Source organism: Paraburkholderia sp. FT54 (assembly GCF_031585635.1).
Taxonomy (GTDB): domain Bacteria; phylum Pseudomonadota; class Gammaproteobacteria; order Burkholderiales; family Burkholderiaceae; genus Paraburkholderia.
This window is the reverse complement of record NZ_CP134195.1, coordinates 398,693-456,363: the sequence shown is the minus strand read 5'-3', so window position 1 is coordinate 456,363 and position 57,671 is coordinate 398,693. Positions and strand designations below refer to the sequence as shown.

The 57,671-nt window shown below is 61.9% G+C and carries 46 protein-coding genes, 2 tRNA genes and 3 rRNA genes (1 of these 51 cut by a window edge); 18 read left to right on the top strand and 33 right to left on the bottom strand.

What is annotated here, in order from left to right; genetic code table 11:
* Window positions 1-735 precede the first annotated feature (735 nt).
* Complete coding sequence (locus RI103_RS02170; RefSeq protein ID WP_310813806.1) at window positions 736-1,221, top strand: DciA family protein; 486 nt, start codon at window positions 736-738, stop codon at window positions 1,219-1,221.
* 71 nt (window positions 1,222-1,292) lie between these two features.
* Here RI103_RS02170 and lpxC read toward each other — a convergent pair whose 3' ends face one another.
* From lpxC to coq7, 18 genes are all read right to left on the bottom strand, one after another.
* Window positions 1,293-2,210, bottom strand: coding sequence for a UDP-3-O-acyl-N-acetylglucosamine deacetylase (gene lpxC / locus RI103_RS02165; protein WP_310813805.1), 918 nt, complete (start codon window positions 2,208-2,210; stop codon window positions 1,293-1,295).
* 288 nt (window positions 2,211-2,498) lie between these two features.
* Window positions 2,499-3,002 (bottom strand): peroxiredoxin, encoded by a 504-nt coding sequence (locus RI103_RS02160; RefSeq protein ID WP_310813804.1) that lies wholly within the window; start codon window positions 3,000-3,002, stop codon window positions 2,499-2,501.
* A gap of 264 nt (window positions 3,003-3,266) precedes the next feature.
* Window positions 3,267-4,463 (bottom strand): cell division protein FtsZ, encoded by a 1,197-nt coding sequence (gene ftsZ / locus RI103_RS02155; RefSeq protein WP_310813803.1) that lies wholly within the window; start codon window positions 4,461-4,463, stop codon window positions 3,267-3,269.
* 132 nt (window positions 4,464-4,595) lie between these two features.
* Complete coding sequence (ftsA, locus tag RI103_RS02150) at window positions 4,596-5,828, bottom strand: cell division protein FtsA (RefSeq protein ID WP_007180311.1); 1,233 nt, start codon at window positions 5,826-5,828, stop codon at window positions 4,596-4,598.
* Between the two features lie 27 nt (window positions 5,829-5,855).
* Entirely contained in the window at window positions 5,856-6,608 is a 753-nt protein-coding gene (locus RI103_RS02145) for a cell division protein FtsQ/DivIB (protein ID WP_132372930.1), read from the bottom strand.
* Between the two features lie 24 nt (window positions 6,609-6,632).
* Window positions 6,633-7,574, bottom strand: coding sequence for a D-alanine--D-alanine ligase (locus RI103_RS02140; protein ID WP_310813802.1), 942 nt, complete (start codon window positions 7,572-7,574; stop codon window positions 6,633-6,635).
* A gap of 5 nt (window positions 7,575-7,579) precedes the next feature.
* Window positions 7,580-8,983: a UDP-N-acetylmuramate--L-alanine ligase gene (gene murC / locus RI103_RS02135; protein WP_310813801.1), complete on the bottom strand. Its 1,404-nt coding sequence runs from the start codon at window positions 8,981-8,983 to the stop codon at window positions 7,580-7,582.
* Complete coding sequence (gene murG, locus RI103_RS02130) at window positions 8,980-10,098, bottom strand: undecaprenyldiphospho-muramoylpentapeptide beta-N-acetylglucosaminyltransferase (RefSeq protein ID WP_310813800.1); 1,119 nt, start codon at window positions 10,096-10,098, stop codon at window positions 8,980-8,982. Before murG ends, murC begins: the two co-directional genes overlap by 4 nt.
* Window positions 10,095-11,372, bottom strand: a complete 1,278-nt coding sequence (gene ftsW, locus RI103_RS02125) for a putative lipid II flippase FtsW (RefSeq protein ID WP_310813799.1) — start codon at window positions 11,370-11,372, stop codon at window positions 10,095-10,097. The genes murG and ftsW overlap by 4 nt, the downstream gene beginning before the upstream one ends.
* The gene (gene murD / locus RI103_RS02120; protein ID WP_310813798.1) at window positions 11,369-12,883 is read right to left on the bottom strand and encodes a UDP-N-acetylmuramoyl-L-alanine--D-glutamate ligase; all 1,515 of its coding nucleotides are present in this window, start codon (window positions 12,881-12,883) and stop codon (window positions 11,369-11,371) included. The genes ftsW and murD overlap by 4 nt, the downstream gene beginning before the upstream one ends.
* Window positions 12,884-12,906: 23 nt before the next feature.
* Window positions 12,907-14,076, bottom strand: a complete 1,170-nt coding sequence (gene mraY, locus RI103_RS02115) for a phospho-N-acetylmuramoyl-pentapeptide-transferase (protein ID WP_310813797.1) — start codon at window positions 14,074-14,076, stop codon at window positions 12,907-12,909.
* A gap of 17 nt (window positions 14,077-14,093) precedes the next feature.
* Window positions 14,094-15,506, bottom strand: a complete 1,413-nt coding sequence (gene murF, locus RI103_RS02110) for a UDP-N-acetylmuramoyl-tripeptide--D-alanyl-D-alanine ligase (protein ID WP_310813796.1) — start codon at window positions 15,504-15,506, stop codon at window positions 14,094-14,096.
* The gene (locus tag RI103_RS02105; RefSeq protein WP_310813795.1) at window positions 15,503-17,047 is read right to left on the bottom strand and encodes a UDP-N-acetylmuramoyl-L-alanyl-D-glutamate--2,6-diaminopimelate ligase; all 1,545 of its coding nucleotides are present in this window, start codon (window positions 17,045-17,047) and stop codon (window positions 15,503-15,505) included. The genes murF and RI103_RS02105 overlap by 4 nt, the downstream gene beginning before the upstream one ends.
* Entirely contained in the window at window positions 17,044-18,909 is a 1,866-nt protein-coding gene (locus tag RI103_RS02100) for a penicillin-binding protein 2 (RefSeq protein WP_310813794.1), read from the bottom strand. The genes RI103_RS02105 and RI103_RS02100 overlap by 4 nt, the downstream gene beginning before the upstream one ends.
* On the bottom strand, window positions 18,906-19,256 hold the full coding sequence (gene ftsL / locus RI103_RS02095; RefSeq protein ID WP_310813792.1) for a cell division protein FtsL: 351 nt from the start codon (window positions 19,254-19,256) through the stop codon (window positions 18,906-18,908). Before ftsL ends, RI103_RS02100 begins: the two co-directional genes overlap by 4 nt.
* Window positions 19,253-20,206 (bottom strand): 16S rRNA (cytosine(1402)-N(4))-methyltransferase RsmH, encoded by a 954-nt coding sequence (rsmH, locus tag RI103_RS02090; RefSeq protein ID WP_310813791.1) that lies wholly within the window; start codon window positions 20,204-20,206, stop codon window positions 19,253-19,255. The genes ftsL and rsmH overlap by 4 nt, the downstream gene beginning before the upstream one ends.
* Before the next feature lie 15 nt (window positions 20,207-20,221).
* Window positions 20,222-20,650, bottom strand: a complete 429-nt coding sequence (gene mraZ / locus RI103_RS02085; protein ID WP_091798777.1) for a division/cell wall cluster transcriptional repressor MraZ — start codon at window positions 20,648-20,650, stop codon at window positions 20,222-20,224.
* Between the two features lie 519 nt (window positions 20,651-21,169).
* Window positions 21,170-21,808 carry a 2-polyprenyl-3-methyl-6-methoxy-1,4-benzoquinone monooxygenase gene (gene coq7, locus RI103_RS02080; protein ID WP_310813790.1) on the bottom strand — a complete coding sequence of 213 codons (639 nt, stop codon included), beginning with the start codon at window positions 21,806-21,808 and terminating at the stop codon, window positions 21,170-21,172.
* A gap of 302 nt (window positions 21,809-22,110) precedes the next feature.
* Here coq7 and RI103_RS02075 point away from each other — a divergent pair, with 302 nt between their 5' ends.
* Window positions 22,111-23,307, top strand: coding sequence for a porin (locus RI103_RS02075; protein ID WP_310813789.1), 1,197 nt, complete (start codon window positions 22,111-22,113; stop codon window positions 23,305-23,307).
* Window positions 23,308-23,491: 184 nt separating this feature from the next.
* On the opposite strand, the gene RI103_RS02070 is transcribed toward RI103_RS02075, so the two are convergent.
* Together RI103_RS02070 and RI103_RS02065 are read right to left on the bottom strand one after the other, a co-directional pair.
* A complete protein-coding gene (locus tag RI103_RS02070) occupies window positions 23,492-25,165 on the bottom strand; it encodes a long-chain fatty acid--CoA ligase (protein WP_310813788.1) in 1,674 nt (557 codons plus the stop codon).
* A 145-nt stretch (window positions 25,166-25,310) separates the two neighbouring features.
* Complete coding sequence (locus RI103_RS02065; RefSeq protein WP_310813787.1) at window positions 25,311-27,389, bottom strand: molybdopterin oxidoreductase family protein; 2,079 nt, start codon at window positions 27,387-27,389, stop codon at window positions 25,311-25,313.
* Between the two features lie 187 nt (window positions 27,390-27,576).
* Between RI103_RS02065 and RI103_RS02060 the strand changes: the two genes are divergently transcribed.
* The gene (locus RI103_RS02060) at window positions 27,577-28,773 is read left to right on the top strand and encodes a M20 aminoacylase family protein (RefSeq protein ID WP_310813786.1); all 1,197 of its coding nucleotides are present in this window, start codon (window positions 27,577-27,579) and stop codon (window positions 28,771-28,773) included.
* 190 nt (window positions 28,774-28,963) lie between these two features.
* On the opposite strand, the gene rrf is transcribed toward RI103_RS02060, so the two are convergent.
* The 6 genes from rrf to RI103_RS02030 form a co-directional block, all read right to left on the bottom strand.
* A 5S ribosomal RNA gene (gene rrf, locus RI103_RS02055) occupies window positions 28,964-29,077 on the bottom strand.
* A 164-nt stretch (window positions 29,078-29,241) separates the two neighbouring features.
* Window positions 29,242-32,120, bottom strand: a 23S ribosomal RNA gene (locus RI103_RS02050).
* A 337-nt stretch (window positions 32,121-32,457) separates the two neighbouring features.
* A tRNA-Ala gene (locus RI103_RS02045) sits at window positions 32,458-32,533 on the bottom strand.
* Between the two features lie 54 nt (window positions 32,534-32,587).
* Window positions 32,588-32,664 (bottom strand) — tRNA-Ile (locus RI103_RS02040).
* A 65-nt stretch (window positions 32,665-32,729) separates the two neighbouring features.
* Window positions 32,730-34,260: ribosomal RNA gene (locus RI103_RS02035) — 16S ribosomal RNA — on the bottom strand.
* Together the 16S, 23S and 5S rRNA genes with 2 tRNA genes alongside form the textbook arrangement of a ribosomal RNA operon.
* 475 nt (window positions 34,261-34,735) lie before the next feature.
* Window positions 34,736-35,512 (bottom strand): enoyl-CoA hydratase, encoded by a 777-nt coding sequence (locus tag RI103_RS02030; RefSeq protein WP_310813785.1) that lies wholly within the window; start codon window positions 35,510-35,512, stop codon window positions 34,736-34,738.
* Between the two features lie 136 nt (window positions 35,513-35,648).
* Between RI103_RS02030 and paaN the strand changes: the two genes are divergently transcribed.
* The 5 genes from paaN to paaK all read left to right on the top strand — a co-directional run bounded on the left by paaN (window position 35,649) and on the right by paaK (window position 41,469).
* Window positions 35,649-37,349: a phenylacetic acid degradation protein PaaN gene (gene paaN / locus RI103_RS02025; protein ID WP_310813784.1), complete on the top strand. Its 1,701-nt coding sequence runs from the start codon at window positions 35,649-35,651 to the stop codon at window positions 37,347-37,349.
* A gap of 124 nt (window positions 37,350-37,473) precedes the next feature.
* Window positions 37,474-38,676: a 3-oxoadipyl-CoA thiolase gene (gene pcaF, locus RI103_RS02020; protein ID WP_310813783.1), complete on the top strand. Its 1,203-nt coding sequence runs from the start codon at window positions 37,474-37,476 to the stop codon at window positions 38,674-38,676.
* Window positions 38,677-38,726: 50 nt separating this feature from the next.
* On the top strand, window positions 38,727-39,518 hold the full coding sequence (gene paaG, locus RI103_RS02015; RefSeq protein ID WP_310813782.1) for a 2-(1,2-epoxy-1,2-dihydrophenyl)acetyl-CoA isomerase PaaG: 792 nt from the start codon (window positions 38,727-38,729) through the stop codon (window positions 39,516-39,518).
* Between the two features lie 2 nt (window positions 39,519-39,520).
* On the top strand, window positions 39,521-39,982 hold the full coding sequence (paaI, locus tag RI103_RS02010; RefSeq protein WP_310813781.1) for a hydroxyphenylacetyl-CoA thioesterase PaaI: 462 nt from the start codon (window positions 39,521-39,523) through the stop codon (window positions 39,980-39,982).
* Window positions 39,983-40,164: 182 nt separating this feature from the next.
* Entirely contained in the window at window positions 40,165-41,469 is a 1,305-nt protein-coding gene (gene paaK / locus RI103_RS02005) for a phenylacetate--CoA ligase PaaK (protein ID WP_310813780.1), read from the top strand.
* 59 nt (window positions 41,470-41,528) lie between these two features.
* Here paaK and RI103_RS02000 read toward each other — a convergent pair whose 3' ends face one another.
* Entirely contained in the window at window positions 41,529-42,653 is a 1,125-nt protein-coding gene (locus RI103_RS02000; protein WP_310813779.1) for an MltA domain-containing protein, read from the bottom strand.
* 28 nt (window positions 42,654-42,681) lie between these two features.
* Here RI103_RS02000 and RI103_RS01995 point away from each other — a divergent pair, with 28 nt between their 5' ends.
* Window positions 42,682-42,843, top strand: a complete 162-nt coding sequence (locus RI103_RS01995) for a hypothetical protein (RefSeq protein WP_310813778.1) — start codon at window positions 42,682-42,684, stop codon at window positions 42,841-42,843.
* A 57-nt stretch (window positions 42,844-42,900) separates the two neighbouring features.
* Here the strand turns inward: RI103_RS01995 and apaG are convergent, their stop codons facing one another.
* Window positions 42,901-43,275, bottom strand: a complete 375-nt coding sequence (gene apaG / locus RI103_RS01990; protein ID WP_310813777.1) for a Co2+/Mg2+ efflux protein ApaG — start codon at window positions 43,273-43,275, stop codon at window positions 42,901-42,903.
* A gap of 276 nt (window positions 43,276-43,551) precedes the next feature.
* On the opposite strand from apaG, the gene rpe reads away from it, so the two are divergent.
* The 8 genes from rpe to RI103_RS01950 all read left to right on the top strand — a co-directional run bounded on the left by rpe (window position 43,552) and on the right by RI103_RS01950 (window position 51,097).
* Window positions 43,552-44,235: a ribulose-phosphate 3-epimerase gene (rpe, locus tag RI103_RS01985; protein WP_310813776.1), complete on the top strand. Its 684-nt coding sequence runs from the start codon at window positions 43,552-43,554 to the stop codon at window positions 44,233-44,235.
* 15 nt (window positions 44,236-44,250) lie between these two features.
* Window positions 44,251-44,967: a phosphoglycolate phosphatase gene (locus RI103_RS01980; RefSeq protein WP_310813775.1), complete on the top strand. Its 717-nt coding sequence runs from the start codon at window positions 44,251-44,253 to the stop codon at window positions 44,965-44,967.
* A 371-nt stretch (window positions 44,968-45,338) separates the two neighbouring features.
* Window positions 45,339-46,832, top strand: coding sequence for an anthranilate synthase component I (trpE, locus tag RI103_RS01975; protein WP_310813774.1), 1,494 nt, complete (start codon window positions 45,339-45,341; stop codon window positions 46,830-46,832).
* A 13-nt stretch (window positions 46,833-46,845) separates the two neighbouring features.
* Window positions 46,846-47,448, top strand: a complete 603-nt coding sequence (locus tag RI103_RS01970) for an aminodeoxychorismate/anthranilate synthase component II (RefSeq protein ID WP_310813773.1) — start codon at window positions 46,846-46,848, stop codon at window positions 47,446-47,448.
* A 17-nt stretch (window positions 47,449-47,465) separates the two neighbouring features.
* Entirely contained in the window at window positions 47,466-48,497 is a 1,032-nt protein-coding gene (gene trpD, locus RI103_RS01965) for an anthranilate phosphoribosyltransferase (protein WP_310813772.1), read from the top strand.
* A gap of 18 nt (window positions 48,498-48,515) precedes the next feature.
* Complete coding sequence (gene trpC / locus RI103_RS01960; protein ID WP_310813771.1) at window positions 48,516-49,301, top strand: indole-3-glycerol phosphate synthase TrpC; 786 nt, start codon at window positions 48,516-48,518, stop codon at window positions 49,299-49,301.
* Window positions 49,302-49,347: 46 nt separating this feature from the next.
* Window positions 49,348-49,974: a CYTH domain-containing protein gene (locus RI103_RS01955; RefSeq protein ID WP_310813770.1), complete on the top strand. Its 627-nt coding sequence runs from the start codon at window positions 49,348-49,350 to the stop codon at window positions 49,972-49,974.
* Between the two features lie 283 nt (window positions 49,975-50,257).
* Window positions 50,258-51,097 (top strand): uracil-DNA glycosylase, encoded by an 840-nt coding sequence (locus RI103_RS01950; RefSeq protein WP_310813769.1) that lies wholly within the window; start codon window positions 50,258-50,260, stop codon window positions 51,095-51,097.
* Between the two features lie 112 nt (window positions 51,098-51,209).
* Here the strand turns inward: RI103_RS01950 and RI103_RS01945 are convergent, their stop codons facing one another.
* The 5 genes from RI103_RS01945 to RI103_RS01925 form a co-directional block, all read right to left on the bottom strand.
* Window positions 51,210-51,806: an NAD(P)H-dependent oxidoreductase gene (locus tag RI103_RS01945; protein ID WP_310813768.1), complete on the bottom strand. Its 597-nt coding sequence runs from the start codon at window positions 51,804-51,806 to the stop codon at window positions 51,210-51,212.
* Window positions 51,807-51,959: 153 nt separating this feature from the next.
* On the bottom strand, window positions 51,960-53,750 hold the full coding sequence (locus tag RI103_RS01940) for a PDZ domain-containing protein (RefSeq protein ID WP_310813767.1): 1,791 nt from the start codon (window positions 53,748-53,750) through the stop codon (window positions 51,960-51,962).
* A gap of 94 nt (window positions 53,751-53,844) precedes the next feature.
* Entirely contained in the window at window positions 53,845-54,570 is a 726-nt protein-coding gene (locus RI103_RS01935; RefSeq protein WP_310813766.1) for a DsbC family protein, read from the bottom strand.
* 132 nt (window positions 54,571-54,702) lie between these two features.
* The gene (locus RI103_RS01930) at window positions 54,703-55,875 is read right to left on the bottom strand and encodes a UbiH/UbiF family hydroxylase (protein WP_310813765.1); all 1,173 of its coding nucleotides are present in this window, start codon (window positions 55,873-55,875) and stop codon (window positions 54,703-54,705) included.
* Window positions 55,876-55,953: 78 nt separating this feature from the next.
* On the bottom strand, window positions 55,954-56,508 hold the full coding sequence (locus RI103_RS01925; RefSeq protein ID WP_310813764.1) for a hypothetical protein: 555 nt from the start codon (window positions 56,506-56,508) through the stop codon (window positions 55,954-55,956).
* Window positions 56,509-56,634: 126 nt separating this feature from the next.
* Here RI103_RS01925 and ychF point away from each other — a divergent pair, with 126 nt between their 5' ends.
* Window positions 56,635-57,671, top strand: partial view of a redox-regulated ATPase YchF gene (gene ychF, locus RI103_RS01920; RefSeq protein ID WP_310813763.1) — the 5' portion only. The gene runs 58 nt beyond the window's last position; the window shows 1,037 of its 1,095 coding nt (coding positions 1-1,037); its start codon is at window positions 56,635-56,637; its stop codon lies beyond the right edge, outside the window.

Sequence of the window (57,671 nt, the reverse complement as noted above, 5' to 3'; positions counted from 1 at the left end):
AGTTCACTTCCGTTAACCCTATCAGCCAGCCTAGCGCCTTACCCCCTTGCTGCTAGGAGTATCCAGACCGCTTCCTCGCGGAAACGATCTGCCCGAAACGTCCGGGGGCTACATTGTCAGAAGAGCTTCACACCTCACCGTTGCCAGTGACGCATGTCCTCCTAGGCTACTGCTGGTCGTACAGCAGGTTCACTACCCTCATCTTCAGCGACGAGGTCGAACAATGACACACCGAGCTTTCGCTCGTATCGGTTTAGCGAAACCCTTGCCTGAAAGCTCGGGAATTGCAAACATCACCCCGCCCTGTCGGCGGAGGTGAAGCCGCTGACTGGGCGGGACCTGACGGTAATCAAGTCCATGCAACAAGGTTGCCGGCTGATTGCTCCGGTTTCCAATTTCACTACAAGGATGCTTCCCATAGGGTCGCATCTGCTTCTTAAAGTGCAGCCCACAAGGGGGCCGCCTGCGGAGGGCATGGTGAGTTGCCTCAATAACCCTCTAGTCGATGCTCCGTAACGTGGAGCCACCGGACACGAGCGTGCGTGTCGCACCGAATCGCGCATTTTAGCACGCGCCCCCGCCCACGCTGATGTCAGCAACGAGACGGCGGCGGGGCATCCGAAGGCCGCCGCAGCGAGTTCCGGCACTCCGCATTGAGGCAGGTCCGCGTGCATCCCGCGCGGTACAATCGCGGCGTGAACGCGCATAGGGTGCGACACGCCGCTACCATCGAACATGAGCCGTTCTCCTTCCTTTTCAAGGCCGCCGCCCCAGCAGTTCAAGGCGCGCCGCCCGCAGCCGGTCGCCGAGGTGCTCAATCGCACGGACGCGTTCGCGGCCCTGCGCGCGGGCGTCGAGCAGATTGCGGCGTTGGAGAAGGATCTGCGGGCGCTGCTGCCCGATTATCTGGCGACGAGCGTCGAGCCCAGCTTTATCAAGGAAGGCGTGCTGGCCCTGTTCGCCGGCCATAACGCGCTGGCGGCACGGCTACGGCATCTGGAGCCACGGCTGCTGTCGGATCTGCAGCAGCGCGGCTGGCCCGTCAATGCGCTGCGGATTCGCGTGCGGCCGCAGGCTGTCAAGGAACCGCCGCCCGTCAAACAGGCGCGCATGACGCCGGCTGGCGCCGATGCGCTCCACGCGCTGAGCGAATCGCTCGCGCCTTCGCCGTTGCAGGAAGCGCTGGCGAAAATGGCGGCCCGCCATCGGAGAAATCGCTAGGCAGAAAAAAAGCGGCCCGACTGGGCCGCTTACTTTTCATACACCTGCTTCGGAAATTTCGCTCGAAAGCGTCAGGCAAAAGCCGTTTGAGTTTCGTAGGCAAAGCCGCGCGGCGCTTTCTGCGTATCTTCGAAGGTGACGATTTCATACGAATCTTCGTGCGCCAGTAGTTCACGCAGCAGCGCGTTGTTCAGGCCGTGGCCCGACTTGTACGCGTTATACGACGCCAGCAACGGATGGCCGACCACATACAGGTCACCGATCGCGTCGAGCATCTTGTGCTTCACGAACTCATCGTCATAGCGCAGGCCGTCGTTGTTCAGAATGCGGTACTCGTCGAGCACGATCGCGTTGTCCATGCTGCCGCCGCGCGCCAGACCCAGTTCGCGCATCATTTCCACTTCATGCGCGAAACCGAACGTGCGAGCACGCGCGATCTCGCGCACGTACGACGTATTGGCAAAATCCACTTCCAGCGCCTGACCGGTTTTATCCACGGCCGGGTGACGGAAATCGATCGTAAATTTGAGCTTGAAACCGAAATACGGGTCGAGACGCGCGAATTTATCGCCGTCACGAATTTCGACCGGCTTGGTGACCTTGATGAATTTCTTCGCCGCGTTCTGCTCTTCGATACCCGCCGATTGAATCAGAAACACGAATGAACCGGCGCTGCCGTCCATGATCGGGATTTCTTCAGCGGTGACGTCGACGTACAGGTTGTCGATGCCAAGACCGGCGCAGGCGGACATCAGATGCTCGATGGTCGAGACGCGCGCGCCGTCCTTCTGCAACACGGAAGCCAGACGCGTATCGCCAATCGCCATCGCCGACGCAGGAATGTCCACCGGCGTGGCCAGATCCACGCGCGAAAACACGATGCCCGTGTCCGGCGCGGCCGGACGGAGCGTCAGTTCGACCTTGCGGCCCGAGTGCAGGCCGATGCCGACTGTCTTGACGATTTGCTTGATAGTGCGCTGCTTCAACATGGTGGTCTTCTATTCGATTGAAAATCCCAATCGGGACTTTTTATTCCATAGGACGAATTATACTCCAATACCCTAAGGAGCGTCTTCGGACGGAACGTATCAATCTGTTTCGCTGCATTACCTTGGGCGCCCGTCAGGGAAAGCGTGACGGGCCGATGCCCCGGAACGGAGGCGTTTCCGGTCATCGGCCCGCGTAACGGCCTGTCACAAAAGCGTCTTATCGACCGTTGCCCCGGCACAACGCGCCAACCGCGCGTGCCTGCGGCGAAGGCCACGACGCCCACGTGCCTAGCTCAACGTAGCGAGAATACTCCCTGCATCGCTGACTTCGAATTTGCCGGCAGCCTCGACGTTCAACGTCTTGACCACGCCGTCGTCGACAACCATCGCGTAGCGCTGGGAACGGATTCCCATGCCGCGCGCCGACAAATCCTGCTCGAGACCGAGCGCTCGCGTGAAAGCCGCACTGCCGTCCGCCATCATGCGCACCTTGCCCGAGGCGTGCTGATCGCGTCCCCACGCGCCCATTACGAACGCGTCGTTGACGGACACGCACCAGATTTCGTCGATACCCGCAGCGCGCAACTGCTCGGCGTGCTCGACATAACCCGGTACATGCTTGGCCGAACAGGTCGGGGTGAACGCGCCGGGCAATCCGAAGATCACCACGCGCTTGCCCGCCGTCTGCTCGCGCACGTCGAAGCTGTTAGGCCCGATCGTGCAGCCCGCCCGCTCGTCTTCGATCAACTCGAAGAGCGTTGCGTCGGGCAGCTTGTCACCTGCTTGAATCATGCTCAGTCCTTTGCATCGATGCGAAGCATCGCTCGCACGTCGTCGTGTCGCAGTGAAAAATCCGGCGTGAGCTGCACTACATGCTCCGCCGCCCGGCGACAGTCGCCCACTCCGCTTCGCGAATCCGAAGAGGGCAGTCGTCCTTGCCGCGGATCTGACGATACGCGACTTATTTGCCGTTCACCTGCCACGCTCGTGCGTTCGTCCGCCAGCGCTGCACTGCTGTCCAACTCGCAGCGCGGCAACGAAAGCCTGCTCGCGCGCTCAGTCCGCCTGCTTGCGCAGGAATGCCGGAATGTCGTACGTGTCGACGCCCTTTTCCTGCAGCGCCTGCACATGCGAGGCGGCCGTATCGCGCGACGTGCGCCACACTGCCGGCGTATCCAGCGCGCCGTAGTCGGCCGTGCTGGCGTGCGACGACTGCGGTGCGTAGGCAGCGTGTGCGTGGATCGGCTGATTGTCGGTGCCGGTGCGCAGCAGCGTCATCGGTGCCGATTGCTGCTTCTTCGCCGCACGGCCCAGACCCGTTGCCACGACCGTCACGCGCAGCGCGTCGCCCATCGCATCGTCGTACACCGCGCCGAAGATAACCGTCGCGTCTTCCGCGGCGTAGCTCTTGATGGTGTTCATCACTTCGCGCGTTTCCGACAGACGCAGCGAACGGCTCGACGTGATGTTGACCAGCACGCCACGCGCGCCCGACAGATCCACACCTTCCAGCAGCGGGCTTGCAACTGCCTGCTCAGCGGCCAGACGCGCCCGATCGACGCCGGCAACCGTCGCCGTGCCCATCATCGCCTTGCCCTGCTCGCCCATTACCGTCTTCACGTCTTCGAAGTCGACGTTCACCAGGCCGTCGACGTTGATGATTTCCGCGATGCCGGCAACTGCGTTGTTCAGAACGTCGTCTGCGCACTGGAAGCACTTATCCATCTCGGCGTCATCGCCCATCACCTCGAACAGCTTGTCGTTCAGAACGACGATCAGCGAGTCGACGTGATCCTCCAGTTGCTGCGAACCGGCTTCTGCGACGCGCATGCGCTTACCGCCTTCGAATTCGAACGGCTTGCTGACCACGCCAACGGTCAAGATACCCATTTCCTTGGCGATCTGCGCAACCACGGGTGCTGCGCCCGTGCCCGTGCCGCCGCCCATGCCGGCCGTGATGAAGACCATGTGCGCGCCGCGCAGTGCGTCGGCGATGCGCTCACGTGCTTCTTCCGCTGCGGCGCGGCCCATTTCCGGCTTGGCGCCGGCGCCCAGACCCGTGTTGCCGAGCTGGATCACCGCGGTGGCGCGCGAACGCGACAAAGCCTGCGCGTCCGTGTTCATCACGATGAAGTCGACGCCTTGCACGCCTTTGTTGATCATGTGCTGGACAGCATTGCCGCCAGCGCCACCGACTCCGACGACCTTGATGATGGTGCCGTTCGTTTCGGTTTCCAGCATTTGGAAATCCATGATGCCTCCGTCAAGATAAAAAATTTACAGCCACTCGGCCGTTATTCGGCAGAAGATCGGGCAACCCTCTGTCGCGCGCCGGCCGCCGGCACCGGCGCGTATTTTTGAAAACCGTTCTGTACAGCGAATGCGTTAGAAGTTGCCGAGAAACCAGTCCTTCATGCGCGTGAACACCTGTCCCATCGAGCCTGACTGCACCGCGACCTTGCGGCCGCGCATACGCTGCGAGCGTCCTTCGACGAGCAGACCCATCGCCGTCGAGTAGCGCGGATTGCGCACTACATCAGCGAGACCGCCCGCGTATTCCGGCACGCCGATGCGCACCGGCTTCAGGAAAATGTCCTCACCGAGTTCGACCATGCCGAGCATCATCGACGCGCCGCCGGTCAGCACCACGCCGGAGCTCAGCAGTTCCTCGTAACCCGACTCGCGCACCACCTGCTGCACGAGCGAAAACAGTTCTTCGACACGCGGCTCGACCACCGCCGCCAGCGCCTGGCGCGACAGCGTGCGCGGACCGCGCTCGCCGAGACCCGGCACTTCGATCATTTCGTCCGGATCGGCCAAAGCCTGCTTGGCGATGCCGTAATCCACCTTGATGTCTTCCGCGTCCGGCGTCGGCGTGCGCAGCGCCATCGCGATGTCGCTCGTGATCTGGTCGCCGGCGATCGGAATCACCGCCGTATGACGGATCGCGCCTTCGCTGAAAATCGCGATGTCCGTCGTGCCGCCACCGATATCGACCAGCACCACCCCGAGTTCTTTTTCGTCTTCCGTCAGCACCGCGAGCGACGACGCCAGCGGCTGCAAAATCAGATCGTTCACTTCGAGCCCGCAACGGCGCACGCATTTCACAATGTTCTGCGCCGCGCTCACCGCGCCGGTGACGATATGCACCTTCACTTCGAGGCGAATGCCGCTCATGCCGATCGGTTCGCGCACATCTTCCTGACCGTCGATGATGAATTCCTGCGTCAGGATATGCAGCACCTGCTGATCGGTCGGAATGTTGATCGCCTTCGCCGTCTCGATCACGCGCGCCACGTCCGTCTGCGTGACTTCCTTCTCCTTGATCGCCACCATGCCGCTCGAATTGAAGCTGCGGATATGGCTGCCGGCAATCCCGGTGAATACGTTGGTGATCTTGCAGTCGGCCATCAGCTCGGCCTCTTCGAGCGCGCGCTGAATGGACTGCACGGTGGCCTCGATATTCACCACCACGCCTTTCTTGAGCCCCTTTGATTCGCTCTGGCCGAGGCCGATCACCTCGTAGTGACCTTCGCCCTTCAACTCGGCGACGATGGCCACGACCTTCGACGTCCCAATGTCGAGGGCGACCAGCAGATCTTTATAGTCTTTACTCATAGCGTGCTCATTGCGTGTGATGTCCGTTTACTTCTTGCCCTTGTCGGGTTCGGTGATAAAGCGCATCCCTGCCGCGCGAATCGCGAAACCGTTCGGATAGCGCAAGTCCGCATACTCGATATCCTTTCCCCAACGTTGCGTCACCGCGTTCCACGCCGCGCTCAGACGTTTGCTCCGATCGAGCAGCGTGTCCTGATTGCGTTCGCGCCCAAGTTCCACCTGCGTGCCGTTCGAGAGCTTCACCGTCCACGCGTAGCGCGGCGACAGCGTCACTTCTTCAGGCGTCGCGCCCAACGGCGCAAACCATTTCTGGAAGTCGTGATAACGCGCGACCACCTCTTTTGCCGTACCGTCCGGACCGTCGAACGCGGGCAGATCTTCTTCGAGCTCGCCCTGGTTCGCGGTGAACAACTCGCCGTCGACGCTCACCAACTGATCGCTGCCCCACGTCCCCAGCGGTTTGTACTCTTCCAGCGTGACAGCCAGTGCATTCGGCCAGACGCGCCGCACGCTCGCATGACGCACCCACGGCATCTGCTCGAACGCCTGACGCGCCACGTCGAGATCCACCGTGAAAAAGTTGCCCTTCAAGCGCCCCACGACGCCCGCGCGCACCGTCGGCGAATTGATGTGCTCGGTATCGCCGTCGATCTGGATTTCGCGCAGCGCGAAATTCGGGCGCTGGATCAGCCAGTAACCGCCCGCCGCCAGCAGCACGAGCACCAGCAACGCATGCAATGCGTTGGCGGCGAAATTGAGCTGGCGAACGTTGTTCCACATGGTGTTGCTTTCGGGTCGCCCCGGTTAGTCCTGCAGCGTCAGCGCCAACACGCCGACAACCAGTTCCTGATAGCTGATGCCCACCGCGCGCGCCGCTTTCGGCGGCAGCGAGTGATCGGTCATGCCAGGCGCCGTGTTCACTTCGAGGAAATACGGGTTGCTGTCGGCGTCGAGCATGAAATCCGCGCGGCCCCAGTCGGTGCAGCCGAGTACGTCGAAGGCACGGCGCGCCAGCACTTTCAGGCGCGCTTCCTCGTCCGCCGCCAGACCGCACGGAATCAGGTACTGCGTGTCGTTCGCGATGTACTTCGCGTGGTAGTCGTAAAACTCGCCGGCCGGCACGATGCGGATCACCGGCAGATCGAGATTGCCGGCGATGCACGCGGTGTATTCGCCGCCGCCTTCAATGCTTTTTTCGACCACCACGATCTTGTCGTACTTGACCGCTTCAAGTAGAGCAGCGGGCAATGCGTCGGCGCTCTTCACCTTGATCACCGCGACGCTCGAACCTTCGCTCGCCGGCTTCACGAAGAGCGGCAAGCCGAGCTTCGCGACGATCTCTTTCGAACGCGCTGCGTAGTCGTCGCCGCGCAGCACCGCTTCGAACGGCGGCGTGGGAATGCCGAGTTGCTGCCACACGAGCTTGGTGCGGAACTTGTCCAGACCGAGCGCCGAGCCGAGCACGCCGCTACCCGTGTACTTGATGCCGTAAAAATCGAGCGCGCCCTGAATCTGGCCGTTCTCGCCATAGCCGCCATGCAGCGCGTTGAACGCGCGCACAAAACCTTCTTCCTTCAATGCGGCGAGCGGACGCTCGGCCGGATCAAACGGATGCGCGTCGACGCCGGCGTCGCGCAGACCTTGCAACACCAGGCGGCCGGAATTGAGCGACACCTCGCGCTCGGCGGAATCCCCACCGAGCAGTACTGCCACTTTGCCGAATTGTTTCGGGTCGATACTGCTCATTTCGCTCACACCTTCGTTTCCTGCGCGAGGCGACCCGGCACACCGCCGATCGAACCCGCGCCCATCGTGATCACCACATCGCCGTCGCGCACCACTGCTGAGAGCGCGTCCGGCACTTCATCCACCGTATCGACAAACACCGGTTCGACCTTGCCCGCCACCCGCAGCGCGCGCGCCAACGCGCGGCCGTCCGCGGCGACGATCGGCGCTTCGCCGGCCGAATAGACTTCGGTCAGCACGAGCGCGTCGACGGTCGACAGCACTTTCACAAAATCCTCGAAGCAATCACGCGTACGCGTGAAGCGGTGCGGCTGGAACGCCAGCACCAGACGCCGGCCCGGAAATGCGCCGCGCGCCGCCGCCACTGTCGCTGCCATCTCGACCGGGTGATGACCGTAGTCGTCGACCAGCGTGTAGGCACCGCTCGTTTTGCCTTCGGTCACGACCGGCACTTCACCGTAGCGCTGGAAGCGTCGACCGACGCCGTTAAAATCCGCCAGCGCTCGCTGGATATCGGCATCTTTCACTTCAAGTTCAGTCGCAATTGCAATTGCGGCCAAAGCATTCTGTACGTTGTGCTCACCCGGCAGGTTCAACACGATGTCGATCGGCGCCGCGTCTTCGCGCATGGCCGTGAAATGCATCTTGCCGTCGTGCGCTTTGACGTTGACCGCGCGCACCTGCGCATCCGGCGCGAAGCCGTAGCGGATGATCGGCTTGGACACGAACGGCAGAATTTCCTTCACGTTCGGATCGTCCACGCACAGAACCGCGATACCGTAGAACGGCAGACGGTGCGTGAATTCGATGAACGCCTGCTTGAGCCGCGCGAAGTCGTGGCCGTAGGTGTCCATATGATCGGCGTCGATATTCGTGATGACTTCGATCACCGGGAACAGATTCAGGAACGACGCATCCGACTCGTCGGCTTCCGCGACGATGAAGTCGCCCGTGCCCAGGCGTGCATTCGCGCCCGCGCTGATCAGGCGGCCGCCAATCACGAAGGTCGGATCCAGTCCGCCCGCCGCGAGCACGCTCGCCACCAGCGAGGTGGTCGTGGTCTTGCCATGCGTGCCGGCAATCGCGATGCCCTGCTTCAGGCGCATCAGTTCCGCGAGCATCACCGCGCGCGGCACGATCGGAATGCGCCGATGACGCGCGGCCAGCACTTCCGGATTGTCGCTACGCACGGCCGTGGAAACGACCACCGCGTTCGCGCCTTCGATGTTCTCCGCCGCGTGACCGATCGCGATCCGCGCGCCGAGTGCGGCGAGGCGATCGGTGATCGCGTTGCTCGTGAGATCCGAGCCGCTCACCTGATAGCCGAGGTTGACCAACACCTCCGCGATGCCGCTCATGCCGACACCGCCGATGCCGACAAAATGAATGTGTTTGACGATGTGTTTCATTGCTTTCCTTCTGGGCTCGCGCCCGAAATCGAACCCGCCACGGTCGCGCAAATCTGCGCGACCTGTTCCGTGGCGTCGGGTTTCGCGAGCGAGCGCGAACGCTCCGCCATCTCCGCGAGGGTTGCTCGCGTCTGGCTGCGCAACCAGTCAGCGAGGGTTTCCGCCGACAGATCGCGTTGCTGCACGACCAGCGCCGCGCCGTTGTCGGCGAGGAACGCTGCATTAGTAGTTTGGTGATCGTCCACTGCATACGGGAACGGCACGAAGAATGCCGCCACGCCTACTGCTGAAATCTCGGACACCGTCATCGCGCCGGACCGGCAAATCACCAGGTCCGCGTTCGCGTAGGCGCTCGTCATGTCGTCGATGAACGGCACGAGTTCGACATCGGCGCCTGTTTGCAAACCGGCTGCCGCGTAGTTCTCGCGCAGCGCCTCGATGTGCTTTGCGCCCGCCTGATGCACGATGCGCGGCCGTTCGTTCGGCGCAAGCAAGGCCACCGCCCGCGGCACGACTTCATTCAATGCCGCCGCGCCGAGACTGCCGCCCACCACGAGTACATTCAACGGACCGCAGCGTTGCGCGTAGCGTGCTTTGGGTGCCATTGCGCCAGCAAGTTCCGCACGAATTGGATTTCCCGTCCATTCGCCATGCGGCAACGCATTCGGGAATGCGACCAGCACGCGCTTGGCGAGTTTCGCGAGCACCTTGTTCGCGAGACCCGCAATCGAATTCTGTTCATGCAGCACCAGCGGACGGCCGCTCAACGCGGTCATCAGGCCGGCCGGAAACGTGATGTAGCCGCCCATGCCGAGCACGACGTCCGGCTTCACGCGACGCAGCACAGAGAGGCTTTGCGTGCAGGCGCGCAGGAGATTGACCGGCAGCATCAGCTTGGTCTTCATGCCCTTGCCGCGCAGTCCGCCGAAGCGCACGTATTCCATCGGGATGCCGTGCTTCGGCACCAGCGTCGCTTCCATGCCCGCGGGATTGCCGAGCCATACGACCTTCCAGCCCCACGCCTGCATCAGATGAGCGACCGCGAGCCCCGGGAACACATGTCCCCCGGTGCCGCCGGCCATCACCATCAGCGTGCGTTGCGGCAGGGCGGTCATACTTTCCCTCCGCGCATGAGCACCCGGTTCTCGTAGTCGACACGCATCAGCACCGCAATGGCGACGCAATTCAGCACAATGCCCGAGCCGCCATAACTGACGAGCGGCAACGTGAGACCCTTGGTCGGCAGCAAGCCGAGGTTCACGCCCATGTTGATGAAGGTCTGCGCGCCGAACCAGATGCCGATGCCCTTCGCGACCAGACCCGCGAACGTGCGGTCGAGTGCGAGCGCCTGACGGCCGATCTCGAACGAGCGGCGCACGATCCAGTAGAACATCAGGATCACCACCAGCACGCCGACAAACCCGAGTTCCTCGCCGATCACCGCGAGGATGAAGTCGGTATGCGCTTCCGGCAGATAGTTGAGCTTCTCGACGCTGCCGCCGAGGCCCACGCCGAACCACTCGCCGCGGCCGAACGCGATCAACGAGTGCGTCAATTGATAAGCCTTGCCCTGTGCGTAACGGTCGTCCCACGGATCGAGGTACGCGAAAATCCGCTCGCGACGCCACGGAGACGCCCACACCAGCAGACTGAACGTGCCGACCGCGGTTGCCACGAGGCCGCCGAACAGCTTGCCGTTCACGCCGCCGAGAAACAGCACGCCCATCGCGATCGCCGCGATCACCATGAACGCGCCCATGTCCGGCTCGAGCAGCAGCAATGCGCCGACGAGACCCACGGCGACGGCCATCGGCAAAAAGCCTTTGGCGAAGCTGTGCATGTATTCCTGCTTGCGCACCGTGTAGTTCGCCGCGTAAATGGTCACCGCGAGCTTCATGATTTCCGACGGCTGCATGTTCGTGATGCCGAGCGGAATCCAGCGGCGCGCGCCGTTCACGCCCTTGCCGACGTGCGGGATCAGCACGATCACCAGCGCAACCAGCGAAATCAGAAACAGCTTCGGCGCGTACTTGTCCCACGTCGCGATCGGAATGCGGAACGACACGATACCGATCACCGAGCCCATCACCACAAAGATGATCTGGCGCACGAGGAACGCGTAGTCGCGATACGACGCGTACTTCGGCGAATCGGGCATGGCGATCGACGCCGAATACACCATCACCACGCCGAGACCCAGCAGCGCGACGACCACCCACAGCAGCGAATGATCGTAGTCGAGCATGCGCGAGCGTAGCGGACGCACACCGTTGACGGCGCTCGCGAGACCGCTGCCACCCGTGCGGCCGCCGACGCGCACCGAACCACCCGAACCTGCTGCGTCGCCGGCAGCAGCGTGACGCGACCCGAAACGTTCCGACCAGCTCATATCATCGTCCCCCGTTCGGCTGCGATGTCTTCTACCGTGCTGCGGAATACCGCGGCGCGGTGTGCGTAACCCTTGAACATGTCGAAGCTCGCGCAAGCCGGTGACAACAACACGGCGTCGCCCGGTTGCGCCAGCGCGGTTGCGGCGCGCGTCGCTTCTTCGAGCGTGGCGTGATCCGTCATGGCGATGCCGGTGTCTTCCAGCGCGGCACGAATCTGCGGCGCGTCACGGCCGATCAGCATCACGGCGCGGCACCAGCGCATGACCGGTGCGGCGAGCGGCTCGAAATCCTGGCCCTTGCCATCGCCGCCGGCGATCAGCACGATGCGCTGCGCGAGACCGTCGATCGCGGCAACCGTCGCGCCGACATTGGTGCCTTTGCTGTCGTCCACATAGTCGATACCGTCGATCGACGCGATCAATTCCACACGATGCGGCTCGCCGTGATATTCGCGCAGACCGTGCAGCAGCGGCGCGCCCGGCAGGCCGATTGCGCGCGCGAGTGCGTAGGCGGCGAGCGCATTGGCGGCGTTGTGCAGGCCGCGAATGCGCAAGGCGTCCGCGGGCATCAGACGCTTTAGCGCGATGTTCGGCGGCGTCGCCACTTCGTTCTTGCGACGGCGCTTCGGCACGGGTTCGTCGCTCGCGTCGCGATCGTGCGCCTCGACGAGCCAGACCATGCCGTTGTCGCGCAGCAGGCCGTAGTCGCCGTCGTTCTTCGGCTCGGTGACGCCGAACGTGACCATCTCGGCTTCGCTGTCTTCCGGCGGCGCCAGCTTCATGACGCGCGAGTCGTCGCGATTCAGCACGCGCACCGTCTGTGTACCGAAAATACGGCCCTTTGCGGCGGCATATGCGTCGAGACCGCCGTGCCAGTCCAGGTGATCCTGGGTGATGTTGAGCACGACCGCCGCATCCGGCGAAAACGTGTGCGCGGTTTCCAACTGGAAGCTCGACAGCTCCAGCACCCACACGTCGGGCAACGCGGTGTTGTCGATTGTTTCCGAGAGTTTGTCGAGCAGCGCCGGGCTGATATTGCCGGCCACCGCGACCTTCTTGCCGGCGCGTTCGCACAGCAGGCCGATCAGGCTCGTGGTCGTCGTCTTGCCGTTGGTGCCGGTAATCGCGATCACCTTCGGCGCGTAGCCGCTTTCGCCGAGCGTTTTCAACGCTTGCGAGAACAGCTCGAGTTCGCCCCACACGGGGATGCCTTGCTCGCGCGCAGCGGAGATCAGCGGCAACAGGTCAGCGGCAAGCGGCGACAAGCCGGGGCTAATGGCGACGAGTTCGACGCCTTCGAGCAGCACCGGCGAAAACGGGCCGCCGACGAATGCGGCGTCGATGCCGTGCGCTTCCAGCGCGGACAGGTTCGGCGGCACTTCGCGCGTATCGGCCACACGCAGCCGACAGCCGTGCCGCGCGCACCAGCGCGCCATGGCGAGACCGGATTCACCCAGTCCCAGCACGAGCACCATCGGCTTTTGCCGATCCCGAAACTTCTCGCCGAACATCGCCTGCTTCCCCTAATACCTGCTTAACGCAACTTGAGCGTGGACAAACCAAAGAGACACAACATCAACGTGATGATCCAGAAGCGCACGACCACCTGCGTTTCCTTCCAACCCGACAATTCGAAGTGGTGATGCAGCGGCGCCATCTTGAAGAGACGCCGCCCTTCGCCGAAACGGCGCTTGGTGAACTTGAACCAGGTGACCTGCAACATCACGGAGAGCGTTTCCGCAACGAAAATGCCGCCCATGATGAAGAGCACGATTTCCTGACGCACGATCACCGCCACCGTGCCGAGCGCGCCGCCGAGCGCGAGCGCGCCAACGTCGCCCATGAACATCTGCGCCGGGTGCGTGTTGAACCAGAGGAATGCGAGCCCTGCCCCGCCCATCGCCGAACAGAAGATCAGCAGTTCGCCCGCGCCGGCGATATGCGGAAACAGCAGGTATTTCGAGTAGACCGAGCTGCCCATCACGTAGGCGAACACACCGAGCGACGCGCCGACCAGCACGACCGGCATGATCACGAGACCGTCGAGACCGTCGGTGAGGTTGACCGCGTTGCTCGCGCCGACGATCACCAGATACGTCAGCACGATGAAGCCCCACACCCCGAGCGGATAGCTGATCGATTTGACGAACGGCAGCATCAGGTCGGCGCGCGCCGGCAAGCCCATCGACAAACCGCTGCGCACCCACGCCATGAACAGGTCGAACACGCGCACATTGCTCGCTTCGGACACGCTGAACGCGAGATACACCGCCGCGAACAGCCCGATCACCGACTGCCAGAAATATTTTTCGCGCGATGACATGCCGCGCGGATCCTTGTAGACCACCTTGCGGTAATCGTCGACCCAGCCGATCACACCGAAACCGAACGTGACGAGCATCACGATCCAGATGAAGCGATTGGTCAGATCGGCCCACAGCAGCGTGGCCACGGCAATGCCGAGCAGAATCAGCACGCCGCCCATGGTCGGCGTGCCGGATTTGATCAGGTGAGTTTGCGGGCCGTCTTTACGAACGGCTTGACCCACCTTCATGGCGGTCAGCTTGCGAATCACCGCCGGGCCGCAGACGAGCCCGATCAGCAGTGCGGTGATGGTCGCCATCACCGCACGGAAAGTCAGATAACTGAACACGCGCAAGAAGCTTGCGTCATTCTGCAGCCATTGCGCCAGCGCCAGTAGCATGCTTCGGTCCTTCTATTTCAATGTGCGGCGGGCGTACTGCCCGCTGCGTTGGGTTGTGGACTCGTTACGGCGTCCACCACGCGCTCCATCTGCATGAAGCGCGAGCCTTTCACGAGAAGCGTTGCGGCAGGACCGAAACCGGCCTGCTGCAATTGCGCGACCAGCGTGCCGATGTCGGCGACGTGATGCGCGTCGGCGCCATACGCCGTGCAGGCGTCGCGCGAGGCGTCGCCCATGGCGTACAGCGCGTCGATACCGCGTTCCTTGGCGTATGCGCCGATTTCGCGGTGAAACGCCGGACCGTTGTCGCCGACTTCACCCATGTCGCCCATCACCAGCACGCGCGGCGCGGCACGTGAGGCGAGCACGTCGATCGCGGCGCGCATCGAATCGGGATTGGCGTTATAGGTGTCGTCGATGACGGTGGCGCCGGCTAGCGTGCCGAGCGCCGCCTGCTTGACCTGCAAGCGGCCCTTCACGGCGCCGAACGATTCGAGACCGCGCTTGATCGCGTCGAGCGAAACGCCCGCGGCCAACGCTGCGGATGTTGCGGCCAAGGCGTTGTGCGCGTTGTGGTCGCCGAGCACTTGCAGTGTGACTTCGACTTGGCCTGCCGGCGTGTCGATGCTCAAGACCTTGCCCGCGAACGTGCCTTTTACCGCCGCTTCAGTGGTCCGTTCGGCGGAGTTCAGCGCGAAGTCCATGATGCGGTTGCCGGTTGCGGCCACGCGCCAGATGCTTGCGTAGGCGTCGTCGGCCGGGAACACCGCGACGCCTTCCGGCGACAGCGCATGAATTACGCTGGCGTGTTCGAGCGCGACGGCTTCAACCGTTGCCATGAATTCCTGATGCTCGCGCTGCGCGTTGTTCACCACGGCGACCGTCGGCTCGGCGATTTTCGCGAGCTCCGAGGTTTCGCCCGGATGGTTCATGCCGAGTTCGACTACCGCCAATTGATGTTCTGCGTGCAGACGGAACAGCGTGAGCGGCAAGCCGATGTCGTTGTTGAAGTTACCCACGGTCGCGAGACGCGCGTCGGCGCCGACCGCGGCGGCGAAGATCGACGCGATCATTTCCTTGACCGTGGTCTTGCCGTTGCTGCCCGTCACGGCGACGAGCGGCATGCTGAACTTGCGGCGCCAGCCGCGTGCGAGCGCGCCGAGACCCACGCGCGTGTCGGTGACTTTGAGCGCCGGCACATGCCACTCTTGCGGCGTGCGCGTGACGAGAACAGCCGTCACGTTGCGCGCGGCGACGTCCGGCAGAAAGTCATGCGCGTCGAACCGATCGCCCTTGATCGCGATGAATAGATCACCCGGGCCCGCGCTGCGGCTGTCGGTCGAGACGCGTTCGAACGTGACGCCGTCGTCACCCAGCACGGTTGCGCCCGTGATCAAAGCGGCGGCTTCACGCAGCGAGAACATGCTCATTCGCCACCTCCGCGTGCTTGCGTCGCGCGCGCGGCCAGCGCGAGGCGAGCGTGGTCCTGATCGGAGAAAGCGCGTTTCTTGCCCATGATTTCCTGTGTTGCTTCGTGCCCCTTGCCGGCCAGCACGATGACGTCTTCGCGCGCGGCGCTGCGGATCGCTTGCAGAATCGCGCTCGCGCGGTCCTCGATACGGCGTGCCTTCGACGCGTCTTTCATGCCCGCCGCGATTTGCTCGATGATCGATTGCGGATCTTCGCTGCGCGGGTTGTCGCTGGTCACTACGACGCCGTCGGCGATCTTCTCGGCGATCGCGCCCATCAGCGGACGCTTGGTGGCGTCGCGGTCGCCGCCGCAGCCGAACATGCAGATCAGTTCGCCGCCGCGCGCGGTCGCCATCGGGCGCAGCGCTTCGAGCGTCTTTTCCAGTGCGTCCGGCGTGTGCGCGTAATCGATCACGACGAGCGGTTCGTCGTTCTGCAAGCGGCCGCCGAGACGCTGCATGCGGCCGTTCACCGACTCCAGCTTTGCGAGTTCGGCCACGGCGGCGTCGAACGGCACGTCGGCGGCGAGCAATGCGCCCAGCACGCCGAGCAGATTGCTGACGTTGAACGCACCGAGCGTTTGCACTTCGACATCGGCGTCGCCCCAATCCGAGGTGCTCAGATGGAACGCCGTGCCCGTGGCGGTGGCGCGCACGTTCGAAGCGAGCAGAAGCGCGTCGGCTTGCGGCGCATCCTGCATCGTGTCGTCCAGGCCGTAGGCGATCGTGCGTGCGTGACCCTGCGTGCTGGCGAGCAATCGGCGGCCGGCGGCATCGTCGCGGTTGATCACGGCCGCGCGCAGTTCCGGCCAGGCGAACAGACGCGCCTTGGCGGCTTCATAGGCTTCGAACGTGTGGTGATAGTCGAGATGGTCTTGCGTGAGATTCGTGAATACGGCGATGTCGAACGCCGTGCCGTTCACGCGCCCCTGGTGCAGTGCGTGCGACGACACTTCCATGGCCACCGCCTGCGCGCCCGCATCGCGCAATTGCGCGAGACTGCGTTGCAGTTGCGGCGCATCGGGCGTTGTGAAGCCGGTGTGCACGAGTTGGCCCGGCAACCCGGTGCCGAGCGTGCCGATGATCGCGCAGCGCGTGCCGAGCGCCGTCAGCGCCGCCGAAATCCACTGGCTGCACGAGGTCTTGCCGTTCGTACCGGTGATGCCGACCGTCAGCATGCCGTCGCTCGGATCGTTGTACCAGCCGCTCGCGATGGAACCGGCGAGTTCGTTCAACGCCGGCACGGCCAGCGTGGTCGACGGATCGATCGCGCCGCTGAAGCCTTCGGGCTGAACCAGCACGGCGGCGCCACGTTCGATCGCGCCGTCGATGAACGGGCGGTTGTCCGCGCCCTCCACCGCGTAGGCGAAAAACGCGTCGCCGGCCGCGAGTGAGCGCGTGTCGGCGTGCAGATGCGCCGCCGGCTTCGCGTGAGCGTGCAGCCAGGCGAGGGCGTCGGCGATCTGCCGTTGCGCGGGATGGTTCTTCCGCAACATGCTCATCGCACGACTCCCGGATGGCTTTTCGCATTCGCGGAAATCGTCATCTTCTTCGCGCCGGCGCTGGTGGAGAGTTTCTTGACCGTCGCAGGCGTGGCGGCCGCGGTCGGCGCGGCCGGTGCCGAATCGTCCGACACCACCATTTGCTTGACCGGCATGTCCGGCGGCACATTCAACGAGCGCAGCGTGTCGCCGACGATGCTGGAGAACACCGGACCCGACACCTGACCGCCGAAGTGGCTGCCCGCCGTCGGTTCGTCGACCGAGACGGCCACGACGATGCGCGGATTCGGCATCGGCGCCATGCCGACGAACGAAGCGCGATATTTGGAGTGGTCGTAGCCGTGCGCGCCGTGCTTGTACGCCGTACCGCTCTTGCCGCCGACGCGATAGCCCGGCACCGCCGCATCGGGCGACGTGCCGCCCGGCGCCGTGACGGTTTCGAGCATGGCGCGCACCTGGCGAGCGGTGGTCGGCGCGAAGATCTGCGGCCCCGTGGCCGGCTGATCGCCAGGCGTGCGGAAGATCGACACCGGCATGATCTCGCCGTCATGTGCGATCGCGGTGTAAGCACGGCCCAACTGGAACAGCGACACCGACAGACCGTAGCCGTACGACATGGTCGCCTGCTCGATGCGGCGCCAGCTCTTCCACGGACGCAGACGGCCAGCCGCCGCGCCCGGGAAACCGACCTTCGGCGCCTGGCCGAGACCGATGCTGGTGTACATGTTCCACATCTCTTCGGGCTTGAGCTGCATGGCGATCTTCGTCGCGCCGATGTTGCTCGACTTCTGGATCACGCCGCCCACCGTCAGCACGCCGAACGCGCTGTCGTCGGTAATCGGCGCACCGTCGAGCACGAAGCGGCCGCCGCCTGTATCAACCAGTGTAGTCGGCGTGACGCGGTGCAGATCGAGCGCGAGCGAGACCGTGAACGGCTTCATGATCGAGCCGGGCTCGAACGTGTCGGTCAGGATGCGGTTGCGCAACTGATCGCCGGTCAGGTGTGAACGGTCGTTCGGGTTGTACGTCGGGTAATTGACGAGCGCCAGCACTTCGCCCGTGCGCACGTCAATTACCATCGCCGCGCCGGCCTTCGCCTTGAATTTCTCGACGGCCGCCTTCAGGTTCGTATACGCGATGTACTGAATCTTGCTGTCGATCGAGAGATCCACGTCCTGGCCGTTGTGCGGCACGACCTGCTCGTCCACATCCTCGATGATGTGGCCCATGCGGTCCTTGATCACACGACGGCTGCCCGACATGCCGGCGAGCAGCTTCTGGTCGCCGAGCTCGACGCCTTCCTGGCCTTCGTCTTCCACATTGGTGAAGCCGATCAGGTGGGCCGTGATCTCGCCTTCCGGATAGAAGCGCTTGTACTCGTCGCGCGCGTAAATGCCGGGGATGTCCAGCGCGGTGACTTTCGCGGCAACGTCCACCGGCACTTGGCGCTTTACGTAGACGAAGTTCTTGTCTTCCGAGAGCTTGGCGCGCAGTTCCTTGTTGGTCATGCCGAGCAGCTTGCCGAGCGACGTCAGCTTGTCCGCGCCGAGGTCGTCCGGCACCGATTCGGGAATCGCCCAGATCGCGCGTACCGGCAGACTCGTGGCCAGCACGAGACCGTTGCGGTCGAGAATTTTGCCGCGCGTGGCCGGCAACTCAAGCCGGCGCTGATAGCGGATTTCCCCCTGCTTCTGATAGAACGCGTTGCCGGGGCCCTGGATCCAGAAGGCGCGCGCGGTGAGCGCGACGAACGCCATGAACAGCAGGAACACGACGAGTTTGGAACGCCACATCGGCAGACGCACCGACAGGATCGGATTGGCCGAGAAAGCCACGCTCTTGCGAGCCGACGATTTTTTCATCGCACGCCTCCGCGACGGTTCGCCGCCGGCGCCGATGCCGGGCCGGAAGTCGGGATCGGCGCATCTTCCGCTTTCGCCGCGCCCGGATCGAGCGTGAGGTATTGCGTGCGGCCGGTGGTGACCGATTGCATCTTCAGGGAATCAGTGGCGATATTCTCGATGCGCGACGTTTTCGACAGCGCGCTCTGCTGATATTGAAGTTGCGAATAGTCCTGCTGCAGCTGGCGCTCCTGCGATTGAGCGCGCTGCAACTGGATAAAGATCTGACGCTGCTGATTGGTAGCGTTGACGACAGACAAGGCGCAGCCCATCACGATGATCAGCAGGAAAATATTGAGGCGGTTCATGGTGCGATCCGCTCCGCCACGCGCATCACGGCAGAACGGGCGCGCGGGTTCGCGGCGACTTCAGCGTCGCTTGCAAACACGCGGCCGATGATTTTGAGCGGAGGGCTCGGCAGATCGACTGCGCGAATCGGCAGACGGCGATCCACCGCGGGCGTACTCGCGTGCGCCTGCATGAATCGCTTGACGATTCGGTCTTCGAGCGAATGAAAGCTGATGACCACCAGCCGCCCCCCTTGCTCCAACAGCGACAACGCTGCTTCTAAAACGACTTGCAGCTCCGCAAGCTCTTGATTGATGTGAATCCGTATAGCTTGAAAGGTGCGGGTTGCCGGATCCTTGCCCTTCTCACGGGTTTTGACGACGTTAGCCACGATTTGGGCAAGCTCGCCCGTGCTGACGAGAGGCCCAAGACGGTCGGACTCTGCCCGGCGAGCAACAAGCGCCTTTGCAATCTGAAAAGCAAACCGTTCTTCCCCATAATCTCGTATCACCTCCGTCAATTCCTGCACCGTGGCCCGCGCCAGCCAGTCAGCCGCCGATTCGCCGCGCGTCGGGTCCATCCGCATGTCGAGCGGGCCGTCGGCGCGGAAGCTGAAGCCCCGCTCCGGATCGTCGACTTGCGGCGACGACACGCCCAGATCCAGCAAAACACCCGACACCCGTCCTACGCCGCGCTCCGCAATCGCGGTGCGCAGTGAAGCAAAACTCTCGTGCACGATGCCAAAGCGCGGATCAGCAATCTGCAGCGCCGTGGCGATGGCCAGCGGGTCTTTGTCGAAAGCGATCAGACGCCCCGATTCAGCCAGCTTCTCCAGCACCAGGCGGCTGTGCCCACCGCGCCCGAACGTGCCGTCCACATACACGCCGTCCGCACGCGTGACCAGCGCTTGAACCGCTTCTTCCAGCAGCACCGTGCGATGCTGCAATTCGTTTCCCATCGCAGGCGCCATATATGTAAACCGCGATCAGAACGTGAAATCTTTTAACGCGTCGGGCATGCCCTCGGCCATAGCCGCCTGTTCCTTCGCGGCGTAGGTTTGTGCATCCCACAACTCGAAGTGACGACCCATGCCGAGCAAGGTCACTTCTTTTTCCAGCCCGCCAGCCGTGCGCAATTCCGGCGACACGAGCACGCGCCCTGCGCCGTCCATATCCACGTCCATTGCGTTGCCGAGAAAAATGCGCTTCCACCAGGTCGCGTTCATGGGCAGCTTGTCGACCTTGTCGCGAAAGATTTCCCACTCCGGGCGCGGAAAGAGCAACAGGCAGCCGTCCGGGTGCTTGGTGATCGTCACCCGGCCCTCTGCCTGTGTCTGCAGCGCATCCCGATATCGAGAGGGAATAGACATCCGCCCTTTCGCATCGAGCGTCAGCGCCGACGCCCCTTGGAACACTTCGCTCTCCCCTGTCGACCCGAGTTGGGCGCTTCAACTGTCGACCAGAGTTGGCGCTTTAGCGCTTACTCTGGTCCCATGCAAAGCACTTACTCTGGTCAGATGCCACCTGGTTGCTTTCGCGACGCATTTGCGCGCCGGCTACCCGACCCGTAAAAATCTACCCGAAACTGCGTGCGAGATCACACAAAAATACACTTTCTCACACTGTCTCCCACTTTAGAGGAACGCTAAACACGGGTCAAGGGAGATGCGCGCTTTTCCGGTGAATTTTGTTTGTTAGAACAAGGACTTAGCGCGACTCCTTCACGTCAGGCATAAAAACGGAAAACCGTTATAAATGAATGAGCTAGTGCAACTTGTGAAGGTGATACGTGAAAAGTGCGGGGGAAAGGCGCGGAATTTAAGAGATCGTGAAGCGGGAGCGGGAGGTGTCGGATGGCGTTTCCGGTACTTCAGGTGGGCGGTGCGCGATGCGCCGTCCCACCTTCGGGCGGTACGTGAACGGAGGGCTTTAACTTATATGTAATAGGCGGTGCGCGTCATGACTTTAGACGCGGCGCGCATCAGTGCGCGCGCGGGAAACGGCAGCTCGAGGCCGCCGGCTTCCATCGCGGCCTTGCCGTGTTCCGCCTCGTCCACTCGCATCTGTTCGACGATCGCGCGCGACTCGTGGTCGGCTGCCGGCAGCTCGTCCAGATGGCTGTCGAGATGCTGCTCAACCTGACGCTCGGTTTCGGCCATGAAGCCGAGGCTGACACGGTCGCCCAAGCGCCCTGCCGCGAGGCCGATCGCCAATGCGCCGGTATACCAGAGCGGGTTCAACAGACTGGGACGCGAGTCGAGTGCCTCAAGGCGTTTGAAAGTCCACGCGAGATGATCTTCTTCCTCGATCGCGGCGCGGTTGAACACCGCTCTCAAGGAAGGCGATTTGGTCGCGAGTTTCTGGGCCTGATAGAGCGCCTGGGCGCAAACCTCGCCGACGTGATTCACGCGCATCAATCCAGCCGCGTGCGCGCGCTCCGCCGGTGAAAGTTCGGGCGCCGGTTCGCTCACCGCGGATTCTTGCGGAACCGGCAACGGACGACTCATCCGCGACACGCCGGTCATTGAGCGTAAACCCCGATCAAACTCGCTAATCAACTCGTCCAGAAACATTCAGCACTCCCTCATTCGACAGCCGTCTCGTCGATGCGCCAGGTCCACTCGACAAGGCCTTGCGGCAAAAACCGGCTTCACGGAAACCTTCAAGCCGCACGGATCCGGCGGCCAATTGATGATTTTAGACCATGTTGCGTAAACGAAACAGGCGCGTTGCCGCACCCCTCCTTTTTCTTTGTGCCATGTATGCCTTTTGTTACATTACGTGCAACTTCTCGCGAAGTTGGACAAGCAAGGCCTCAACGCTAGATAAATATTTTGCCTTGTACAAAAGATTCGTAATCCTTGGAGATCATTCGATGAAAAAGTCGCTTCTCGCTCTCGCAGCACTGGGCGCATTCGCAGGCGTCGCACATGCTCAGAGCAGCGTGACCTTGTACGGTATCATTGACGAAGGCTTCAACGTCAACACAAATTCGGGTGGCAAGCACCTGTACAACCTGTCCAGCGGCGTTCTGCAAGGTTCGCGTTTCGGCCTGCGCGGCACGGAAGATCTGGGCGGCGGTCTGAAGGCAATCTTCGTGTTGGAAAACGGCTTTGACGTGAACAACGGCAAGCTGGGTCAAGGCGGCCTGATGTTCGGTCGTCAAGCTTACGTCGGCCTGTCGAGCCAGTTCGGTACGGTCACGCTGGGTCGTCAGTACGACTCCGTCGTCGACTATGTTGGCCCGCTGGAAGTCGGTGACCAATGGGGCGGCTACATCGCTGCTCACCCGGGCGACCTCGACAACTTCAACAACTCGTACCGCACCAACAATACGGTCAAGTACACGAGCGCGAACTACAACGGCCTGACGTTCGGCGGCACGTACAGCTTCGGCGGCATCGCCGGCAACGTCACGTCGAACCAGATCTGGTCGTTGGGCGCTGGCTACAACAACGGTCCCCTCGTCTTGGGCGTTGGCTACTTGAACGCACGCAGCCCGGCAGCTTCGGGTGGCCTGTTCAACAACGGCGGTACGATCGCAACGAACACGCCGGCCACGCCGACGGCCGCCGCAAATTTCGCTGTGACGTCCCCGGTCTACGCAGGCTACGCATCGGCTAACACGTACCAGGTCGTCGGTGCAGGCGGCGCGTACACGTTCGGCGCGGCAACGGTTGGCCTGACGTACTCGAACATCCGCTTCGGCAACCTGGGCGCTTCGTTCGCATCGCCGTTCAAGGGTCAGTCGGCTACGTTCAACAACGCGGAAGTGAACTTCAAGTATCAGTTGACCCCGGCATTGCTGATCGGCGCAGCGTATGACTACACGCGCGGCGCGGAAATCAACGGCAATTCGCGTGCTCAGTACCACCAAGGCGCAGTTGGCGTGGACTACTTCCTGTCCAAGCGTACCGACGTGTACGTGACGGGTGTGTACCAACACGCTCTGGGCGACACGGTCACCGCTACTGGCGCTGTGGTCGACGCAACGGCAGGCATCAACGGCCTGACGGGTTCGTCGAACCAGAACCAGTTCACGGCTCGCGTCGGTATCCGCCACAAGTTCTAATAAGTCGTAACAAAGCAGTTTGCCTCAAAGGCGCCTTCGGGCGCCTTTTTTTATGGTGCGCGCTGCCGGCGGTTTTCGTAGTGGCTGCGCAAAAGAGAAGGCCCGGCAGACTTTCGTCTGCCGGCCCTTTTCGGTTTACTCGCTACTTCGTGTCGTCTTCGTGCTTGATCAGCGAGCGATCCGCCTACGCCCGCCCGTCGCGTAACTCGCGGCGCAGAATCTTGCCGACGTTGCTCTTCGGCAGTTCGGTGCGGAATTCGACGATCTTCGGCCGCTTGTAGCCGGTCAACTGCTGTTTGCAGTACGCGAAGATGTCGGCATCGGTGAGCGCCTGATCCTTCCTGACGACGAACAGCTTCACAGCTTCGCCCGAATGCTGGTCTGGCACGCCCACTGCGGCGACTTCGAACACGCCCGGCAGCTTGGCGACCACGTCTTCGATTTCATTCGGATAGACGTTGAAGCCGGACACCAGAATCATGTCTTTCTTACGGTCGACGATCTTGACGAAGCCACCCTCGTTCATCAGCCCGACATCGCCCGATTTGAAGAAGCCGTCCGGCGTCATCACTTTCGCCGTTTCATCCGGCCGGTTCCAGTAGCCGGCCATCACCTGCGGGCCGCGGATGCAGATTTCGCCCGGCTGGCCGAGCGGCACTTCGTTGCCCTCGTCGTCACGAATCGAGATTTCGGTCGACGGCAACGGCAAGCCGATCGTTCCGCTGTATTCGGTGACGGTGACCGGATTGCAGGTCACGCACGGCGACGTTTCCGACAACCCATATCCTTCGATGATCGGCGTATACGTCTGCTCGTACCAGCGCTTGGCCACAGCTTCCTGGACGGCCATACCGCCGCCGTTCGCGGCGATCAGCTTCGAAAAATCGAGCTTATGAAAATCCGGGCTGTTCAACAGCGCGTTGTACAGCGTGTTGACGGCGGGAATGGTCGTGATCGGATAGCCTTCCAGCGCCTTGACCATGCCCGCAATGTCGCGCGGATTCGGAATCAGCACGCCAAGGCCGCCGGTACGAATCGTCAGCAGCCCGCACACGGTCAGCGCGAACACGTGATACAGCGGCAATGCAACGACCGTGATGAACTGATCGATATCCGTGCGATTCGCGCGAACCGGATCGAGCCAGATTTCCGACTGCAGCACGTTGGCAATCAGGTTCCGATGCAGCAGCGTTGCGCCCTTGGCCACGCCCGTCGTTCCGCCTGTGTACTGGAGAAAAGCGACGTCTTCAGGACCTTGCCGGACCGGTGTGAAACTCTGGCGTCCGCCTTCCGCGATCGCAGTGTTGAATTTGACGTGACCCGGCAGACTCCACGCCGGCACCATCTTCTTCACCTTGCGCACAACGAAATTCACCAGCGTGCCCTTGATCCCCATCAGGTCGCCCATTGCGGCCACCACGACATGCTTGATCGAGGTGTTGCGTACGATCGCCTGTAGCGTGACCGCGAAGTTCTCAAGCAGAACGATCGCTTCCGCGCCGCTGTCTTTGAGCTGATGCTCGAGTTCACGCGGGGTATAGAGCGGGTTGACGTTCACGACCACATAGCCCGCGCGCAAAATGGCGGCAAGCGCCACCGGATATTGCAGCACGTTCGGCATCATGATCGCGATGCGCGCGCCGCGGGTAAGGCCCTTCGACTGAAACCACGCTGCGAGCTTGCGCGAAAGCGCGTCAAGCTCGCCGTAGCTGATCTCCTTGCCCATGCAGACGAACGCCGGTTTGGCGCGGTGCTCGCGAAAGGCTTCTTCGAGCAGTTCTCCCACCGACGAATAGCGGCTCGGGTCGATCTCTGCGGGAACGCCGGGCGGATAAGATTTCAGCCAGATTTTGTCCATGCAGCGTCTCCTCCTTTATTTTCGAATGGTCGTGCTAAAACGCATCGTAGCATGCGGACCTCATTGCTATTCGCGAAAAGCGGCCTGGTTAGACTGCAGCCTCGAACCCGTGAAGGAGGAGCGCCGCGCGATGATTTAGCGTGTTTCAGACGCGCTCGACTTCGACAAGACAGTCGTAGAAAGTTGCCGATCCGCCCAGATCGGTGAGCGCCTGGCTGGTGACCTGATTGGCATTGCGGCCGTCGGGAGCGAGCTTCTTCCACCAGATCGACAGGCCGACCACGAGCCCTTCGCGCGCTTTATCGGTGACGCGCACGCGCGCCTGCATTGAGCCGCGGTCGTTGAAGATGCGCACCTGATCGCCGTCGACGATGTTTCGCGATTGTGCGTCGGCCGGATGCATGTCGAGATGCGGCTCGCCTTCGGTCGAACGCAGGCTTTCGATGTTCACGAAAGTGCTGTTCAGGAAGTTGCGGGCCGGCGGAGAGATCATGGCAAGTGGATAGCGCGCCGCAAGTTCTGGTGAGCCGTCGGCGGATTCGTAAGGCGGCAGGTAGTCCGGCAACGGGTCGAGTCCCTGCTGCGCGAGGCGCTCGCTGTAGAACTCGCATTTGCCCGACGGCGTTCGGAAACCGCCTTCGGCGAAAGGCGCATCGGGCAGCTTCAGCCGTGCCCAGCCCGTTTGCTTCAAAGTCTTCCAATCGACGCCTTCGAGCGTTTTGTCTTGCCAGCGGAACGCGGCCTGCGCCACGGTCTCGTCGCTTTCGAACAGCGCCGGCTCGTCGAGTCCCATGTGACGCGCAAAGCCGCGAAAAATCTCGGTGTTCGGGAGCGCGTCACCGACTGGAGCGATTGCTGGCAGGTTGACCATCACGTGCGTGTGGCCGTACGACTTGTGGACGTCCAGGTGTTCAAGTTGCGTCGTGGCCGGCAAGAGCAGATCGGCATAGTCGGCGGTGTCGGTCTGGAAGTGCTCCAGCACGATGGTGAACAGATCTTCCCGCGCGAAACCCGCAGCGACTCGCTCGGAATCTGGCGCCACCGCCACGGGATTCGAGTTGTAGACGACGATCGCTTCCACTTTCGGGCCGAACGTGGCGTCGCCGGTATGGAGCAAGGCGTCGCCGATCGCATTCATATTGATGACGCGGCTTACCGTGGATGGCCAGCCGGGCATCAGGTCCGGACGCTGCAACGCGTGCGAGTCGACCGGCGCCCAACCGCCCGAGGACAGCAACACGCCACCCGCTCGCTCGCGCCATGCACCCGTCAACGACGGCAGGCACGCGATCGCGCGCACGGCGTTGCCGCCGCCACGCACCCGTTGCAGGCCGTAGTTCATGCGGATCGCGGCCTTTTTAGTGCCACCGTAAAGTCGTGCAAGATCGACGATAACCTGCTTATCAATGCCGCAAATTTCGGCAACGCGCGACGGCGAATAGCTCAACGCGCGGGCCTTCAGCTTTTCGAAGCCTAATGTGTGGGCCTCGATGTACGCTCGATCGAGCAGATTTTCCGTGATCAACACGTTCATCATGCCGAGCGCCAGGGCGCCATCGGTGCCGGGTTTCAAGGCAATGTGCTGATGGCATTTTTCCGCGGTCAGCGAGCGGTACGGATCGATCGCGATTAGCCGCGCTCCGTGTCGTTTGGCCTGTTGGGCGCGCGTCCACAAATGCAGGTTCGACGCGATGGGATTCGAGCCCCAGATGAGGATGAGTTCGCTTTCGTCGAAAAACTCGGTGAGCATGCCAATGCTCGCGCCATAGGTGTACTTCAGCCCGGCGGTACCGGCGGCCGCGCAGATTGTACGGTCCAGTTGCGATGCGCCGAGCTTGTGGAAGAACCGCTGCGCAATGCTATCGCCCTGAATCAAACCCATCGTGCCGGCGTAGCTGTATGGGACGATCGCTTCCGGCGCGCGGCGCGCAATCGCGGACAGCCGGCGAGCAGCGAGCTGGAACGCCTCGTCCCAACTGATCTGCTCAAAGCGGCCCTCTCCTTTACGGCCGACGCGCTTCATCGGCGTCGTCAATCTTTGCGGATGATGCACGCGCTCCGCATAGCGGCTGACCTTGGTGCACAGCGCGCCTTGCGTTGGAGGATGCTCTGGATCGGCGACGACCTTGATCGCGCGCCCAGCGTCGACCGTCACACGCATCGCGCAAGTGTCGGGGCAATCATGCGGGCATACGGCACGAATAGGTTCAGTCGGAGCATTCATCGGCGATCCGTCCAGGGAGGCTGTGAGCAGTAGAGCAATGCGGGATTCTATTACGTCGATTGCCGTTAGCTTGCGTGGTGCCGCCAAAAATGCCTTCGGCGTAGAATCGGTTATTACCGTGCCCGGGCCAGTGTGGCCCCGAGCGATTCCACGCAAGCTAAAGCACAGACGCATCACCAACTCCATCATGAAACTGATCCCAGAAATCCAAGCCGCTCACGGCGAAATTCAGACCCTTCGACGAACAATCCACGCCCATCCGGAACTTCGTTACGAAGAAACGGCAACGGCAGATCTCGTTGCACGAACCCTCGAGTCTTGGGGTATCGAAACTCATCGAGGGTTGGGCAAAACCGGCGTTGTCGGCGTACTGAAACGAGGCAATGGTTCGCGGTCCATCGGTCTGCGGGCCGACATGGATGCGCTGCCGATACAGGAACTGAACAGCTTCGACCATCGGTCAAAGAATGACGGCAAGATGCACGCGTGTGGTCACGACGGACATACCGCCATGCTTCTCGGCGCCGCGCAGCACCTCGTCAAGCACGGCGAGTTTGATGGCACGATCGTGTTCATTTTCCAGCCCGCCGAAGAGGGCGGCGCGGGTGCGCAGGCCATGATCGACGACGGTCTATTCGTGAAATTTCCGGTCGACGCCGTATTCGGCATCCATAACTGGCCAGGCATGCCGGCGGGTCACTTCGGCGTTACCGAAGGTCCGATCATGGCGTCGAGCAACGAATTTCACATTGAAATCAAAGGTGTGGGCTCGCACGCTGCGCTGCCGCACAACGGCCGCGATCCCGTCTTCACCGCCGTGCAGATCGCGAATGGACTGCAGAGCATCATCACGCGGAACAAGAAACCGCTCGACACCGCTGTGTTGTCGATCACCCAAATTCACGCCGGCGACGCAGTCAATGTTGTCCCGGACAATGCGTGGATCGCAGGCACGGTGCGGACGTTCACGACCGATACGCTCGATCTGATCGAAGCGCGTATGCGAAAGATCGTAGAAAGCACCGCCGAGGCCTACGATTGTGCCGTCGAGATTCAATTCCACCGAAACTACCCGCCAACGATCAACAGCAGCGAAGAGGCCCGTTTTGCGGCGATGGTCATGAAGGAAATTGTCGGCGCTGAAAATGTCGACGACGCGGTTGAGCCGACGATGGGCGCAGAGGATTTTTCCTTCATGTTGCTCGCCAAACCGGGGTGCTACGCGTTTTTGGGCAACGGCGACGGCGGCCACCGGGATTCAGGCCATGGTGCTGGTCCATGCATGCTGCATAACGCCAGCTATGACTTTAACGACACGTTGTTGCCCATCGGCTCGACGTACTGGGTACGGCTGGCACAGCGGTTTCTCGCGCAAGACAGGTAGAATTCTTTCGGCGGCTGGGGCGGTGATCGACTCCTCGCCTGTTCTCTCGGCGCCGTGAATGATAGGTCCCCCTTGGCTCGCGCTCGCTTCAGCGCGAGCGCGCGGAATTGGGATTCGAGGGGGTAACTTTACGTCGCGTAAACGCAGAAACCCCACCTTTTTTGGGTGGGGTTTCTGATGCTGCTGGGGAGCCTGACGATTACCTACTTTCACACGGGTAATCCGCACTATCATCGGCGTGGAGTCGTTTCACGGTCCTGTTCGGGATGGGAAGGGGTGGGACCGACTCGCTATGGTCATCAGGCATGACTTGTTGTCATGCTGTCCTGGGGACAGCACAACCAATCGGGAAGAAGTAGTTTCTGGTGATGCTCACCAGGGGTAGAGCTGTTGGGGTTGTGTTGTCTGTGTGTATCAATTCGCACAACACTGATCTCAACCGTCACGTGTGCAAGACACACCGGTTATAGGATCAAGCCTTACGGGCAATTAGTATCAGTTAGCTTAACGCATTACTGCGCTTCCACACCTGACCTATCAACGTCCTGGTCTTGAACGACCCTTCAAGGGGCTCGAAGCCCCGGGGATATCTCATCTTAAGGCGAGTTTCCCGCTTAGATGCTTTCAGCGGTTATCTCTTCCGAACATAGCTACCCGGCGATGCCACTGGCGTGACAACCGGTACACCAGAGGTTCGTCCACTCCGGTCCTCTCGTACTAGGAGCAGCCCCCTTCAAATATCCAGCGCCCACGGCAGATAGGGACCAAACTGTCTCACGACGTTTTAAACCCAGCTCACGTACCTCTTTAAATGGCGAACAGCCATACCCTTGGGACCGGCTACAGCCCCAGGATGAGATGAGCCGACATCGAGGTGCCAAACACCGCCGTCGATATGAACTCTTGGGCGGTATCAGCCTGTTATCCCCAGAGTACCTTTTATCCGTTGAGCGATGGCCCTTCCATACAGAACCACCGGATCACTATGACCTGCTTTCGCACCTGCTCGACTTGTCGGTCTCGCAGTTAAGCACGCTTATGCCATTGCACTATCAGCACGATTTCCGACCGTACCTAGCGTACCTTCGTACTCCTCCGTTACACTTTGGGAGGAGACCGCCCCAGTCAAACTGCCTACCATGCACTGTCCCCGATCCGGATCACGGACCAAGGTTAGAACCTCAAACAAACCAGGGTGGTATTTCAAGGATGGCTCCACGCAGACTGGCGTCCACGCTTCAAAGCCTCCCACCTATCCTACACAGACCGGTTCAAAGTCCAATGCAAAGCTACAGTAAAGGTTCATGGGGTCTTTCCGTCTAGCCGCGGGGAGATTGCATCATCACAAACACTTCAACTTCGCTGAGTCTCGGGAGGAGACAGTGTGGCCATCGTTACGCCATTCGTGCAGGTCGGAACTTACCCGACAAGGAATTTCGCTACCTTAGGACCGTTATAGTTACGGCCGCCGTTTACCGGGACTTCAATCAAGAGCTTGCACCCCATCATTTAATCTTCCGGCACCGGGCAGGCGTCACACCCTATACGTCCACTTTCGTGTTTGCAGAGTGCTGTGTTTTTATTAAACAGTCGCAGCCACCAGTTTATTGCAACCCCTTCACCCTTCTGGCGCAGGCCAGTCAGGCTACAGGGGCGTACCTTATCCCGAAGTTACGGTACCAATTTGCCGAGTTCCTTCTCCCGAGTTCTCTCAAGCGCCTTAGAATACTCATCTCGCCCACCTGTGTCGGTTTGCGGTACGGTCTTGTTGAACTGAAGCTTAGAGGCTTTTCCTGGAACCACTTCCGATTGCTTCGTCGCCTGAGCGACTGGCCTCGCACCCTTGAATTCCGCGCCCGGATTTGCCAAAGCGCCTTCTCCAATGCAAGGACCGGGACTTCCAACACCCGGACAACCTTCCGCGATCCGTCCCCCCATCGCATTCAACAATGGTGCAGGAATATTAACCTGCTTCCCATCAGCTACGCATTTCTGCCTCGCCTTAGGGGCCGACTCACCCTACGCCGATGAACGTTGCGTAGGAAACCTTGGGCTTACGGCGAGGGGGCCTTTCACCCCCTTTATCGCTACTCATGTCAGCATTCGCACTTCCGATACCTCCAGCACACTTTCCAGTGCACCTTCGCAGGCTTACGGAACGCTCTCCTACCATGCACATAAATGTGCATCCGCAGCTTCGGTATATTGCTTAGCCCCGTTACATCTTCCGCGCAGGACGACTCGATCAGTGAGCTATTACGCTTTCTTTAAAGGATGGCTGCTTCTAAGCCAACCTCCTGACTGTTTTAGCCTTCCCACTTCGTTTCCCACTTAGCAATATTTGGGGACCTTAGCTGGCGGTCTGGGTTGTTTCCCTCTTGACACCGGACGTTAGCACCCGATGTCTGTCTCCCGTGATTGCACTCTTCGGTATTCGGAGTTTGCTATGGCGTAGTAATCCGCAATGGACCCCACAACCATGACAGTGCTCTACCCCCGAAGGTGATACACGAGGCACTACCTAAATAGTTTTCGGAGAGAACCAGCTATTTCCAGGTTTGTTTAGCCTTTCACCCCTATCCACAGCTCATCCCCTAACTTTTCAACGTTAGTGGGTTCGGACCTCCAGTACGTGTTACCGCACCTTCATCCTGGCCATGGATAGATCACCTGGTTTCGGGTCTACACCCAGCGACTGAACGCCCTGTTCGGACTCGCTTTCGCTACGCCTGCCCTAATCGGTTAAGCTTGCCACTGAATGTAAGTCGCTGACCCATTATACAAAAGGTACGCCGTCACCCCTTGCGAGGCTCCGACTGTTTGTATGCATGCGGTTTCAGGATCTGTTTCACTCCCCTCCCGGGGTTCTTTTCGCCTTTCCCTCACGGTACTGGTTCACTATCGGTCGATCACGAGTATTTAGCCTTGGAGGATGGTCCCCCCATCTTCAGACAGGATTTCACGTGTCCCGCCCTACTTTCCGTACACCTAGTTCTTCCTCGCTGTTTTCGTCTACAGGGCTATCACCTGCTATGGCGGCACTTTCCAGAGCCTTCGACTAACAATGAAGATAAAGAGTACAGGCTGGTCCCATTTCGCTCGCCACTACTCTGGGAATCTCGGTTGATTTCTTTTCCTGCGGTTACTTAGATGTTTCAGTTCACCGCGTTCGCTTCACATGACCTATGGATTCAGTCATGGATGACCCATACGGGCCGGGTTTCCCCATTCGGATATCGGTGGATCAAAGCTCGTTTGCCAGCTCCCCACCGCTTTTCGCAGGCTACCGCGTCCTTCATCGCCTGTGATCGCCAAGGCATCCACCACATGCACTTGTTCGCTTGACCCTATAACGGGTGTGTCTCCTGTGTGATCCACTGGGAATCACACGCTCGCCACGCCCGCTACAGGTTGAGTATTCGTGTTGCGCCGTATTCCAAAAGCGATCTTTCGATCTCTCTTTTCATACATTGATACAATCACAACCCTGATTCACCTACTCGCACACCCATCTCTAAGTATGCTTTCGTGAATCTCTTTACTACTTCTTCCTGATTGTTAAAGAACGACAGCCGACATAAAACCCTGTTTCATGTCACTCTGACTGGCTCAATCGCCAATGCCTGTTTCACTACACCGCAAACCCCTTTCAAGGTCTGCCGCAGTAAAACCGGCATTGAGGATTGGTGGAGGATGACGGGATCGAACCGACGACCCCCTGCTTGCAAAGCAGGTGCTCTCCCAGCTGAGCTAATCCCCCAGTCATACAGATACCCCAGAGGTTTTTAGACGATCAGCACACCAGACAAGACTTTGGTGGGTCTGGATGGATTCGAACCATCGACCCCCGCCTTATCAAGACGGTGCTCTAACCGACTGAGCTACAGACCCCTGAGTCTGTCCATTTTCACAGCCGATAAGCGTGAGCGCTCAACGTTCGACACGTCCAGCTCGAGAAAGGAGGTGATCCAGCCGCACCTTCCGATACGGCTACCTTGTTACGACTTCACCCCAGTCATGAATCCTACCGTGGTGACCGTCCTCCTTGCGGTTAGACTAGCCACTTCTGGTAAAACCCACTCCCATGGTGTGACGGGCGGTGTGTACAAGACCCGGGAACGTATTCACCGCGGCATGCTGATCCGCGATTACTAGCGATTCCAGCTTCACGCACTCGAGTTGCAGAGTGCGATCCGGACTACGATCGGTTTTCTGGGATTGGCTCCCCCTCGCGGGTTGGCGACCCTCTGTTCCGACCATTGTATGACGTGTGAAGCCCTACCCATAAGGGCCATGAGGACTTGACGTCATCCCCACCTTCCTCCGGTTTGTCACCGGCAGTCTCCCTAGAGTGCTCTTGCGTAGCAACTAGGGACAAGGGTTGCGCTCGTTGCGGGACTTAACCCAACATCTCACGACACGAGCTGACGACAGCCATGCAGCACCTGTGTTATGGCTCCCTTTCGGGCACTCCCACCTCTCAGCAGGATTCCATACATGTCAAGGGTAGGTAAGGTTTTTCGCGTTGCATCGAATTAATCCACATCATCCACCGCTTGTGCGGGTCCCCGTCAATTCCTTTGAGTTTTAATCTTGCGACCGTACTCCCCAGGCGGTCAACTTCACGCGTTAGCTACGTTACCAAGTCAATGAAGACCCGACAACTAGTTGACATCGTTTAGGGCGTGGACTACCAGGGTATCTAATCCTGTTTGCTCCCCACGCTTTCGTGCATGAGCGTCAGTATTGGCCCAGGGGGCTGCCTTCGCCATCGGTATTCCTCCACATCTCTACGCATTTCACTGCTACACGTGGAATTCTACCCCCCTCTGCCATACTCTAGCCCGCCAGTCACAAATGCAGTTCCCAGGTTAAGCCCGGGGATTTCACATCTGTCTTAGCGAACCGCCTGCGCACGCTTTACGCCCAGTAATTCCGATTAACGCTTGCACCCTACGTATTACCGCGGCTGCTGGCACGTAGTTAGCCGGTGCTTATTCTTCCGGTACCGTCATCCCCCCGCCGTATTAGGGCAGAGGATTTCTTTCCGGACAAAAGTGCTTTACAACCCGAAGGCCTTCTTCACACACGCGGCATTGCTGGATCAGGGTTGCCCCCATTGTCCAAAATTCCCCACTGCTGCCTCCCGTAGGAGTCTGGGCCGTGTCTCAGTCCCAGTGTGGCTGGTCGTCCTCTCAGACCAGCTACAGATCGTCGCCTTGGTAGGCCTTTACCCCACCAACTAGCTAATCTGCCATCGGCCGCCCCTGCAGCGCGAGGTCCGAAGATCCCCCGCTTTCATCCGCAGATCGCATGCGGTATTAATCCGGCTTTCGCCGGGCTATCCCCCACTACAGGACACGTTCCGATGTATTACTCACCCGTTCGCCACTCGCCACCAGGGTTGCCCCCGTGCTGCCGTTCGACTTGCATGTGTAAGGCATGCCGCCAGCGTTCAATCTGAGCCAGGATCAAACTCTTCAGTTCAAACCTGTTACTGTTTTCGGTTCAGTTAAGAACCGGTCGCTCACTCAACGTACTGACGAATGATCTTTCCATCTCGCGATGAAAAAACCTTCCTTTCATTACTGTGTGAGACTTGATACTTTCGCTTTGCGGCAGACCCCGGAGGATCCGCCTCGCGTCGCGCATCAAGCGCCCACACTTATCGGCTGTTAATTTTTAAAGATCGGTTACGCATTCACTACCAAACCAGCACCACACTTCAACCACCCGGCACCGCTTCGTTCTGCGTCGCTGCATCTGCAGCAGAGAAACGAGATTATGAAGAACTTCCGCTACGCCGTCAACAGGTTTTTCCAACTTCCTGAACCTGCCCACTTCGCTGGAAGCCTTGCCACTGCTGGCTCTCCCGCCTCCCGCGCCCCGCTGTCCGGAGCACGAAAGAGCGAGATTCTAGCGAGCCCCACTCCGCCTTGCAAGCGTTATTTTGACAAGCGTATTAGCGATGCCTAAAAACCGGTTTACGCTTCTCTACGAACGCGGCCATACCTTCCTTCTGATCTTCTGTAGCGAAGAGCGAATGGAACAAGCGGCGCTCGAAATGCACGCCTTCCGCCAGCGTCGTTTCATAGGCGCGGTTGACCGATTCCTTCACCATCATCACGGCCGGCAGAGGGAATTCAGCGATCGTCGCAGCCGCAGCTACCGCCTCGTCGACCAGAGAAGCAGCCGGAATTACACGCGACACCAATCCGGCGCGCTCAGCTTCGGCAGCGTCCATGAAACGCGCTGTCAGGCAGAGATCCATTGCCTTCGCCTTGGAAACGGCACGCGGCAAACGCTGCGTACCGCCGGCGCCCGGCATGATGCCGAGCTTGATTTCCGGTTGACCGAACTTTGCCGTGTCGGCGGCAAAAATGATGTCGCACATCATCGCCAATTCGCAGCCGCCTCCGAGCGCGAAGCCAGCCACCGCCGCAATAATCGGCTTACGAATGGAGCGAACGGTTTCCCAGTTGCGGGTGATGTAGTCACCCTTGTAGACATCCATATAGCTATAGGTGGACATCATGCCGATGTCAGCACCGGCCGCGAACGCCTTTTCGCTGCCCGTGACCACGATCGCGCCAATAGCGTCATCGGCATCGAACTCTCGCAGCACCGCCCCCAGTTCGTCCATCAATGCGTCGTTCAAGGCGTTCAACGCCTTCGGGCGATTCAACGTGACCAAGCCGACCCGTCCCCGCGTCTCAACCAGAATGTTCTCGTAAGCCATGCCGCCTCCTAAGGGTAGAAAATTTGCGCGCGAAAACACTTCGCGTGGCCATCTTAATAATGCTACCATTCACCAACCAACCGGTCGGTCAATTATTCGACAGGCTTTTCCCCAACGTACAGCCAAGCCCCCTGCCATGACACATCCGCTATTCACCAAGCACGAAGACACGCTGCAAAAGGCACTCACCGCGGTTGAAACGCGCGGCTACTGGAGCCCGTTCGTCGAAATGCCCAGTCCGAAAGTGTACGGGGAATCAGCTAACGCGGACGGCGAAGCCGCATTCAAAGCGCATCTCAATACCGCGTTCCAACTGGACCAACCGTCGACGGGCGAAACTGTCGGCGCGGAAGTCTCGCCTTTCGGATTCCCACTCGGCGTGCGCTACCCGAAGGCTGATCCCGCTGCCTTGATCGCGGCCGCCGCCGCGGCCCAGCGCGACTGGCGCGCGGCAGGCCCGCAGGCATGGATCGGCGTGTGCCTCGAAATCCTTGCTCGCGTGAATCGCGCCAGCTTCGAAATTGGCTTCAGCGTGATGCACACGACCGGTCAGGCTTTCATGATGGCCTTCCAGGCCGGCGGCCCGCACGCACAAGACCGCGCGCTGGAAGCCGTCGTGTACGCGTGGGACCAATTGCGCCGCATTCCCGGCGACGCTCACTGGGAAAAGCCGCAAGGCAAGAATCCGCCGCTCGCCATGCACAAGCGTTACACCGTCGTGCCGCGCGGCACCGGCCTCGTGCTCGGCTGCTGCACCTTCCCGACGTGGAACGGCTATCCGGGCCTCTTCGCCGATCTGGCCACGGGCAACACGGTCATCGTCAAGCCGCATCCGGGCGCAATTCTGCCGCTCGCGCTGACCGTACGAATCGCGCGTGACGTTTTGCGCGAAGCGGGTTTCGATCCGAACGTCGTCACCTTGCTGGCTACCGAGCCGAACGACGGCGCACTCGTCCAAGACTTGGCCCTGCGCCCTGAAATCAAACTCATCGACTTCACGGGCAGCACGCTAAACGGCACGTGGCTCGAGCGCAACGCGCACCAGGCGCAGGTCTACACCGAAAAAGCCGGCGTGAACCAGATCGTGATCGACTCGGTCGACGACATCAAGGCCGCGGCCCGCAACATCGCGTTCTCGCTGGCGCTGTACTCCGGCCAGATGTGCACCGCGCCGCAAAATGTCTACGTGCCGCGCGGCGGCATCCGCACTTCGGAAGGTACGCTCAGTTTTGACGAAGTTGCCCAAGCCATTGCCGGCGCTGTGCAAAAACTCGTCGCCGACCCGGCCCGCGCTGTCGAACTACTTGGCGCGATTCAGAACGAAGGCGTGACCCGCCGCATCGACGAAGCCGCAAAACGCGGCCGCGTTCTCGTCGAGAGCCTGACGCTCGAACATCCCGCTTTCGCCGGTGCACGCGTGCGCACGCCGCTCGTGCTCCAACTGGATGCCGCCACCGACCACGCGCAGTTCACCAAAGAATGGTTCGGGCCGATCTCGTTCGTGATAGCGACGGACTCGACTGCGCAGTCGCTCGACCTCGCCGGCGCAATCGCCGCCGAGCATGGCGCGCTGACGCTGTCGGTGTACAGCACGGACGAAGCGGTGCTCGAAGAAGCGCACGAAGCATCGATCCGCGGCGGCGTCGCCTTGTCGATCAATCTCACAGGCGGTGTGTTTGTCAATCAATCGGCTGCCTTCTCGGACTTCCACGGCACGGGCGCAAACCCGGCCGCCAATGCTGCGTTGGCTGACGCCGCCTTCGTCGCGAATCGCTTCCGCGTAGTTCAAAGCCGCGTTCATGTTGAACCCAAAGCGGCGCCGGCGGTAGCTGGCTGAATGGCATAAGACAAAGCACGGCTTTCGTCCTATGCCGTTTGGCCGAATGGACCGGGCTGCGCACCCCAACTAACATGAGACATCGGATCGGCACCTCACGCCGATCCGTCCAGCAGGAATCCATATGAACGACGCCTTCATTTGCGATGCGATTCGCACTCCAATCGGCCGCTACGGCGGCGCCTTGAAAGATGTCCGCGCCGACGACCTCGGCGCGGTGCCGATCAAGGCGCTGATCGAACGCAATCCCGGCGTCGACTGGCGCGCTCTTGACGACGTCATTTACGGCTGCGCGAACCAGGCCGGCGAAGACAATCGCAACGTCGCCCGTATGTCGGCGTTGCTGGCCGGCTTGCCCACCGAAGCGCCCGGCGCAACCATCAACCGCTTGTGCGGCTCCGGTATGGACGCAGTCGGCACCGCGGCGCGCGCAATCAAGGCGGGGGAAGCACGCCTGATGATCGCCGGCGGCGTCGAAAGCATGACGCGTGCGCCGTTCGTCATGGGCAAGGCGACTAGCGCGTTCTCGCGCCAGGCCGACATTTACGACACGACCATCGGCTGGCGCTTCATCAATCCGCTGATGAAACGTCAATACGGCGTTGACTCGATGCCCGAGACCGCGGAGAACGTGGCGGTCGAATTCAGCGTGAGCCGTGCTGATCAGGACGCGTTCGCGCTGGCGAGCCAGCAAAAAGCGGCTCGCGCCCAGCAGGACGGGACGCTGGCCCAGGAAATTGTCGGCGTCGACATCGCCCAGAAGAAGGGTGACCCCATACGCGTGCTGCACGACGAACACCCACGCGAAACTTCGCTCGAAAGTTTGGGCAAGCTCAAGGGCGTGGTTCGTCCGGACGGCAGCGTGACGGCCGGCAATGCGTCGGGCGTGAACGACGGGGCGTGCGCGCTGTTGCTCGCGAACCAGCAGGCCGCCGATCAATACGACCTGCGTCGCCGCGCCCGCGTGGTGGGCATGGCAACAGCAGGCGTCGAGCCGCGCATCATGGGCATCGGTCCGGCCCCGGCCACACAAAAGCTGTTGAAGCAACTCGGCATGACACTCGAACAACTCGATGTGATCGAGCTGAACGAAGCCTTCGCATCGCAGGGTCTGGCCGTTCTGCGCGCGCTCGGTCTGCGCGACGACGACCCGCGCGTCAATCCGAACGGCGGCGCGATTGCGCTTGGGCATCCGCTGGGTGCTTCGGGCGCGCGGCTGATCACGACCGCGCTGTACCAGTTGGAGAGGACCAACGGCCGCTTTGCGCTTTGCACGATGTGCATCGGCGTGGGCCAGGGCATCGCGCTGGTCATCGAGCGGATCTGACATCAACGCCACAGGGCCCATCGGTCAAAGAGACTTTGAGGAGACACCCAATGTCATATGAAGCGATTCGACTGGACATCGACGCATCGAACCATGTCGCAACCATCACGCTGAACCGGCCGGACAAACTCAACAGCTTCACGCGCGCGATGCATCAGGAACTGAGCGCCGCGCTCGACGAGGTCGAAACGTCCGGCGCCCGCGCGCTTGTGCTCACCGGCGCGGGCCGCGGCTTTTGCGCCGGGCAGGATCTCGCCGACCTCGACTTCACACCAGGCGCCATGACCGATCTGGGTGAACTGATCGAACAACATTTCAATCCGCTGATCCGCCGTCTGCAAGCTTTGCCGCTGCCAGTCATCGCCGCGGTGAACGGTACGGCCGCCGGCGCGGGCGCCAACCTCGCGCTCGCGTGCGACCTCGTCCTCGCGGCTCGCTCCGCCAGCTTCATTCAGGCGTTCGTGAAAATCGGCCTCGTACCGGACTCGGGTGGCACATGGTTCCTGCCGCAGCGCGTCGGCATGGCTCGCGCGTTAGGCCTCGCCATCACCGGCGACAAACTCAGCGCGGAAAAAGCCGAAAGCTGGGGCTTGATCTGGCAAGCAGTCGACGACGCGGAGCTCGCCGCCGCCGCGGCGAAACTCGCGACCCAACTTGCACAACAACCCACGCGCGCCATCGCCGCAATCAAGCAGGCCATGCGGGCGGGCGCAACGCAAACGCTCGACCAGCAACTCGATCTCGAACGCGATTTGCAACGTCAACTGGGTGCTTCCAACGACTACACGGAAGGCGTTCAAGCCTTCGTTGAAAAGCGCGCGCCGCGCTTTGAGGGCCGTTGAACATGTCCGCGCAAGCCAATCACCCCAACCAGATGACGCCCGACGAACTCGCTCGCGCGACTGCTGCGGCGATGTACGAGAACGACGCGTGCAGCCGCGCGCTCGGCCTCGAAATCGTCGAAGTGCGCCCCGGATACGCGCGCCTGCGCATGGCCGTACGCGACGACTTTCTGAACGGCCATCAGATCTGCCACGGCGGCCTGATTTTCACGCTCGCGGATTCGACCTTCGCGTTCGCCTGCAACACGTACAACGTCAACACGGTTGCCGCCGGCTGCTCGATCGAGTTTCTGCGACCCGTGCGAGGCGGCGACGTGCTGACGGCGGAAGCTGTCGAGCAGACGCTGAGTGGCCGAACCGGCATCTACGACATTCGCGTCACGAACCGTGCCGAAGAAACCGTTGCGATGTTCCGCGGCAAATCGGCGCAAATCAAAGGCAATTTGATTCCGCCAGGCGATTGACAGCAGCAAGCTCGCAGCAACCCGCGATGACTGCCAGACACCATGCAGCAAACCCATGACAGATTCGCGGCCCGGTAGCGGCTCTTTGCCGCCACACCTTTGAATAGCAGCCAGCCCCCCGTTTTTTGCGCGCAAGCGCACGTACATCAGACCCAAGCATTGAGGCAGCAAGGAGACATTCGATGACCACCGCCCTTCCGCTCGATCCGATCGAGACCGCCAGCCGCGACGAACTTGCCGCGCTCCAACTTGAACGGCTTAAATGGTCGTTGAATCACGCTTATGAAAACTCGCCGGTCTATCGGAAAAAATTCGATGAAGCCGGTGTTCACCCGAGCGAAGTGAAAACCCTCGCGGACCTGGCGCGTTTCCCCTTCACCACCAAGAAGGATCTGCGCGACAGCTACCCATTCGGAATGTTCGCCGTGCCGCAGGACCAGATTTCCCGGATTCACGCGTCGTCCGGTACGACGGGCAAGCCGACCGTGGTGGGCTACACCGCGCGCGATATCGACACGTGGGCGAATCTCGTCGCGCGTTCGATCCGCGCCGCCGGCGCGAAGCGTGGCGACAAGGTTCACGTGAGCTACGGGTACGGCCTCTTCACGGGCGGTCTCGGCGCGCACTACGGCGCCGAACGCGCGGGACTCACCGTGATCCCGTTCGGCGGCGGCCAGACCGAAAAGCAGGTGCAACTGATCCAGGACTTCCGGCCCGACATCATCATGGTGACACCGAGCTACATGCTCTCGATTGCGGACGAACTCGAGCGTCAGGGCATCGACCCGGCAAGTTGCTCGCTGCGTATCGGCATCTTCGGCGCGGAACCGTGGACCAACGATATGCGTCAGGCGATCGAAAAGCGCATGGGCATCGACGCTGTCGACATCTATGGCCTGTCCGAAGTGATGGGTCCGGGTGTGGCGTCGGAGTGCGTGGAAACGAAAGACGGCCCGACCATCTGGGAAGATCATTTCTATCCCGAGATCATCGACCCCGACACGGGCAAGGTGCTGCCGGACGGCGAGCTCGGCGAACTGGTGTTCACGTCGCTGACCAAAGAGGCGCTGCCGATCGTCCGTTACCGGACGCGCGACCTGACGCGCCTCTTGCCAGGCAGCGCCCGCACCATGCGCCGGATGGAGAAGATCACCGGCCGCTCGGACGACATGATGATCGTGCGCGGCGTGAACGTGTTCCCGACGCAGATTGAAGAACTGCTGCTCAAGCAGCACGCGCTCGCGCCGCACTATCAGATCGTGCTGACCAAGGAAGGCCCGCTCGACGTGCTGACGTTGAACGTCGAACCTTGCCCGGAATCTGCGCCGGACACGGCCGCGTTGAACACGGCCAGGCAGGCGTTGACCTATGACATCAAGGCGCTGATCGGTGTGAGCGCGGTGGTGAACGTGCTGGCTGTGAATGGGATCGAGCGCTCGGTAGGCAAGGCGCGGCGCGTGGTGGACAAGCGCAAGTCGGGCCTGTAACGAGCAGGAAGTAGCGCACGGCGCGGCGGATACGTACCGTACCGCGCGCTACTCAAACCTCAAGAATTCGGCAGCAACAACCACATCCGGCCGCCTTGCTTCATCTTGCCGGCCAGATCGCCGGCGTCGTCGCCGAGGCCCCAGAAGTAGTCCGCGCGCACGCCGCCCTTGATCGCGGAACCTGTGTCTTGCGCGAAGACAAGGCGATTCATCGGCGAGTTCGTCAACGGACGCGTGGTCTGCAAGAACACCGGTGTGCCCAGTGGAATCGAAGTCGGATCAACCGCAATCGACCGTTCCGGCGTCAGCGGCACACCCAGCGCGCCGATCGGGCCGTCCGCGCCGCCGCTCGGCACGCTTTCGCCGGACGGCATCTCGCGGAAGAACACGAAGCGCGGATTCGTATCGAGCAGCGCATCGACGCGCGTCGGGTTCGCGCGCGCCCACGACTTGATGCCCTGCATGGTGGCCTGCGCGGGCGTGAGCTCGCCGCGATCCAGCAGCCAGCGTCCAATGGACTTGTACGGCTGATTGTTGGTGCCGCCAAAGCCCAGACGCATCACGCTGCCGTCTTCCATCACGATGCGCCCGGAGCCCTGCACCTGCAGAAAGAACGCTTCGATCGGGTCATCGACCCATACGAGTTCATTGCCGTTGAGCACACCTGCGCGCTCGAGTTGCGCACGCGCCGGCAGCGGCGCGCCCGCGCGATAACCCGACGGCCAGCGATACAGCGCGGTCTGATACACACCGTGCCGCGTACGCGAACCGCGCAGCAGGGGCTCGTAGTAGCCGGTGACCAGACCGTCGAGCGTGCCGTCGGTGTTCGCCAATTGGAAGGGCGTGAAATAGGCCTCAAAAAAAGCCCGCGCACTGGTGACGTCGAGGTCGTCGATTTGCGAGGCCGCGGCACATGCACGCGCCCAGTTCGGTTGGCGCGCGAGCCTCACGCAGTTTTGCCGCAACGCGGCCGTCGCGCCGATCAACGAATCGTCCTGCCAACCCGGCACCTGCTGCCACGCGACGGCCGTGAGCCGTGTCGCGGCGATCTGCCCAGGTATGATCGCCGCACCCGTGGGCGGCGAAACCGACGAGCGGAGTGCGCCGCCGCCGCCGCAGGACGCCAGCATCACCGCAACCGAAAGCGCGCCGAGCCATGCTCCGGCCGTGCGGACAAAACGCATACAATGTTCGTTCTTGATGGAAACCGCCATGTCTGATCTGTTCGACGAATACCCGAGGCTCATCTTCGCGCTGGAATCGCTCCTCGCGCTCTTCCTGCTCGTCTTTATCGTTGTGTGGACGTCGTCCGGCAAGAAGAAAGCGGCGCGCGCCAACGCGAGTGAACAGCAAAAGCAGCAAAAATCGCAGTAAAGCTGCGCGTTGCACCGCGCATTGAGCTTCTTAAAGACCGCGGGCCACGCCCTCGGTTCAATGCAACGTACGCGGCATGCGCAGGATGAACTCCGGCACCGGGGCTTCGAAACGCTCGGCGTCCTCGGCCACGCAAAAGTACTCTCCGCGCATGGTGCCGACCGGCGTGGCGATCACCGCCCAACTCGTGTATTCGAAATGCTCGCCCGGTTTGAGCAGGGGCTGATGGCCGACCACGCCCAGGCCTTTCACTTCCTGCACGTTCTTGTCGCTGTCGGTGATCACCCAATGACGCGCGATCAATTGCGCGGGCACCTGGCCGGTGTTACGGATAGTCAGCGTGTATGCGAACGCATACTGGCGGCGCTCCGGGTCCGACTCTTCGGGCAGATACTGCACCTGCGCCGAGACGCTGAATTCGTACTGGCTCATCCTGATTCCGGTCTGCTGAAACGGGCTGTGAAAAATCGCGGGAAGCCCGAACGCCAATGGTTTGCGGGCGCATTGGCGATGCAGGGCTGATGGTCTTGGCATTCTGCTTGATGCGCGGCACGCCCGCAACCGGACAAATCCCTTTGGCCAGGGCCCAGTAAGGCGTTTGGTTACATCTGCCGCTTGAACGTGAGGCTGGTTCAAAGCGTCCGCGAACCGGAACGGCCGCGCACAAAACGGTAAAATGGCGCTTTCCCGCTTGCCTCCGCCCCCGCCATGACGCAATTCCGCATCGCTCCAAGCATTCTGTCAGCCGACTTCGCCCGCCTCGGCGAAGAAGTCCGCAACGTCGTCGCCGCCGGCGCCGACTGGATTCACTTCGACGTGATGGACAACCATTACGTGCCGAACCTGACCATCGGTCCGCTCGTCTGCGAAGCGATCCGCCCGCACGTCGACGTGCCGATCGACGTGCACCTGATGGTGCGTCCGGTCGACCGCATCGTGCCGGACTTCGCCAAGGCCGGCGCGAACCTGATCAGCTTTCACCCGGAAGGCTCAGACCATATCGACCGCACGCTCTCGCTGATCCGCGACCACGGCTGCAAGGCCGGGCTGGTGTTCAATCCGGCCACGTCGCTGAACTATCTGGATCACGTCATGGACAAGCTCGATCTCGTGCTGATCATGTCGGTGAATCCGGGCTTCGGCGGCCAGTCGTTCATTCCCGAAGCGCTCAACAAGCTGCGCGAAGCGCGCAAGCGAATCGACGCCTACAAGGAACGCACCGGCCGTCAGATCTTCCTGGAAGTGGACGGCGGCGTGAAGGTCGACAACATCGCTGAAATCGCGGCGGCCGGCGCGGACACGTTCGTGGCCGGTTCGGCGATTTTCGGCCAGCCCGACCACAAGGTCGTGATCGAGAAGATGCGCGCGGCACTCGCCAACATCCAACACTGAGAACTTGCACGCACGATGACCACTCAGTTCCCCGCTCCGACTTTCACCGGCCCACGCCTGCAAGCCGCGATCATCGACCTGGACGGCACGATGATCGATACCGCCGACGACTTCACCGCAGGCCTGAACGGCATGCTTGCGCAACTGGACGCGGAGGAAACGTCGCGCGAGGAAGTGGTCGGTTACGTCGGCAAGGGTTCGGAGCATCTGATCCGCAGCGTGCTGGCGCCGCGCTTCGAAACGGAGCACGCGCAAGACCGCTTCGACGAAGCGCTCGCGATCTATCAGGAGGAGTACGCGAAAATCAACGGCACGCACACGCGACTTTATCCGAATGTGGAAGCCGGTCTGATCGCCATGCGCGACGCCGGCCTCAAGCTCGCCTGCGTGACCAACAAGCCGCATCGGTTCGCGGTGGAATTGTTGCAACAGTACGGGCTCGCGCAGTATTTCAGCGTCGTGCTCGGCGGCGACAGTCTGGCGAAAAAGAAGCCGGATCCGCTGCCCATGCTCACCGCGGCGGCACAGTTGGGCGTCGAGCCGCAAGCCACCGTCGCCATCGGCGATTCGGAAAACGACGCGCTGGCAGGCCGTGCGGCCGGCATGGCGACGCTCACGGTGCCGTACGGCTACAACCATGGCCAAGCTATACAAACAATAAAATCCGATGGTATAGTTGGCTCGCTGCTCGACGCCGCCAAGGCGATCGCAGCGCACCATTCCACGACCTGAAAAGTCCTTCATCCTCATGTTTCTGAATAAAAAACGGAGTCTGATTAGCATCGACCGGGGAGCCTGGCCCTGGCGTCGCTGGTCGCGCTAACCTCGCCTGAGGTACGCTGAAGCTCGTCTTCGGCAACCGTTTTTTACTTCGCTGCGCTCACGCGTTTTTTCCATCATCTTGTTTCGCTGCATCGGTTGATTCGGCCTGCGTGTACCCGCAAAGTACAGTTGTGCGCTGAAATCCCCTTGCACGCGTCGATGGGAAACTCGCGCCGGTCGGTATCATCGTGTCGAAACGTCGAACGAACGCCTGACCGGCCGCGCAATGACCCGCTTTGTCCGACGCACGCCGCCGCCGGACCACCGTACAGGATCGGAACATGACCGAACTCGAATTCCAGTCCCTCGCCAATGAGGGCTTCAACCGCATTCCGCTGATCGCCGAAGCGCTCGCCGACCTCGAAACCCCGCTGTCGCTGTACCTGAAGCTCGCGCAGAGCGAACGCAACGGCGCGAACTCGTTCCTGCTGGAATCGGTGGTGGGCGGCGAGCGGTTCGGCCGCTATTCGTTCATCGGCCTGCCGGCGCGCACACTGCTGCGCACCTGCAACGGCGTGTCGGAAGTCGTGCGCGACGGCAAGGTCGTCGAGACGCACGAGGGCGACCCGCTCGAATTCATCCAGCAATTCCAGGGCCGCTTCAAAGTGGCGCAGCGCCCCGGCTTGCCGCGTTTCGCGGGCGGTCTGGCCGGTTATTTCGGCTACGACGCGGTGCGCTACATCGAGAAAAAGCTCGCGCACACGGCGCCGAAAGACGACCTGAATCTGCCGGACATCCAGTTGCTGCTGACCGAGGAAGTCGCGGTGATCGACAATCTCGCGGGCAAGCTCTATCTGGTGGTGTACTCCGACCCGACGCAGCCCGAGGCCTACACGAAAGCCAAACAGCGTCTGCGCGAACTGCGCCAGCGCTTGCGCACCACCGTGCAGCCGCCGGTCACTTCGGCGAGCGTGCGCACCGAAACCTATCGCGAATTCGCCAAAGAAGACTATCTGGCGGCCGTGCGCAAGGCGAAGGAATACATCGCCGCCGGCGAACTGATGCAGGTGCAAGTCGGCCAGCGTCTGATCAAGCCGTACCGCGACAATCCGCTCTCGCTGTACCGCGCGCTGCGCTCGCTGAACCCGTCGCCGTATATGTATTACTACAACTTCGGCGACTTCCATGTGGTCGGCGCATCGCCGGAAATTCTGGTGCGCCAGGAAAAGCGCGGCGAGGATCGTATCGTCACGATCCGGCCGCTCGCCGGCACGCGCCCGCGCGGCAACACACCGGAACGTGATGCTGAACTCGCGACCGAACTGCTGAACGACCCGAAAGAAATCGCCGAACACGTCATGCTCATCGACCTCGCGCGTAACGACGTGGGCCGCATCGCGCAGATCGGTTCGGTGGTCGTCACCGACAAGATGGTGATCGAAAAGTACTCGCACGTGCAGCACATCGTGAGTTCCGTCGAAGGGAAGCTGAAGCCCGGCACCACCAATTTCGACGTGCTGCGCGCCACCTTCCCGGCCGGCACGCTGTCGGGCGCGCCGAAAGTCCGCGCGATGGAATTGATCGACGAACTGGAACCCATCAAGCGCGGCCTGTACGGCGGGGCGGTCGGCTATCTGTCGTTCACCGGCGAAATGGATCTGGCCATCACGATCCGCACCGGCGTGATCGCGAACGGCAATCTGTATGTGCAGGCGGCGGCGGGTGTAGTCGCGGATTCGGTGCCGGAATCCGAATGGCAAGAGACCGAGAACAAGGCGCGCGCCGTGTTACGCGCCGCGGAACAGGTTCAAGACGGCCTCGATAGCGACTTCTGACCGGAGACACACCATGCTGCTCATGATCGACAACTACGACTCGTTCACCTACAACCTGGTGCAGTACTTCGGCGAACTCGGCGAAGACGTGCGCACCTACCGGAACGACGAAATCACGCTGGACGAAATCGCGAAGCTCAACCCGGAGCGCATCTGCCTGTCGCCTGGCCCGAGCAATCCGCAACATGCCGGCATCACGCTCGACGTGCTGCGCGAATTCGCCGGCAAGACGCCGATTCTCGGCGTGTGTCTCGGCCATCAGGCCATTGGCGAGGCCTTCGGCGGGCGCGTGGTGCGCGCGCAAACCATCATGCACGGCAAGGTCAGCACGATCGAAACCGACTGCAAGGGCGTGTTCGCCGACCTGCCGAAACATTTCGTCGTGACACGCTATCACTCGCTTGCGATCGAACGCGAATCGCTGCCCGACTGCCTCGAAGTATCGGCATGGACCGAAGACGGCGAGATCATGGGCGTGCGTCACAAGGAACTGGCCGTTGAAGGCGTGCAGTTCCATCCGGAATCGATCCTGTCCGAACACGGCCACGCGCTGCTCGAAAACTTCGTGAAGCAGTCGAAGCTCGCCGCCGCGCAAACGTCCAATCGCAACGCTTGATGAAGAGAGACGACATCATGACGATTACGCCCCAGGAAGCGCTGCAACGGACCATCGAGCACCGCGAGATTTTCCACGACGAAATGCTGCATCTGATGCGGCTCATCATGCGCGGCGAACTCTCGCCCGTGATGGCGGCCGCGATCATCACCGGCTTACGCGTCAAAAAAGAGACCATCGGCGAAATCACCGCCGCCGCCACGGTGATGCGTGAGTTCGCCCGGCACGTCGACGTGCCGGACAACTCGAACTTCGTCGATATTGTCGGCACCGGCGGCGACGGCTCGCATACCTTCAACATTTCTACGGCAACCATGTTCGTTTCGGCGGCGGCCGGCGCCAAGGTCGCGAAGCACGGCGGCCGCGGCGTGTCGAGCAAGTCGGGCAGCGCGGACGTGCTCGAAGCGCTCGGCGTGAATATCGATTTGCAGCCGGAACAGGTGGCGGCGTCGATCGCGGAAACCGGCATGGGTTTCATGTTCGCGCCGAACCATCATCCGGCCATGAAGAACATCGCGCCGGTGCGCCGCGAACTCGGCGTGCGGACCATCTTCAACATTCTCGGGCCGCTGACCAATCCGGCCGGCGCACCCAATCAATTGATGGGCGTGTTCCACGGGGACCTCGTCGGCATTCAGGTGCGCGTGATGCAGCGCCTCGGCGCGAAGCACGTGCTGGTGGTGTACGGTATGGACGGCATGGACGAGGTCTCACTCGGCGCAGCGACGCAAGTCGGCGAGTTGCGCGACGGCCAGATCCACGAGTACGAAATTCACCCGGAAGACTTCGGCATGCAGATGGTGTCGAACCGCACGCTGAAAGTGGCCGACGCCACCGAATCGAAAGCGATGCTGCTCGAAGCACTCGACAACAAACCGGGTGTGGCCCGCGAGATCGTCACGCTGAATGCGGGCACTGCGCTGTATTCGGCGAACGTGGCTTCGTCGATCGCGGACGGCATCCAGCTGGCGCGCGAAACGATCGCCAGCGGCAAGGCCCGTGCGAAAGTCGACGAGCTGGTCCGCTTCACCCAGCAATTCAAGCAGTAATCACGTAACGAGACACTTATGAGCGACATCCTCGACCGTATCATCGCGGTCAAACGCGAAGAAGTCCGCGCGGCCGAACAGAGCGCGCCGCTCGAAGAGTTGCGCCTCGAAGCGTCGTCGCGCGACCTGCGCGATTTCGTCGGCGCCTTGCGCGCGAAGCACGCGGCGGGTCTCGCCGCGGTGATCTCCGAAGTCAAGAAGGCGAGCCCGTCGAAAGGCGTGTTGCGCGAGCACTTCGTGCCGGCCGAGATCGCGCGTTCGTATGAAAAGCACGGCGCGGCCTGCCTGTCCGTGCTCACCGACGTGCAATTCTTCCAGGGCCGCGTCGCGTATCTGCAGCAAGCGCGCGCGGCCTGCAATTTGCCGGTGCTGCGCAAGGACTTTATCGTCGATCCATACCAGATCGTCGAAGCCCGCGCGATGGGCGCCGACGCGATCCTGCTGATCGCCGCCGCGCTCGAAACCTCGCAGATGCAGGATCTCGAAGCGCTCGCGCATTCGCTGGGTCTCGCCGTGCTGGTGGAAGTGCACGATCACGACGAGCTGATGGAATCGCTCACGCTGAAAACGCCGCTGATCGGCATCAATAACCGCAATCTGCGCACCTTCGAAACCTCGATCGAAACGACGATCGGCATGCTCGAAGCAATTCCGGACGACCGCATCGTCGTCACGGAGTCGGGCATCCTGTCGCGTGCCGATGTGGAGCGCCTGCGTGAGATGGACGTGCATACGTTCCTCGTCGGCGAGGCGTTCATGCGCGCGGATGAGCCGGGTGTGGAGCTTGCTCGGATGTTTTTCTGAGCGCGCTGTCGGCACACGGCACGCGGCGTACGTAGCGGAGCAGATCATGGGCATGGAACGCGAAATCAAGCTGGCGCTGCCGCCGGCGCAGGTGCAGGCGGCGACGCAGTGGTTCGTCGCGCGGGCGGGCGCCGCGGGCCGCCCGGTCAAGCTGGTGAATATTTACTTCGACACGCCTGCGCTGACGCTGGCGAGTTCGAAGAGCGCCTTGCGTCTGCGTCAGACGCCGGACGGCTGGCTACAAACTTTCAAGACGGTGGGCAACGCCAGCGACGGTTTGCACAGCCGGCATGAATGGGAAATGCCGGTGGCGGGCGAAAAGCTGGAAATCGATGCGTTGCTGCGCGAGTGCGACGAGCCGTCCGCGGCGGATGCTTTGCGTCGGGCCGCGCCTGAGCTGATCGAATTATTCCGTACGAATTTCATGCGGACGCTTTGGCGTGTCGAAGTGGATCGCTCGGAAGTCGAAGCGGCGATCGATCAAGGCGACGTGTTTGCCGAAGTCGATGGAGAAACGCGCCGCGCACCGATTTCGGAAGTCGAACTCGAACTGAAGTCCGGCGACGAAGCCGCGCTCCATGCGCTCGCGTCGGAACTCGGCAAGCAGATAGCCGGCCTCGCGCCCGACAATATCAGCAAGGCGCAGCGCGGTTATAAGTTGCGGGCTGGTTGAGCCGTGTTAAAGCCGTTATGAAAAGACGGCCAGGACAGAGCCCGACTGTCAAGAATGCCTTCTTCCTGGCCGCTACCGTTGGTGCAACGCAACCTGGAGCGGACGCCTGCCTACCCGGCGATCTCGAACATGGATTTCAGGCTGCCGGGCCACTAGAGCGGCGGCGAATATTGCCTTCGTACACAGGACATTCGGCACGTCTATCCTGCGTTCACGTTGAGCAAACACGACGCGCCGCCGCGCACCTTGAGCAACGCCCCGTTTGCTGCGACACTTCCCCGCCATGACCTCCGCTTCCCGTACCCGCTCCAATCCGTCACAAGCCTCGCTGTTCGGCGATACCGCCTCCCCACCGGCCACTGACATGACGCCCCTCCAGCCGCAGCAATCCGGCGCGAACGCGCCGCCGACGCTCGAGGCTCAATTCGACGCCCTGCCGCCCGCATGGCGCGCGCATCTCAAACCGTTTATCGAAAGCGACGCCTACGCGCCGCTCTGCCGTTTCGTCGACAATGAGCGCGCCGCCGGCAAAACGGTCTATCCCGCCGACGTCTTCCGCGCGCTCCGCCTGACCAGCCCCGACGAGGTGAAAGTGGTCATCCTCGGCCAGGATCCGTATCACGGCGAAGACCGCGGCACGCCGCAAGCACACGGGCTCGCGTTTTCCGTGGCGCCGAACGTACGCACGCCGCCGTCGCTGCGCAATATCTTCAAGGAGATCGCTGCGAGCCTCGGCCACGAGACGCCGCGTCACGGCTGTCTCGACACATGGGCGAAGCAAGGCGTGCTGCTGCTGAACACGGTGCTGACCGTGGAGCGTGACTCAGCAGCCAGCCACGCGAAACGCGGCTGGGAGAAATGCACCGACACGCTGATCCATGAACTGGCAATGCGCCACGACGGCCTCGTGTTCATGCTGTGGGGCGCGCATGCGCAAGCCAAGCGCGCGCTGCTCGGCGGCAAGTCGCATTACGTGCTGGAGGCGCCGCATCCATCGCCGCTGTCGGCGCATCGCGGTTTTCTCGGCTGTGGGCATTTCGCGAAGGCCAATGAATTCCTCGCGCGGCACGGCCGCGAACCCATCGACTGGCGCCTGCCCGACGCAGCGCAGATGCTCGCCTGAAACCGCCGGCGTCACGCATCAGCGCCAAAAGCAAAAAACGCCACGGACTCAGGGTCCGTGGCGTTTTTCATTCCAGTGAGCTATCCGCCGCATTCAAGCGGCGCAGCCAACCTTACGCAGCAGCGATCGCTTCGCGCGCGGCAGCCAATGCGGCGCCGGCAGCGTCCGGGCCCATGTTCAGGCCTTCGGCGTAGATGAAGTTCACGTCGGTCATACCGAGGAAGCCGAGGAAGCTCTTCAGGTACGGCGTCTGGCTGTCGTGCGGCGTGCCCAGATACTTACCGCCGCGTGCCGACACGACGTAGACCTTCTTGCCCTTCACAAGACCTTCCGGACCGTTCGCCGTGTACTGGAACGTGATGCCGGCACGTGCAATGAAGTCGAAGTACGTCTTCAGTTGCGACGAGATGCCGAAGTTATACATCGGCGCGCCGATCACGACGATGTCGGCGGCTTGCAGTTCGGCGATCAGCGCTTCGCTGCGCGCGGCGATTGCGGCTTGCTCGGCCGTGCGTTGGTCAGCCGGCGTGAAGAACGCGCCAAGGACGGCGTCGTCCAGGTGCGGCAGCGGTTCGGCTTGCAGATTGCGGACAACGACTTGCGCGCCCGGATTCGATTGTTGCAGCTTGGCGGTCAGCTCGCTGACGAGCAATGTCGAGTTCGCGCCTTGCGAGCGGGCTGCCGAGTTGATTTGCAGGATCGTGGTCATGGTGACTCCAGTTGGGGCGCGCAATGTTGCGCGAGTGCAGCCATTGTGTTTATTTACCGCCCCGGGAAAAAGCCATCCAGCGGCGACGGATTGTTGCACTGGTAGAACAATCCGCCACCTTGGGCCGCCCATTGGGGACGGTCCGAATTACAATCAGCTTGCCAGCCAGCGCTCGCGCGCCTTGCGCGCAGCGGGCCGCTTGTCGCTGGCGGTGAGCTTGTAGCGCGCCACCTCAGGCCCGTCCAGCTTCACTTGCGCCGTGCGCAGCTCGTCGCGGCGGAAGGCGTGAACTTCGATTTTCGCACCCGGCTGATAACGCGCGAGCAGCCCGTCAAGATTCGAGCCTGTAACACGTAGGCCGTCGAGCGCGATCAGTACGTCGCCCGCCGAAAGTCCGGCTTTCTGCGCGGCGCTGCCGTCGTGCACCGCTGCCAGCGTGCAATCCGCGCCGCCGCGCACGCGCGCGCCGAGCGACGGCTTGCCGTTCTTGTCCAGCTCGGGCGCGATGTCGACGCCAAACGGCTCGAGCAGCGTGTCGAGCGGCAGATCGCGCGTGCCGTGCACGGCTTCGGCGAACAACTCGCCCAGTTTCGCGCCAGTCGCTTCCGCGAAAATTGCCTCGATCTCGCTTTCGTCGACGCCGACCGGTTTGCCGCGATAGAAGTCACGGCCGAAGCGCTGCCACAACAAACGCATCACGTCGTCGAGCGATTTGCGGTTGCTGGTTTGCGCGCGGATTGTCAGATCGAACGCGAGCGCGACGAGCGAGCCCTTGGTGTAATAGCTGACGATCGCGTTCGGCGCGTTCTCGTCCTGGCGGTAGTACTTGACCCACGCGTCGAACGAGCTTTCGGCGACGGTCTGCTTGAGACGCCCGCTGCCGCGCTGCACGCCGCCGATCACCTTGCCGAGCATGCCGAAATAGTCGTCCTGCGAAATCAGGCCGCTGCGTACGAGGATCAGGTCGTCGTAGTAAGAGGTGAAGCCCTCGAACAGCCACAACAGCGACGTGTAGTTTTCGACGCTCAGATCGTACGGCGCGAACACGGCCGGCTTGATGCGCTTCACGTTCCAGGTGTGAAAGTATTCGTGGCTGCATAGCCCGAGGTAGGTTCGGTAGCCTTCGGTGAGCGCTTCGCGCCCTTCCACCGGCAGATCGCCGCGATTGCAGATCAGTGCGGTCGAAGCGCGGTGTTCGAGGCCGCCATAGCCATCGGTGACGGCTTGGGTCATGAAGACGTAGCGATCCACCGGCGCTTTCTTCGACTTCGGCTCGAACAACGCGATCTGCGCTTCGCAAATGCGCTTCAGGTCGGCGGACAGCCGCGCCATGTCGAGCCCGATCACGCGCCCGGCGATCACGATGTCGTGCGGCACGCCATGTGCCTTGAACGTCGTCAGCGCAAAATCGCCAAGCGTGACGGGGTGATCGATCAGCTCGTCGTAGTTTTGCGCGCGATACTCGCCGAAACCGTAGCGCTTCGTACCGCGCGCCTCCGGCAGCGCGGTTGCCACACGCCAGTTGCGATACGCCGCGCCTTCCGGCTTCTGGATATCGACCACGCACTGCGCCTCTTCACGGCCGAGCGGCGAGAGGAACACGCTCGTGCCGTTGAAAAAGCCCGTCGTGTCGTCGAGATGCGCCGCGCGCACCGACAGATCCCAGGCATAGACCTCGTAGCGCAGCGTCAGCGCGCCTTTGACCGGCGCGGCCTGCCACGTGTGCTTGTCGGTCTTCTCGACACGCACCTTGCGGCCCGCGTCGTTGACGGCGCGCAGCGTCACGATGTTGCGCGCGAACTCGCGCACCATGTAGCTGCCCGGAATCCACACCGGCAGCATGAAACGCTGGCCGGCCGGATCGGGATCGGCGACGGTCACGGTGACTTCGAACAGGTGGGCGGCGGGTTGCTTGGGAACGATGGTGTAGCGGATCGGCTTCATCGGCGGCGATTAGAAGAGGTAAGGCGGGGAGGTTTGGGCTTGATGCGAAAGGAGGCGCACGTCGCGCCTCCTTTGCTTGATTTGTTGCGCGTGCTCAGTGCACCGCGGACATTTCTTTGTCCAGCCGGTCAGCCGGCACGGCGCCCGGCAAACGGCGGCCGTCGGCGAGAAATACCGTGGGCGTGCCGTCGACGTTCATGGCGTGGCCGAGCGCCAGGTTCTTGTCGATCGCGGCGGTGTCGCAGGTGCCGGCGGCGGTGGGTGCCTGATGATCCTGCATCCACGATTCCCAGGCCTTGGCCCGATCTGTCGAGCACCAGATCGACTTCGACTTTGCAGTCGAATCCGGCGACAGCACCGGGTACAGGAAGGTGTAGACGGTCACGTTGTCGATCGACTTGAGCGACGTTTCGAGCTGCTTGCAGTACGGGCAGTTCGGATCGGAGAATACGGCGATCTTGCGCGCGCCGTTGCCCTTCACGACCTTCACCGCATTCGCGAACGGCAGGCTCGCGAAATCGATACGGTTGGTTTCCGCCAGGCGCGCTTCGGTCAGATTCTTGCGGGTCTTGGCGTCGACCATGTCGCCGAGCAGCAGATAATCGCCGTTTGCGTCGCTATACACGATCTGCGCGCCGAGGTTCACTTCATACAGGCCGGCGATCGGCGACTTCGTCACGCTCTTGATCGTCACGTCGGCCAGACGTGTTTGTAGCGTGGCTTTGAGCTTGTCGGTGGCCTGGTCGGCCTGCGCGGAGCAGCCGATCGTAACGGCAGCGATGGCCAGCACGCCGGCCGCCATGCGGAAAGTTTTTTTCATGCTGAGTTCCTGGTTCAATCGCGCGCAATGCGCGCGCAGTGCTCGTTTCCTGACGTTTCCGGTCTGACCGGACCGGCGTCCCTCTGTTCATGATACCTGTGTCGCCGGCCGCGGCATGCCCGGCCGGGTGCTTTAACCCAGCGCGGCCGACACCAGCCAGCGCTTGATGAACGGCTGCGCGCCGACAAACGCCATGCCGGTGTTGCGCAACGCCTTGGCAAACGGACCCGGGACGGAGAAGAGTTTTTGCAGGCCGTCGGTCGCGATCATCAGCGCGCGGATATCTTCACGGCGAGCGCGTTCGTAGCGGCGCAGCAGCACCATGTCGCCGAGATCGCGGAACGACTCCTTGCCGGCGACGGTGTCGGCAAGCGCCGCGACGTCGCGCAACCCGAGGTTCATGCCCTGCCCGGCCAGCGGATGAATCAGGTGCGCGGCGTCGCCGACCAGCGCGACGCGCGGTGCCACCAGCCGGTCCACCGTTTGCAGCGCGAGCGGGAAACCTTGCGCGGGCGTCACGCAATCGAGCGCGCCGAACTGTCCGCCCGTCACGCGCTCCACTTCAGCGGCGAGTTGCGCCGGATCGAGCGCGACCAGTTGCGCGGCATGTTCGGTGCGCGCCGACCAGACCAGCGAGACGTGACCGTCCGGCATGGGCAGCAGTGCAATGATCTCGCCGTCCTTGAACCATTGGTACGCGGTTTCGCCGTGCGGCTTTTCGGCCTTGAAATTGGCGACCACGCCGGTTTGCCTGTAGTCGCGCCGGTCCATCTTCGAACCGATCTGGGCGCGCACCCACGAATGCGCGCCGTCCGCGCCGACCACCAGATCGGCGTCCAGCACATTGCCGTTGGCGAGGCCGACGCTGGCGCTATCCGCGGTGAAGTCGAGCGCCTGAGCGCGGGTGTCGATCCAGGTGAGATTCGGCTGGAAGCGTAGCGCCGCATCCAGCGCACGCTCAATCACCGACGACTCGACGATCCACGCCAGCTGCGGCACTGAAGCCTGGAACGCGGAGAAATGCAGTTCGGCGTGCGCGTCACCGTAGACGCGCATGTCGTAGACGGGCCCGAGCCGCGCCAGATCGAGCGCCTGCCAGACCCGCAAACGCTCCAGCAAAGCCTGTGAACTCGACGACAGCGCGTAGACCCGCGAGTCGAAGGCAGCGCCGGCAGGCAGTGCCGCGCAGGGTTGCGCGAGCAGCGCCACGCGCAGTCCGCCTTGTGTCAGCGCGAGCGCCGCGGTCTTGCCGACGAGCCCGCCGCCGATCACGGCGGCATCAAAGGTCTGGTGGTGTGCGTTCATCCGCGCATTATAGCCGCGGGGGTTGCGGGGGACGGATCGACGCGCGTGGCGTTTGAGCCCGCACAACCGCGCGCATGGTTACGGGTGACCGGCCGCCGCCAGCGCCGCGTTCGCCTCGCGCAGCCGCGTGAATTCGCGGTCGGAAGCCAGGAGCCGCCACGCGCTTGCCTCGAGGTTGCCCTTGCGTTCCCACTGGTCGCCGCGCACGGCGCAGTCCGGGAAAATGCGGTCGTACACACGCCACAGTGAATTGAAGTCGTTGGCATCGGCGAATTGCGCGATCTGCTTTTTGTCGTCCTGCGTTAGGTGGCTTGAGAGGCAGTTGACCGTCTGCCGGTCCGAGTTCGCCTGAGCTTCGTCGAAGTTCGGCGACACCCATGACACGATCGCGCTGCCCAGCGCGACGACAACCACTCCTGTGACGACCCATCGTGCTGTTCGCATTTTTTCCCCGGAATTGGGCTCTAATGGCCCTGAACCGGCGATTCTACGCGCGTTCGAGAAAAACTTACCTGGACACCGCCATCGCGGATCGAGCGACGAGCGCCGCATTCCCGCCACCGCGTCGGTGAGCCGATGCGAACGGGTTACAATTGCGCTTTCCGTGAAAACTCGCACCCGGTCGTCGAGCAACGCCCCGATCCGGTGTCTTGTCCCGCTCCGCTGCATTGATCCGCCACGCTACACGCGAAGGCTTCTCGAATCCTGCACACAGCGTCGAGCGCATCACGCAACTTACTGAATCACTGAAGGATTTCCATGAGCCTCAAATGCGGCATCGTCGGCCTGCCTAACGTCGGCAAGTCCACCCTGTTCAATGCGCTGACCAAGGCGGGCATCGCCGCCGAAAACTATCCGTTCTGCACGATCGAGCCGAACGTCGGCATCGTCGAAGTGCCGGACGCGCGTCTGAAGGCGCTCGCCGAAATCGTCAAGCCGGAGCGCATCCTGCCGGCCGTGGTGGAATTCGTCGACATCGCCGGTCTGGTGGCCGGTGCGAGCAAGGGCGAGGGTCTGGGCAACCAGTTTCTCGCCAACATCCGCGAAACCGACGCGATCACGCACGTAGTGCGCTGCTTCGAAGACGAGAACGTGATTCACGTCGCGAACAAGATCGATCCGCTGTCGGATATCGAAGTGATCAACACCGAACTGGCGCTGGCCGACCTCGCGACCGTCGAAAAGGCGCTGGCGCGCTATTCGAAGGCCGCCAAGTCGGGTAACGACAAGGAAGCCATCAAGAACGCGGCCGTGCTGGAAAAGGTGCGCGCGCAACTCGACCAGGCCAAGCCGGTCCGCGCGCTCGACCTCACGGACGAAGAAAAGGCCACGCTCAAACCGTTCTGCCTGATCACCGCCAAGCCGACCATGTACGTGGCCAATGTGAAGGAAGACGGCTTCGCGAACAACCCGCATCTGGACGCGGTCGCGAAGTTCGCGGCGGCGGAAAATGCGCCGGTCGTCGCCGTGTGCGCCGCGATCGAAGCGGAAATCGCCGACCTCGACGAAGCCGACATGGAAGTGTTCCTCGCCGACATGGGCATGGAAGAGCCGGGCCTGAACCGCGTGATCCGCGCCGGCTTCAAGTTGCTGGGCCTGCAGACCTACTTCACGGCTGGCGTGAAGGAAGTGCGCGCGTGGACGATCCATGTAGGCGATACAGCGCCGCAGGCCGCGGGCGCGATTCATACGGACTTCGAGCGCGGCTTCATTCGCGCGCAGACGATCGCGTTCAATGACTACATCACCTATAAGGGTGAGCAAGGCGCGAAGGAAGCCGGCAAGATGCGCGCGGA

Bases quoted from the DNA above. Each gene is read 5' to 3' on its own strand.
- rsmH (WP_310813791.1), bottom strand. From the start codon at position 20,206: ATGGCGCCTGCGATGGGAAACGAATTGCAGCATCGCACGGTGCTGCTG.
- paaK (WP_310813780.1), top strand. From the start codon at position 40,165: ATGACCACCGCCCTTCCGCTCGATCCGATCGAGACCGCCAGCCGCGAC.
- coq7 (WP_310813790.1), bottom strand. From the start codon at position 21,808: ATGTTTCTGGACGAGTTGATTAGCGAGTTTGATCGGGGTTTACGCTCA.
- murC (WP_310813801.1), bottom strand. From the start codon at position 8,983: ATGAAACACATCGTCAAACACATTCATTTTGTCGGCATCGGCGGTGTC.
- RI103_RS01940 (WP_310813767.1), bottom strand. From the start codon at position 53,750: ATGAAGCCGATCCGCTACACCATCGTTCCCAAGCAACCCGCCGCCCAC.
- RI103_RS01930 (WP_310813765.1), bottom strand. From the start codon at position 55,875: ATGAACGCACACCACCAGACCTTTGATGCCGCCGTGATCGGCGGCGGG.
- RI103_RS02105 (WP_310813795.1), bottom strand. From the start codon at position 17,047: ATGAGCATGTTGCGGAAGAACCATCCCGCGCAACGGCAGATCGCCGAC.
- trpE (WP_310813774.1), top strand. From the start codon at position 45,339: ATGACCGAACTCGAATTCCAGTCCCTCGCCAATGAGGGCTTCAACCGC.
- RI103_RS01955 (WP_310813770.1), top strand. From the start codon at position 49,348: ATGGGCATGGAACGCGAAATCAAGCTGGCGCTGCCGCCGGCGCAGGTG.
- ftsL (WP_310813792.1), bottom strand. From the start codon at position 19,256: ATGAACCGCCTCAATATTTTCCTGCTGATCATCGTGATGGGCTGCGCC.
- RI103_RS01980 (WP_310813775.1), top strand. From the start codon at position 44,251: ATGACCACTCAGTTCCCCGCTCCGACTTTCACCGGCCCACGCCTGCAA.
- trpC (WP_310813771.1), top strand. From the start codon at position 48,516: ATGAGCGACATCCTCGACCGTATCATCGCGGTCAAACGCGAAGAAGTC.
- pcaF (WP_310813783.1), top strand. From the start codon at position 37,474: ATGAACGACGCCTTCATTTGCGATGCGATTCGCACTCCAATCGGCCGC.
- ftsW (WP_310813799.1), bottom strand. From the start codon at position 11,372: ATGAGCTGGTCGGAACGTTTCGGGTCGCGTCACGCTGCTGCCGGCGAC.
- murD (WP_310813798.1), bottom strand. From the start codon at position 12,883: ATGTTCGGCGAGAAGTTTCGGGATCGGCAAAAGCCGATGGTGCTCGTG.
- RI103_RS02000 (WP_310813779.1), bottom strand. From the start codon at position 42,653: ATGCGTTTTGTCCGCACGGCCGGAGCATGGCTCGGCGCGCTTTCGGTT.
- paaI (WP_310813781.1), top strand. From the start codon at position 39,521: ATGTCCGCGCAAGCCAATCACCCCAACCAGATGACGCCCGACGAACTC.
- murG (WP_310813800.1), bottom strand. From the start codon at position 10,098: ATGACCGCCCTGCCGCAACGCACGCTGATGGTGATGGCCGGCGGCACC.
- RI103_RS02070 (WP_310813788.1), bottom strand. From the start codon at position 25,165: ATGGACAAAATCTGGCTGAAATCTTATCCGCCCGGCGTTCCCGCAGAG.
- RI103_RS01950 (WP_310813769.1), top strand. From the start codon at position 50,258: ATGACCTCCGCTTCCCGTACCCGCTCCAATCCGTCACAAGCCTCGCTG.
- lpxC (WP_310813805.1), bottom strand. From the start codon at position 2,210: ATGTTGAAGCAGCGCACTATCAAGCAAATCGTCAAGACAGTCGGCATC.
- paaG (WP_310813782.1), top strand. From the start codon at position 38,727: ATGTCATATGAAGCGATTCGACTGGACATCGACGCATCGAACCATGTC.
- RI103_RS02100 (WP_310813794.1), bottom strand. From the start codon at position 18,909: ATGAAAAAATCGTCGGCTCGCAAGAGCGTGGCTTTCTCGGCCAATCCG.
- trpD (WP_310813772.1), top strand. From the start codon at position 47,466: ATGACGATTACGCCCCAGGAAGCGCTGCAACGGACCATCGAGCACCGC.
- RI103_RS02060 (WP_310813786.1), top strand. From the start codon at position 27,577: ATGAAACTGATCCCAGAAATCCAAGCCGCTCACGGCGAAATTCAGACC.
- RI103_RS02160 (WP_310813804.1), bottom strand. From the start codon at position 3,002: ATGATTCAAGCAGGTGACAAGCTGCCCGACGCAACGCTCTTCGAGTTG.
- RI103_RS02030 (WP_310813785.1), bottom strand. From the start codon at position 35,512: ATGGCTTACGAGAACATTCTGGTTGAGACGCGGGGACGGGTCGGCTTG.
- mraY (WP_310813797.1), bottom strand. From the start codon at position 14,076: ATGCTACTGGCGCTGGCGCAATGGCTGCAGAATGACGCAAGCTTCTTG.
- RI103_RS01935 (WP_310813766.1), bottom strand. From the start codon at position 54,570: ATGAAAAAAACTTTCCGCATGGCGGCCGGCGTGCTGGCCATCGCTGCC.
- paaN (WP_310813784.1), top strand. From the start codon at position 35,649: ATGACACATCCGCTATTCACCAAGCACGAAGACACGCTGCAAAAGGCA.
- apaG (WP_310813777.1), bottom strand. From the start codon at position 43,275: ATGAGCCAGTACGAATTCAGCGTCTCGGCGCAGGTGCAGTATCTGCCC.
- RI103_RS02140 (WP_310813802.1), bottom strand. From the start codon at position 7,574: ATGAGCAGTATCGACCCGAAACAATTCGGCAAAGTGGCAGTACTGCTC.
- RI103_RS02170 (WP_310813806.1), top strand. From the start codon at position 736: ATGAGCCGTTCTCCTTCCTTTTCAAGGCCGCCGCCCCAGCAGTTCAAG.
- RI103_RS02075 (WP_310813789.1), top strand. From the start codon at position 22,111: ATGAAAAAGTCGCTTCTCGCTCTCGCAGCACTGGGCGCATTCGCAGGC.
- RI103_RS02065 (WP_310813787.1), bottom strand. From the start codon at position 27,389: ATGAATGCTCCGACTGAACCTATTCGTGCCGTATGCCCGCATGATTGC.
- murF (WP_310813796.1), bottom strand. From the start codon at position 15,506: ATGAGCATGTTCTCGCTGCGTGAAGCCGCCGCTTTGATCACGGGCGCA.
- ftsZ (WP_310813803.1), bottom strand. From the start codon at position 4,463: ATGGATTTCCAAATGCTGGAAACCGAAACGAACGGCACCATCATCAAG.
- ftsA (WP_007180311.1), bottom strand. From the start codon at position 5,828: ATGAGTAAAGACTATAAAGATCTGCTGGTCGCCCTCGACATTGGGACG.
- RI103_RS01995 (WP_310813778.1), top strand. From the start codon at position 42,682: ATGTCTGATCTGTTCGACGAATACCCGAGGCTCATCTTCGCGCTGGAA.
- RI103_RS02145 (WP_132372930.1), bottom strand. From the start codon at position 6,608: ATGTGGAACAACGTTCGCCAGCTCAATTTCGCCGCCAACGCATTGCAT.
- RI103_RS01945 (WP_310813768.1), bottom strand. From the start codon at position 51,806: ATGACCACGATCCTGCAAATCAACTCGGCAGCCCGCTCGCAAGGCGCG.
- RI103_RS01970 (WP_310813773.1), top strand. From the start codon at position 46,846: ATGCTGCTCATGATCGACAACTACGACTCGTTCACCTACAACCTGGTG.
- rpe (WP_310813776.1), top strand. From the start codon at position 43,552: ATGACGCAATTCCGCATCGCTCCAAGCATTCTGTCAGCCGACTTCGCC.